This is a genomic window from Novosphingobium tardum (assembly GCF_042652045.1).
Lineage (GTDB): Bacteria > Pseudomonadota > Alphaproteobacteria > Sphingomonadales > Sphingomonadaceae > Novosphingobium > Novosphingobium tardum.
The window spans coordinates 1179290-1233519 of record NZ_JBHSDR010000006.1 but is presented as its reverse complement, the minus strand read 5'-3'; the positions used below and the strand labels follow the sequence as shown (position 1 = coordinate 1233519).

Genomic DNA, 54230 nt, shown 5'->3' with positions numbered 1-54230 from the left:
CGTCGACTTGCAGATCGCCGTCAACGATGACGCGGGGAACCTCGCCGCCGCGAAGATGTGGCGCGAGATCCGCGACATGGTCCCTGCCTTGAAGGGTTCGAGCGCAGAGGGCAGTCGCGCAGCTTGACGTTCAAGGCAACGGGGGAGTCCGCACAGAGGACTTCGGCGTTGCAACATGGTTTTGACCGCTTAAGGGGGGGCGATCCAATTCAGCGGGAGCATGTCGTTGTCCGAGCGTCGAAAAGTAGCCCTCATCACTGGAATCACGGGGCAAGACGGCGCCTACCTGGCGCGCCTGCTGCTCAGCGAGGGTTACGAGGTCCACGGGATGAGGCGGCGGTCGTCGTCGTTCAACACCGGACGGATCGAGGATATCTACCAGGATCCACACGTGCCCGACGCGCGGTTTTTCCTCCATTACGGCGACCTTACCGATTCAACCAACATGATCCGGATCGTGCAAGAAACGCAGCCTAGCGAGATCTATAACCTCGCGGCGCAGAGCCATGTCGCGGTCAGCTTTGAAACTCCCGAGTATACCGCGAACGCTGACGGGATCGGAACCCTGCGGCTGCTCGAAGCCATCCGCATCCTCGGAATGGAAAACAAGACCCGCTTCTATCAGGCATCGACCAGCGAGCTCTACGGGCTGGCGCAAGAGGTCCCACAGCGCGAGACCACGCCCTTTTATCCGCGCTCGCCTTACGGCGCGGCCAAGCTCTATGCCTACTGGATCACGGTGAACTACCGGGAAGCCTATGGCATTCACGCGTCCAACGGGATCCTGTTCAACCATGAAAGCCCGCTGCGGGGCGAAACTTTCGTCACCCGCAAGATCACCCGGGCCGCCGCGGCGATCGCGTTGGGCCGGCAGGACAAGCTGTTTCTCGGCAACCTCGACGCCAAGCGCGACTGGGGTCACGCCCGTGAATATGCGCGCGGCATGTGGATGATGCTCCAGCAGGACGACCCCGACGACTACGTCCTCGCCACGGGTGAAACCACCGAGGTGCGGCAGTTCGTGCGCTGGGCGTTCGAGGACGCGGGCATCCCGGTCGACTTCCGCGGCGATGGCATCAACGAAAAGGGCTATTGCCAGGCGACTGGGAAGTGCCTGATTGAGGTCGACCCGCGCTATTTCCGTCCTACCGAAGTCGACCTGCTTATTGGTGACCCTTCGAAGGCCCACCAGAAACTGGGCTGGCGCCACGAGACACCGGTCCGCGACCTCGTCCGTGAAATGGTCGAGAGCGACCTGGCCAAGGCGAGACAACCCCAACTGACAGTCGATTGACCGGGCAAACCGAACGGCCGCGCGCGCGACAATTTTTTTGGGCTGGGGAGGTCGCCATGCTGGAGGCTTGAACTCGGACGTCTGGTATCATAGAATAATTTAATGATCGCCACACAGCGAAACTTGGAATAATTCCGATGAAACGCGCTCCTGGAATGTTTCAAAAGAGACTTTTTGCCAAATTTGAACTTGATATCTACCTTAAAAATGTGATGACTCGTTCGTTAGAATTTATACATGAATATGGAACTGAGACATCTATTTATGATATGATTGATAACTTAGTTGAGCGGATTGATCTAACTTCTTTGAGTTTGCAAGCGGAACAGAGGGTGGAAAGAATAATCCCGGGTCATGGCGGTAGATTTGTTGAATATCGAGTCGCAATATTGGCCCTCCACTGGCAGCCGTGAGTCGTAGATTTGCATGGTCGTAGCAGGATACGTTATCCTTTTTTGAGGGGGCGGAGCATACGCCAGCGCAACCGGCTGCATGCCGTTTCATCCGCGGCGCGGGGGCAGTTGTCTCCAACGTTGTGCACGGATAAGCGTATTGACGGAATGCCAACCGCAAGATCGTCAAGGTCGTTTCAACAAAATGCGCCCTACTCGATCATCATCGACCACGCGGCAACTGGAAGAAGCAACGAGACCAAATCACTGCAAAGAATAGACCAGTACAAGACTTGCACTGCGCATCGGACTGACGCCACCCGTGTCGTAGCCAGTGAGTTTGTGTAAATCATCCAACATCTACAAGACGCGCGCGCTTATTTGGAACGACCAAGTATGGTCGATACCTGGAACGACAGGTGGACGGATCAGCCTGGTCCAATTGGCGCGAGGGATGGCGGCCCAGATGAACCGTCAGGCCTGCCATACGGCACTTGTCCCGTTGCAGCCGGTTTTCTGGACACAGGAAGTTAAAGCCGTTGGATCCCTGTTAGGGCACGGCTAATGATAGCCAGCCACACCAATCCTGATTTCGGAAAGCCATGGACCCTTCCAACTATGCCCCTGACCAGCAGCAGGCGTTGCGGACTGTGGTCGACACGTTCGAGCTCATGCTGGATGAACTTGACAGGCTGGACCTTGGCCTTGTGGCGGTGCATCTCAGTCTTGCGCTCGACCATGCGCGCGCGGAACTACGGCCGCAGCGAGCCGATGGCGGTTCGGACGGAGAGAAGCGAGTTTGACCTGCGTCGAACGTTGCGCCGTGGCTGGATGAGCGTGCGGTCATAGCCTGCACAACTAACTTGGGCGCGGGCGATCATCGGCTTACTCTTCGGTAACGGAACGGGCGCATTCCGGGCGTCACGCTTGCTGCCGTTGGCCCGACGCGAAGGCATTGATTTTCCATAACGCCCATGGAATGGAGGCGATGGAGGGACAACCGGTGGCTAACGACTGGACAGGGCCAAACAGCCCTCCCGAAGAACCTTGGCTTGGCGCGCTTGAGCGGCTGGCCGTGCGCTGTGGTTCCGGGAGGAGCGCTGACGACGCGGCTCTCATCCGGACTACGCATCGCCTCATGCTCACCGCCCCGCAGAGGGGCAATCTTCCCCTTTCCGTCGTGTCGGCAGGGGTGGTGGAGGGCCTACTCGACGAGGGTGCTTTCGAGGCCGCAGCTTTGCGGTTGTTGCCAGGTGGCCTCGGTTACATGCTGAGCAAGGCGCCGAACGCACGCGAGTGGATTGCCACCACCTGCTTGGCTGGCGGCGCGGGCGAGACGACGTTCGTGGGCAAAACCTTGGCATCGGCGCTCCTCGGCGCCTATGCCGGGACGTTGCGCGAAATCGCCCGTTTTGCGCAGGCGGGGTAGATCTACGCTAGATGACCGGCGTTGATGGCGTCGTAGCCGATGCGGACGGCATCCGCGCTCGACTTGGCACCGAGCTTGCCCAGCATGTTCATCCGGTGAATTTCAACGGTGCGCACACTAATGCCAAGATCCTGACCAATGTCCTTGTTGGTCTTCCCGTCAACGAGTGCGGCGAGGACTTCGCTCTCGCGCGGGGTCAGCGCCGCCACCTGTGCCGTTGCCAATGCGTGGCGCTGCCGCATTGCGAACACGTCGCCGGCACGATCCAGTGCCCGTCCGACTGCGCTGAGCAATTCGGGGGCGCTGATCGGAAGCACGAGGAAATCGAGCGCTCCGTCAAAGACAGCCTGCACGATTGTCGTCGCGTTGGCCGAGCCGGCAAACGCGATAACCGGCATCCACGACCCACGCGATTTGAGTGCCGCGAGCAATTCCTCGATCGCTCCACCTTCGGGATTCTCGCGAACAAGCACGAGTCCGCCGCTCGGTAAAATTCGCAAGAACTCGGAAGTGTCGGAATAGATCTCGGCGTGCCAGCCCAGCCCATACACGAGCGAGGATAGCCGGGCCCGGTGAAGATCGTCATCTTCGAGAATGTGGATAACTTGCTTGTTTTGCATTTGCCGAAGCTATCGGATCCCGCGCACCGGGCTTGCACGGGATCTCCACCAGATTGGTGCCAATCCGCCCAAATTGGTGAGAGAGCGACACAAATCTGTTCGAGAATTGAACGAGTTGATGCGCAGCGGCCACCAACAATCTTTTTTGACCTCTAGAGGCCGGAGCCGACCGCCCCCTCGAAACTGCAAACCCTTCGGGACCGATCAATTCAAGAGAACGACTTGAGCCCGGGCAAACCAGTTTTGCTGACTTCGTTTACCCATCCGGTCACACCTGCAGTGCGGAATTGAATTCTAAATCGTGGGCACAAACAGGCGCTCTCGAATCAGTGGGCTGCATTGGCTGCGCGCAGATTGGCAAGCGGTTCGGAGGCGCGTTTGCGCGGCAGCAGCCTCACGTCGGTAAACTCGAAAAAGCTCTCCATCGATTGAGTGCCCGCCACGGTCAGCTGGACCAAGATCCTGCGGTTATCGGCAGAGTCTGGCTCGCGCATCACAAGCCCGGCATCCTCGAGCAGGGCGATGTAACGCAACGCGGTTGTTGCGGGGACCTGCGAACCGAGGCATACCGCGGTCACTCCAAGTGGTTTGTCGTTCGCTTGCGCAAGATAAAGATCGAGCAGGATATCCCAGGCGGGCTCACCGAACAGGCCCTGGGGAAACATCTTGTCGCGAATCCGACGCCCCATATACAGCGCTTCGGCTCGCAGTTCGGCGGAACGGCCGGGCAAGACGCTGAAGTCGGTCGCCACTCGGAGCGGGGTGTTTTCTGCATTGCAAGGATCGAGCTTGGCGGCGGCGGCAAGAAGTTCCTGCGCCGCCTGGATCAAGCTCTGCGCTTGGCGCCTCAACTCGCCGCAGGCATCCGTGATGTCGTTGGAGGTCACTACAGTCTCCACAGCGACTTGGCAAAAGCACTAGCAGCGCAAACGCGCGCGCCAGATCGCCAGGTGTCATCACCGCTCTGCATTACGCGACCCCCCTTTTCGGGCTGCACAGTCATTTAAAACCGCCGTGCTTGAGACGCTTAGCGAATTTTGCGGAGTCGTGCAAAGTGGTTTGGGACAAGCCATCAAGGCGCTTATCGCGCCACTGCACTTGTCGCGACTCGACGTCTCCTCACACGAACCGTCTACCTGGCTGAATGCGACGGGACCTTGGCGCCCTGCTGTATGCCTCGAAGAACCTCGACGAAGGGGGTGGCTGTCTTGCCGATCCCATAGCTGGGGTTGGCAGAACCTATTTCCGGCAAGAGGCTCCTTCCTGGCACGACATCTGTGTTCGACATGGCATGGGCATCCCGGTCCGGTGAAAACCGTGACGGCCAATGTCATCGCCGAGAGGTGTTAAAAAGAAGCCATGCCTGCAAGCGTCCGGTCTTGCGTGGCTTGATGCGCGCCCAGCGCACGTGGTTGGCCTCATTCACGCAGCGCAGCTGGGTTCGGTTGGCAGGTTATTAACCAACAAAGTCCATGAAGGCCGCTCCAGCCATAGGATTGCCGCACAGCCATGTATCACGACATTGAAGCCGATCTTCTTGCACTCCACGACCCCTTGCCTGTCAGACACGGTGCCGGGCAGGCGCGTGTTCACCATGCTCCGCTCAAGGGCAAGATCGCCCTGGCAGGCTTTGTGCTGCTGACGATCGCGTATTTCAGCTACCGGATCCCGCTGTGGAATCCCGCGGCGCCGGCTCTCTCGTCGATCCTGCTGGCGGCCGAACTTTTCGGAACGATGACACTCTTTCTCCACGTCGTCTCGACCTGGGCTCTGGTGGAACGGCGTGCGCCGCCCCCCCCGGCGTCGTTTGAGGCCGACGTCTTCATCACGACCTGGAACGAGGATCCCGCCATTCTCCGACACACCCTCCTAGCCGCCAAGCAGGTCAGCCGCGCGCGATTTATCTGGCTTCTGGACGACGGCGGGCGCGCGGAGATGCGGGCTCTGGCTGAGGAACTGGGGGTGAAATACCTTTCCCGCGTCGACCGGTCGCACGCGAAGGCTGGAAATCTCAACAATGCGCTAGCCCATACCGATGCGGAGTTCGTGGCTATCTTCGACTGTGATCACGCCCCTTCGCCGGAATTCCTGGAGCGCACGCTTGGCTACTTCATCGATCCGGGCGTCGCGCTCGTGCAGACGCCGCAAGACTTCTACAACGTGGACTCGTTCCAGCACCGCGCCTCGGCGGCGCAGAAGGAAACCTGGCACGAGCAAACACTGTTCTATCGGGTCATCCAGGCCGGCAAAGATTATTGGAATTCGACCTTTTTCTGCGGCAGCTGCGCGGTCATTCGCCGCTCCGCGCTGGACCGCATCGGGGGCGTTGCAACCGGAACGATCACCGAAGACATGCACACGTCGCTTCGCCTGCACAAGGACGGGTGGTCAGGCGTTTATCATGCCGAGGCACTCGCTTTCGGCCTTTCGCCCACAGATCTTGAGCAATACGAGACCCAGCGCCTGCGTTGGGGGCGCGGCGCGATGCAGGTCTGGAGGAAGGAAGGTATCCTTTTCACCAAGGGCCTAACCTTTGCACAGCGCATCGCCTATTTCACCTCGGCGGTGACATACTTTGAAGGTTGGCAGAAGGCCGTCGTCTACTGCATGCCCATCGTTGTCCTGGCGACGGGTTGGATGCCGATAATCTGGACCGGCCTACCCTTCCTCGCGTTATTCGGCGCCTGGCTGCTGTCCGGAATGCTCGTCAACGAGATCTTCAGTCGGGGTTATGCCAAGTCTCTCTACATGGAGGAATACAACTACCTCCGCTTTTTCACGTTCATCAAGGCCACGCTGGCGCTGGTGATACCAGTCGACTGGAAATTTTCCGTCACTCCCAAGACGCTTACCTCGCGAGCTGGCGTGTCGCTGGCCCTGTGGCCTCAACTGCTGGTGCTGTCGGCCGCGATCCTGGCGATACCGCTGGGCCTGACTCTGTATCGCAGTAGTCACTACCTTCCAGCAGGCGCTTTCCTCGCCAATCTCGTGTGGACGACGATCACCGCCGTGATCGGGATCCGCGCCTTGCGCTTCGTCCGAACGCGCGGCGAGCAGCGGCGCAGCGACCATCGCTTCCCGATCCCGTTGATCGCTACGCTTGAGCAGCAGATTGGCGGTGCGGCTGAACCGATCGCGGTAATTGCCGACAACGTGTCCTCCAACGGCTTCAGCTTTCTTATCGAGGACGGGTGCCGCGTTGCCGACCAGATCACCGGCCAGCTGCGCCTGCCGGGTGGGTCCATCCCGTTCGTCGCCGACGTGGTCCAGGTTGTCGAACTCGCGGGACGTAAGGGGCGACGCGTTGCGACCCGTCTTGCGTGGAAGAACGCCGCCGACGCTGATCCCTTGAATGCCTGCCTGTATGGCAACACGCTTCAATGGGATGTCAACGGTTGGGCCGAGACACGCCGCAGCGGCTTGAAGACCAGGCTACGCCAGCTCCTGGGGCGAGGTGGGGGATCGACTCCACCTTGGCAGTTTGCCCGACTTCAGGCGGACTCCGGTGAAAAAGTCGAATGCCTGGTGCGAGCCGAGGAGGATGGTTTCCGTGTCCTGACGATGGTTCCTTTGCCCGCCACCAGTGACCTTAGCCTGAGAATCGGCCAAGGGGCCCGGGCCCGCACGCACCTCCAAGTTGCCGGATATCGGGCCTACTCGATCGGCGGAGGTCACCTTCACATGGCTGTATTGAAGGGCGGCAACGAGGGTCGCGCAGCAATTAGTTATCATCGCGAGCCTGCTTGGGCAAATACGTTGGAGATTGCCTGATGCGCGCCGGTCTTGCGATCCTCCTGATGGCACCCCTTTTCGGCTCAACGGTCGCACGAGCCGACGATCTTCGCGGTGTATGGTTCAGTGGCGCGACCGTCAGCGACAGCAAATCGGTCTACGCGGGCGCGGTGGTCGCGCTGCCGGGCGATCGCCTTGGCAGTGGACTGGCGATTCGGGCGAGTGGAAACGCCGGCGAGTATCACTACGATCGTCTCGGCCAGCCGATCCGGGCACGCTACCTAGGGGGCGAAGTTGCAGCGGTTTACCAACTATCGGGCTCGTGGGGCTGGGCGAACTTCTCCATCGGCCCGCGCTTCACGAAGACCTCTCTTCGGCCCAACGATGCGAGCAACGACCGACGAGGAAACCGTGTGGACCTCGGGCTTCAGGCGGACGGTGCGCGAGATAGCGCCCACTGGAGACTGGGGTGGTTCGGATCGCTCGCCGCCTTCGACCGGGCTTACCAAGCCCGAATTCAGCTTGGACGCAAGATCGACGACCATGCCCGGCTAGGGGCTGAGCTGGGTGTCCAAAGCGACCGGCGCTATACCCAGGAAAGCGCAGGAGGTTTCGTTGCCCTTCCCTTGGCCGGGAGAGCCGAGATCCAACTAGGCGCCGGTGGATCGTTCCAGCACGGGCGCGCCGCGCAGCCGTATGCCAGCGTGTCGGTCAGCTCGGTCTTCTGAAATCACAAACATTCCGCAGCCTCAGGAACAGCGTCCGTGATAGCGGGTGCTGACGCGTCCGAGAGGAGACCTCCTGGAAGGCTTCTTCCGGGGCGGCCGTCGACCGCTGACTAGGCACCCGGTTCGGGGCTACGAGTACCTGACCCGGAGGCCAACCTTTGCCTGATCCTTGCGGCGGCGGAGGGCGCTCCCGACCGGGCCAAACCCAAGCAACATCATCAACCACGTGGCGGGTTCAGGGACGGCCGACTGCGTCGGACTGTCGACGATCCCGTCCAGACGGAACTGGCCGATCAACGAGATATTGGTGTTGCGGAGCGCCATGATCGAGATACTGCTGATCGGGGTGGAATTGTCAGCCAGGAAGCCAAAATAATTTTGCCCGGACTTGCTGATCGTCGTCGTGAGAATCGCGATGATCTCATTGACAGCGTTCAGCGCATCGAGCGTGATCGAGCCGCCTACTTTCGCAAGCACGTTGAATTCGGCCGAGGTAAACGTCCCACCGTCGGCGAGGCTGAGTGCAAGCTGGCCCAGCCCGTCGTTGCTCCCGGTTCCGGTCGCGGTGATTTCCGCCTGTCCCTGCGGGCCTGAGACGACATTGTCGGTCGAACTTTGGAACAAGACCGAAGTATCGGTTTGATTGGTCGTCCCGCTCAATGTTTTGTCACCTGGCGCAGCATCGGTGTCGAGAAGAACGTTCTCATGCGGTTGGACAAGACTGGGACTTGCCTTGATCACCACGCCCGCGCTCGCCGCTGGGGTTAGGGCCAGGGAAATTACTCCTGCAGCCAGGGCAATCAGTTTCCTCATGTTCTACACCCTGCTCGGCGCGTCCTGGAATGGCTGCGACGGCGTTGACGACAAATTGACGCATCGGTTCCTGTCTTTATTCGACTTTCTTAAGGACGGTATCGTGCGCCCCAGGGGATGCCAGCCGTCGATCAGATCGAAAGCGCGGATGGGGAAGCGAGGCAAATGCAAAGCAGATGCTCATCCGCCAGGAGCGCGGCTGATCCGGAGACCGGCGAAAAGCCACCTGTTTGGGACGGTCGCGGGGAGCGATGCGCGAGGGGAGCCGGCGTTGGCGCCGGGTAACTTTCCCAAAGCGGCGGATAGGTATCCTGAAGCTGCCCCTCTTTGGTCGGCACCGGCCTAACCCGATTCAACCGACGATGAGCCTTCCCATCGACGAGCGCGGCAAACCGTCAGTGATTCAGGGCGAGCGATCGTCCGCGTGAACGGTTCAAAGGCCGTCTCCGCAATTATACTTACCCCACGCTTCATCAATAATAAAATCTTCAGCATTCGCCTCCATAACAGCTTCGTCGGAGCAAGCGCGTGCTGCTCGGCGCGGCGCTCTCTTGGGGCCGCATGCTGATTGAGACGGGATGGGGCAAATCTAATGGTGACACGAACTTTGAGCGGCTTCGCCGCGTGCCGCGCAGGCGGCGTCGGGCTTGCGCTTGCACTCGCCGCTGCGGCAGCTCCATCGCAGGCAGCCACCCAGGGGATCTTCGGCGCGACTTCGAGCGGAAGCGTCACGATCACTGCTTCGGTCCCGGCACGCGCTCGGATCAGCGGCCTGACCGATGTAAGCTTCCTCAGCCAGGACCCGGCTGTTGCCGCGACCAGCACGCAGAACGTCTGCGTCTGGAGCAACACCGCGACCAGGACCTACACCATCACTGCCAGTGGGAGCGGCACCGCCAACGCCTTCACGATCGCCAACGGGGCGTTGACGACGCCCTATTCGGTCCAATGGAGCGGGACGACCAGCCAGACGACGGGGACTGCGCTCGTCGCCGGCACCGCTTCGAGCTCCTTTGCATCGGCCGCCACTCAGCAGGCGTGCACGTCGGGGCCGACCGCGTCTGCGAGCCTGATCGTCGGGATCAGCACCGCCGACCTCCAGGCCATGCAGGCGCTCACCACGTATTCGGGGACGCTGACGTTGCTGGTGACCCCGCAATAAAGCCTTCTTTCCGATCGGACTAAGAGGGCCACCTGAGCCCGGGCCGCGCAAGACACGCGACCCGGGCCAAGTGGGCCGACTCGCGTCAGGCAACGGAAAATTAACCGTATCCTGCGATACCGTTAACCATGGCCTACGTAGGATCACCTAGGGTTTGGGGCGCGATTGTTGCCATGGCAATAAGCTTGCAGCCCGCGCCGGCCTCCGCGCAGAAAGTGCGGATCACGGGTCTCGCCGACCTCGCCTTCGGCTCGATCAACAACTTTTCGGCGGATGCCTCGATTGCGCAGGACGTGTGCGTCTATTCGCAAGCGAGCGGGTATCTTGTAACAGCGACGGGGGCCGGTCCCGGTGGAGCCTTCGAGCTTGCCTCGGGCAGTTTGCGCCTGCCCGTCGAAGTCCAATGGTCTGACAGCCCGGGACAGACCATCGGGACAGCCCTTTCTCCGGGTGTCCCGCTCGCCGGGCCGAGCTCGGCGGCGACTCAACAAACCTGCAACGCGGGCCCGCTGACGAGCGCGAGCCTCATTGTCCTGCTGCGGGCCGCGGCACTCGGGGCTGCGACGAGCGGTTCCTACAGCGGCACGCTTACCTTGATCATCGCCCCCAACTGAGGACGGGAGAGTGCGCGCACCTGTCCCTGGTAAAATCCGGCGGAAGCTTCTGGTAAGCGCGCTGCTCGGTCAGGTCGGGTTGGGAGCGCTTGTTCAGCCCTGCGTCGCGCGCGACACCAACACCACGCTGACCTCGGTCATCAGCGGGGTCCCTGCCGCGTTTACCCGGCTGGTCGGCGAACAGCGCGCTCGCGTCGATGTCTACTTCGGCGGAAAGCGGGTCGGCGAGGCCACGATCACCTACAAGCCAGGTTCGCTCACCTTCACTGACCCGGCAGAGGTTGTGGTGTTGCTGCCGGGGATCAGCGACCGCGCGGCCGTCACCGCCGCGCTTGCCGCGCCGGGCCTGGCCACCAACACCGATCTTGCGTGTAGCCTCATCGCGGACCGCGCCGCGTGCGGGCGACTGAGCCCACGCGTCGCGGGGATCATCTTTGATCAGGACCGTTTCCGGCTCGATGTGTTCGTCAATCCCGCCCATCTCACCGTCGCGAATGCGGGCCTTGGCGGGTATCTGGGGGATCCCTTGCCCGGGGTCGGACTCATCGACGCGGTCAGCGCAGTCGTCTCGGGATCAACGCGCGGACGAGACATCTACAGCCTCCAGAACCAGCTGATCGTGGGTGACGGCGATCGACGGTTTCGCGCCGATCTCTCGATGGCCTCGGGCTATGGCCTGCAGGCCGAACAGCTCGTCGCAGAGATTGACCGTCCCGGGTGGCGCTACTCTGCCGGCGCGTTCTGGATCCCCGGAGCGGACCTGCTCGGCCGGCGCCGCGCGGTCGGGATCGGCGCGGCCACCCAGATCGATACCCGGCGCGATCGCGACGAGCTTGCCGGAACCCCGCTGGTCGTTTTTCTCGACGCCCGGTCGCGGGTGGATATCCTGCGCGAGGGACGGGTCGTTGCCTCCGCCACCTACGACGCAGGCAATCAGCGGCTTGACGCCGCTTCGCTTCCCGATGGCTCCTACCAGGTCACCCTGAGCATCCTCGAGGCCAATGGCCGGCGGCGTTCGGAACAGAGGTTCTTCTCCCGCAACCGCCGCATCGCAGCTGCCGGAAACGACCAGTATTATGCTTACGGTGGTGTGCTCGCCACCACGCGGCGCCACGCGCTGATATCGGTGCTTGATACGCCGTTTGTCCAGTTCGGCGCTGCCCGCCGCGTGACCCAGCATCTTGCCGTCGAAGCCACGGTGCTCGGTGTCGGAGCGGAAGCCGTTGGCGAGCTCGATGGCTTTTTCCTGGCTTCGTTCGCGCAGGTCAAACTCGGCGTGCTCGCCGGGAGCGACGGCACTTACGGCGGCCTTGTTCACGTAAGTTCGCAGGGCAACGCACCGCTCAACTTCGATCTTGACCTCCGCCAGGTCAACGTCGGGAGCGGCTCTGGCCTGACCCGGGCAGGCCTGACCGATCCTAAGGAGATCCTTGGCGCCGACCCGTCGTCACAATATTTCGCGCCCCGCGGTGAGTTTACGCAGGCCAGCGGTATTGCATCCTACACCCTGCGCAATGCGCAAGTGCTGTTTGCGGGCAGTTTTCGCCGTTCGCGCGGTGACCCCGATACCTACAGCTTTGGACCATCGCTGCGCTGGGATTTCTACCGGACCGACCGGTTGCGGGCGACGCTCGCTGGCGACGTCGCGGTGACCGGGCAGGGCCGGTCGGCGTTTCTCGGGGTCAGCCTGCAGTTTCTCGGTGCGCGGTCGTCTCTCGGGGCGGGAGTTGGGGCGCGCTCCACCAGAATGTCGGGTGTGCGCGACACCGCGCTTGTTCGCAATGCGACCGGTTCGCTTCATTTCGATGACGTGGCCGGCGGCGACGGCGATCTTGGCGTGACCTATGACAAGGATTCGGGGCGCGAACTTGCCGGTGCCACCGCGACCTTCCACAACAGCCTGTCGACCGTGTCCGCCGACGTCGCGCAAGGGTTTGGCGAAGCCCGCGATACCACGCAGTACAGCTTGGGTCTGCACACGACGCTGACCGCTACTCCCGGGCGCGTTACCGTGGCCGACGGCCGCGGCGCGCAAAGTGCCGTCTACATCGAGGTCTCGGGGACAGCGCCGGACCAGCAATTCGAGGTGCTTGTCAACGACGCGGTGGTCGGTAAGGTTTCACCGGCCAAAGTGCTCCGGCTCCCGCTTCTGGCTTATCGCCAATATGCTGTCAGGATCCGGCCCACCGGCGGCGGCGCGCTGCGCTACGATGACGCAGCGCGCGAACTTGCCCTGCTCCCAGGGAATGTCTCGACACTGCGCTGGAAGGCCGAACCAATGGTCGCCAACTTCGGACGCATCATGACACCTGATGGTGCACCCGTCGCGTGGGCGGAGATTGCGGCGCCCGGCGCGATCGGTCAGACCGACGCGCAAGGCTATTTCGCGATCGAGACGACGGCGGGTGCGACGATCGAATTGCATCTCGAGCACGCGCCGCCGTGCAGCATTGCGCTCGCCGCGCCTGCTCCGGGCGCTCGCGTGATGTCGCTCGGGTCGCTCGTCTGCGGCGCGCTTGCGTCACAGGGCTCGCCGGTTCCCGCTTCCACGGAGTTACGCTGATGCTTGAAAAAATGCTTCGCCGCGCTTGCGACGCCGTTTTGGTCGCCGCAAGCCTGGGTCTTGCTGGCGTTCCGGCGCACGCAGACATGGTGCTGAGCCAGGTAATCCTCGATTTCACACCCGACCGCTCCAGCACTGGGGACATCGAAGTCTGGAACAGCGGAAGCGAGCGGCTTTACGTCGCCGCCGAGGTTGCCGAGATCATCGCGCCGGGGCTTCCCGAGGAGCAGCGCAGGGCCGAACCCGACCCGGGACTGTCGGGATTGCTGGTGACACCGCAGTTGATGGTTCTCGAGCCCGGCCAGCGCCGCGTCGTCCGGATCTCTGCGATCGCGGCGCCGTCGGCGCGCGACCGGGTCTACCGGGTCACGATCAGGCCGGTCGCGGGACCGGTGCAAGCCAAGGTGAGTTCGCTCAAGATCCTGGTCGGCTACGATGTCCTGGTGCTGGTGCGTCCCAAGACAATCACGGGCTCGCTGGTGGCTTCGCGGACAGGCCGCAAGCTTGTCTTCCGCAACAACGGCAACACGTCGCAAGAAGTGTTCAACGGTCGCCAGTGCGACGAAGCGGGTGGCGGATGTCTCACGTATTCGGGCAAGCGGCTCTACCCCGGCGCGAGTTACGCGCTCGACCTGGCTTACGACACGACGGTTCGCTGGGACATCAGCAACGGCGTCGGGGTGAGCACAAGGACTTATTGAACGCGCCGCGGGCAGCGCTTGGGGCAGTGTGAAGAGGGTGACGTGAGGCTTCAGGTGTGCCCACGGGCCAATCTGTGATGTGGCTGCGCGAATGGATCAATTCGCGGGGAGCAGTCGGCGCCAACCAAGCCGCCGAGCTCGCCGTGTGGCAAGGCACAACGGGGGATGACCGCCACTTCGCCACCCTGCCCGATCAGAGCTCAGGCCTCGTTTAGCGTGAGAAATGACTGCGGCTAACTTTGCCCGGCCCTTGTGCCGGGCTTTTTTTGTCCTGGGGTTCGACCGTCGACCCCGCCGATGTGCCTATTCCTCCTTCTTGTCCATCGCGCGCCAGAGCCCCGAGGCCACGGTGCGGATCAATTGGACCACCACCTTGAGCGCGGTGGCGGCGGCCAGCGACCAGCAGCGTTCGGCCATGTCCTCGAGCTCGGCGATGAGCGCGTGGAGCCGCTTGTAGATCTGGAGGTCGTCGAGCCGGTCGGCACGGAGGGCTGGGCGGGGCGGGGTGAACTTGTCAGGGCTGTGGGTCATCGGACGTCTCCGGGTAAAGCTGGCAGGAGCGATGGAGAGTGGGGGCCAGCGCGCGCCAGTGGGGCGAGCGCCGCGCGAACTCGGCGGCGAGCGCCTTGAGATCGAGGCCGTGGCGGCGCTCGAACGCGCGCTCGCCGATGCGATGCTGCTCGGCATGGTGCTCGCGGCACAGGCTCAGGGTCCAGCGGTCGGACGGCTTGAGCGCCGCGCCGCCATCGGTGCCGCAGCGGACATGGGCGCACTCGACCGGGCCGCGGGTGCAACCGGGCACGCAGCAGCGGTGACGCCGCACCCAGGCGCGGTGTGCCGGGCTTGCGCGCGCCTTGCCCGCCTCGCGCCTTGTGCCGGGCGGACGCCGCAGCGGCGGCAGCGCGACCCTAGCCACGCGCCCGGGCCTTGCCCTGCCGGACCGCGCGCGGCTTGGCTGCCGGCGCAGTGATCGGAGCTGGCGGACGTGGCGGCGTCGGTGGTGCGGGAGGGGCGAGCGCGGCGCGCCGCGCGGCGATCGTCTCGCCCACCGCGGCGTAGAGCGCGGGGCGCCCGCGCGCCAGCGCGTGCAGCGCCGGACGGTGGCGCTCCTGCACCCGGTCGAGCGCCTCGGCGGTCTCGCACACCCTGATCATCTCGGTGAGGTCGTCGCACCACTGCTCCCAGCCCTGGACCGGCTCGGGCTCGTGCCGGGGCTGGACCAGCCGGGGCGAGGCGGCATCGGCATCGTCGCTGCCCGCCGGGATGCAGAACGCCTGGATCATCGCGTACTTGTAGGCCGCGGCCATTGCCTTGCTGGTGGCCTTGTCGCCGGCATCGAGCGCCTCGCCGAACGCCTCGACGGTGTGGCGCGAGCCGTCCTCGACGCTGACGAGGTCGAACGCGCTGCGCAGCGCGACGTGGACCAGCGGTTCGCCCGCGCTTCCCGAGCGCTCGGAGCACACCCGCTCGAGCGCGCGCGGGAGCACGCACAGGCGGTGCGCCGCGAGCAGCGGGGCGAGCCGGGCATAGACGTCATCGATGCTGCGGTAGTGGTAGCCATCGCCCACGTTGACATGGCGCTTGGCGATCCCCTCGGTGGCCAGCGCCGCGGTGACCGCGCTGATCGCGGCGTAGACCCGCGGCAGGGTCATGGCCCCACCGCGCGGATGGTGATCGCCCCGGCCTTGCTCCGCCTGGCCTCGATGCCATGTCCGAACGCGCGCGCGACGTCGTCCTCGACCAGGCCGCGCAGCGTCGTGCAGGCCGCGGCATGGGCCTTGGCCGCGGCGCCATGCGCCAGCCAGTCGGCGGCCGAGGCGGCCCACAGGTTGTGCCCCTCGAGGCAGACCTCACGCACGCCCACCGGGCGCGGGGGCGGCGGGGCCGGCGCGGCGACCGGCGGCTCACCCGACTGAACGCAAGTCCAGAAACGGGCCTCGGCCTCGAGCAGGTCCTGCTGGTAGAGCCAGTCGGCGGCGATCTCGAAGCACTCCCACTTGCCGTTGCCGAACAGGATCGAGAGCAGCGCCCGCTGGCAGCCGGCGACCGCCATGTTGTGCTGGAGCTGGGGCATGTAGCGCTCGACCACCTCGGCCGGCTTGGCAAACCCGCTGGTGTGCTTGGCCTCCCACACCGCGCCGAGCGGCTCGACAAATCCGTCGAGGGTGCCGCTGCGCCACGGGTTGATCGCGCAGCGCACGACTTCGCCGACCCGCGTCACAGGATAGCCGCTGGTCTTCTCGTACCACGCCCGGTTGAACGGCTCGGTCCAGCAGCCGAGCATCACCGCCAGCTTGTCCGACAGGTCCTCGTCCGCGCACTCGCCGCGCTTCTCGCGCCACAGCTGGAGGATGCGTTCGTCCGAGCCCGACAAGATCGTGTTGGCATCGCTCCCGCCGATCCCCGCGCGCCGCGCGGCGCGCTCCGCCGGACCCAGCCCGAGGCTGGCCAGCGGGGGCCACGCCCACGGGCCATTACCCTCCTGGGTGCCGTCCCGGTCCGACCCGACCGACTCCTCGGTGCCAAAATAGTCGTCGCCTCCCACGTCCCGCGGCGGGTCCATGACAAGGCCCGCGGGGAACGGGGAATTAGAGGATGAAGTAGCCATCAGAGAACTTTCTTTACAGTGAGCGCATTGCACGCTCATGTTCGAGTCTCTGGTGATACTACTCGTTAAAGCGAACAGATGAATGGGCAGTTGTATAATATCGTGCTGCATTAGTTGCGAACTGTAGGAACATTTTGAACTTATGGTTTACAGTGAACAGTACTCTCTTTGTTCAATGGTGTAAAAATGATCGATCCTATTGATGACTTCTTTCGAGTAGGCCGCGCCCTGCTGTTTCTATTCGGTCGCTCCACGCGAGGATGGCCAACCACCGCTTGGGGATTGCTCCGTATCCGTAGAGTGCTCCGGCCAGCTGTCCCGTGATCGCGGCTGTGGTGTCGGCGTCGTCGCCCAGGTTCGCGGCGAGCAGCACGGCCGACGCAAAGTCGCTCGTTCTCGCCACGGACCACAGCGCCGCTTCCAGCGCGTGCGCGACATACCCCGACGAGTTGATCTGGGCCCGGGGCTTGCCGCGCCAGCTGCCCTTGACGATCGCACGGATCGCTCCCGCACCCTCGCTGCGTGGGCGCAGGACCTCGGTCCGCGGCCTCCCTGAAATCGCATCGGCCAGGATATCGGCGTAGAGCACGCACGCGCTCACCGCCTCGGGCGCTGCATGCGTGGTCTGGCTTTGGCGCGCCGCGAGGTCTGCCAGGCGGCCGCGGTCATCCCAGCTGGCCAGCGCCACGGGCGCCAGCCGCATCAGCGACCCGTTGCCAGCTGCGAAACGGTCGGTCGATCCGGACACAGGTCGACCTGTCCTTTGATAGGCTCGCAGTGCCAAGCTCGTCGTTCCCCCGATGTCGAAGCAGCGCCCGGTGCACGAGTAGGTGCCGTGCGCATACCAGCCGACGAAACGGTCCATGAGGTCCCGCTCATCGAGTCCTGGATAATCGATCAGCGACTCGGCAAGCGCCAGCGCCATCGCGGTGTCGTCGGTCCACTGCCCCGGCTCCAGCCCGAACGGCCCTCCGCCGACGATGTCAGTTAGCGGTGGGTAACTGTCGCGCCGCTTGAATTCGAGTGTCGTGCCGAGCGCGTCGCCAATCGCCATCCCGACGATCGCCCCGAGGCCGCGATCGCCAATTGCCTCGCTCGACGTTGCCGGGGCTTCTTCTGCGACTGGACTTTGCGCGAGGACATGGGCTTGCTGCGCGCTGGTTTCGATCGCGCCGGGACGCGCCGCGCGTACCGCGGCGATCGCGCTGCGTGGATCATGACCTAGCTCAGCCATCAACCGCGCGGCCACGGTCCCGGCCCGGCCGAGCCCACCCTTGCAGTGAACGACGACGTTGAAGCCCGAACGCAGCCGGGCGCGCAGCGCAGCGCCTAGTTCGATCCATGCGCGTTCAAAGCCACTCCCGGGCGCCGTGACGTCGGGGATTGGCAGGTGCAGCCAATCCATGTGGCGGGCTTGGACTTGTGCGCCCAGGTCGGCGACCCCAAGCTGGTCGAGCTCGTGCTGCTCGACCAGGGTAACGACGGCGGTGGCACCCCAAGCAGCAATCGCATCAAGATCGATCCCTAGATCGCGGGCCCACCCGCCGGTCAACGCAGCTGGCTGGGTCTTGCCCGGACAGAAGGTGATCCCGATCGAGCCCATCCCGGGGCCCACCGCGACAGTGTCGATCTTGAGCGGATGGCTGAGGCTGGTCCTGGTCATGCGCGAGCACTCCGTCGATAGAGTTCGGCCGGGCGAAACGCGCAGCCGCTCTCGCGCCGACCCGTTGGCTCGATCCGCTTGCTGTCGAGCATGCGTTTGCGGAAGGGCGGTTTGCTGAGTTGCTCTCCCCGGATCGCCTCGTGGACCTCCTGCAGCTGGCGCAACGTGAACTCCTCGGGCAACAGACTGAACGCTACGTCCGACCAGTCCAGCTTCGCGCGGAGCCGGTCGACCGCTACCGTGACGATCTCCTCGTGGTCGAACGGCAACGGCTCGAGTTCACAACCGTCGTGGTGGATGATCCGGATCGTGTCTTGCTGACGCTCGACCGTCGCGAGCGTGGCCGGACCCACGTAGTCGTCGTCGACCAGGTGCTGGAGCCGCGCACATGGAAGCAGCGCAAAGTAGGCCACGCTGACCACCCGCATCCGCGGGTCACGGGCGGGGGCGCCGAACGTGCGCAACTGCTCGAGAAATTGTGGCTCAAGCACCAGCTCTTCGCGCACGACCCGCGCCGCGGTGTCGGCGAGGTCTTCGTCAATTCCGACGAAAGTGCCGGGAAGGCCAAAGCTTTCCGCGAATGGCGCGGACTCGCGAAACTGCAGCAGCACTCGCAAGCGACGGTCAAGGACGGTCATCAGGACGAGGTCGACCGTGACGGCCACCGGGGGGAAGTCGGTTGGATCGTAGGTCTTCAGGAAATCGGCCTCGGACATCCCCCTACTTAGATTAAAGATAGATATAAGTAAAGGGGATCAAACATCGATCCAATAGGAATCTGTCTCGAGGCCTCCGAAAGCGTCGGGATCGAACGTGGGGTCCGGAGGGTTCTTGCGCCTCGTGGCGACGTTGAACGCTGAACGCCGGTCGGCCTCCGCTCGTTGCGCTTCCTGGTCCTCGTAGTCGTTACGAGGATCGAGCCATTGCTGGCTGAGCCTCGCCAGGTATTCGCGCGGCGCGTGCGCAGCTATTGGCCTGAGCTTGGCCCGGGCCCGCTCGAGCTCTTCCCTGAGCGCTTCGTAGCGCCTGTTGTGCATTCCCCGCGGCCGTCCGCACCCCACGAGCTCTGCTAGGGCGGCGACCTTCTCGTGCGCCGCTGCTGCGCTCCCGATCCGCTGGCTCCGATAGTGAAGCCCCGAGCACCCGTCGCAGGTCCAGTGGCCTGCCTGAAAGACCAGGTGCCTGCACGTCCTCTCGCAAGCGGGACACACGAACAACGAGAACCGGCGCGAATCGTCGTAGTTGCGGGCCTTGGCCGTCGAGACGCAGATAGGCCCTTCCTCGCCCCCCGCGAGGCGAATACACTCCGTGAACAGGAGCAGCGATCCGTCATCCCGCGGGTCCACGTCGCAGTGGGCGAACCGCTCGCCGTCCTCCCACCGCCAGATGCAGCGCAACTGCCCTGATTCCACCGCATTGAACACGACCTTCGCGTCCAGGCGCGGGTGCCCTTCCAGGCAAGCCGGCGGATCGCGAAAACGTCCAGGAATCTGGCTGTGACTGTCCGACATCAAGGCTCCGTTTTTTAATGGGGTATGGCCCCAAATACGAATATTCTAAAATAACAGCAAATCGTTTGCCTTTTCCAGTGCGCCTTGGTCGAGGATGCGGCCCCGGACGGAGTCTATCGCGGCAATCCCGCAACGCTGCTGCGCGAGCGGCCACGGTTTCTTAAAGGCCGCGCGCTATAGCCGAGGGCATGGCAAGCTCGGGTCACTTCCTGTCGGTTTTCGCAGCGCTCTGGATTGGCGGCTGCAGCGCAAAGGTGGCCGATACCCCTCCGCAACCGCCTGATGCGCTGACCGCAAGGGCGCTCGACATGCCGTTTCTGGTCGATCCGATGCTCGAACGGCAGAGCCGCTCGCTTGCCGTCCTGTCGTTCGGCTCTCCGCTCGACGACCTTCCGCCCAACGCCGCCGATACGCCCGCCTGGACTAGCGGTCGCGCAGGCCCACGGTGATGCTGGCGCGCGGTTGCTCCATCTCGGCCGAGGCGACCGGATAGGCGCAGTAATCGGCCGCATAGTAGGCGCTGGGCCGGTGATTTCCGGACAATCCGATGCCGCCGAACGGCGCCGCCGACGACGCGCCGTTGGTCGGCCGGTTCCAGTTGACGATCCCTGCGCGGATGTTCGCCCAGAACCGGTTGTAGTCCTGCGGAGTCCCGCCGATCAGCGATGCCGACAAGCCAAAGCGCGTGGCGTTCGCTTCGGCAATGGCGGCATCGAAGTCGTCCACCCTGACGACCTGGAGAAGGGGGCCGAACAGTTCGACGTCGGGCCTCTCCGCGATCGAGCTCACGTCGATGATCGCGGGCGTGACGAAAGGACGGTCGGCGTGGGGACGCACCATGTGCTTGATCGCACGACCTCCGTGCGAAAGCAGGTAGACGAAGCTTTCCGTCAGCCCGTCGGCCGCGGCGTTGTCGATCAGCGGGCCCATGTAGGGCGCGGGATCGTCGAACGGACCACCCACGATGAGGCGATCGGCAAGCTGCTTAACCTCGCCAACAACGGCGTCGTACAGGCTGTCCTTCACGATCAGGCGGCGCGCGGCCGAGCATCGCTGCCCGGCGGTGGTGAAGGCGGACTGGACGATCAGCGCCGCGGCGTCGGCGACGAGGGGCGTATCCCAGACGACGATCGGATTGTTGCCCCCCATCTCGAGCGCGACGATCTTGCCGGGATCGGCCGCCAGCTTGCGGTTGATCGCAATGCCCGCGTGGGCCGAACCGGTGAACAGCACCCCATCGACACCGGGGTGAGCGACCAATGCCTGCCCTTCCTGCGGCCCGCCGATCAGCAATTGGACAACGCCTGCAGGGATGCCCGCACGGTGCAGGCACGCGACCAGCGCCTCGCCCACCGCAGGTGTCTTTTCGGATGGCTTGAAGATAACCGCATTGCCGGCGATCAACGCGGGAACGATGTGGCCGTTCGGCAAGTGCGCCGGAAAATTGTAGGGCCCAAGCACGGCCATGACGCCGTGCGGCTTGTGGCGCAGCGACATCGTTCCCTGCATTGCGCTGTCCAGCTTTCGGTGCGCGCTGCGCTCGGCATAGGCACGGATCGAGATCTCGACCTTGCCGACCACGCTATCGACCTCGGTGCGAGTTTCCCACACCGGCTTGCCTGTCTCGCGCGCGATCAGTTCGGCAAGATGCTCGCCGTCCTTGCGCACTTCGTTGGCAAAGCGGCGGACCATTTCCATCCGCGTCGCCAGTGGCAGCGCCGCCCATGCCGGCCACGACCGCCGCGCCTGATCGACGATCGAATCGACATCGCCGATCTGCCCGCGCCACAGCTCGAGCCCGGTCGCAGGCTCGTAGGAGACGATTTCCGCAGCGCTCACCCTGTCCGTACCCCGTTGCGATGGTTTCCCGCCTTACCGGGGTTGACGCCATAGGAGCAAGGACGGCTGTTTGGCAAAGCCACGTTCAGGCCGCGACGGCAGACTTTTCGTGTCCCGCTGGCGTGGGCGGCGCCCCGTGGGCTTCGCCCATCCTGCGCAAGGCGGCAACCTTGTCGGAAAGGGCGGTCCAGTCGTCGCTCTCCGCGATGCGCGCCCAGATCGCCTCGACCTCGTCGATCAGCATCGTCTGCGGGCCGCCCTCGGCCCAGTAGGGATGATCGTCGCCGACAGGCCGGTGTCCGCTTCCCAGCGACTTGGCGGTACGTTCGCGAAAGAAGAATTCGTCCACGCCGAGGCCCTCCTTCAACATCCGCTGTTCCGCGGAAGCGGCCAGCGCGACATCAGCCTCCATCCCGGCCGGCTCGAGACCCAGGCGCCAGGCGAACCTGCGGCCAAGGGCGGCGCGGTAAAGGTCAGGGAAACGCTCTAAAGCTTCGATCAAGGGCGGCGCCTCGCTCAACAGCCGCAGCGCGACGGCAAGCTGGCCGCAATTCCAGTGGAGTGCTTCGGGTTGGCGGCCGAATGCATAGAGGCCGCTGTGATCGAAATATGCCGCGGTGAAGCCCGGCTCCCACTTTGGCAGCCACCGCCACGGACCATAGTCGAAGCTTTCGCCCGAAATGTTCATGTTGTCGGTGTTCAGGACGCCGTGCACGAAACCCGCGACCATCCACGATGCGGCAAGGTCCGCCAGTCGTTCGACCACCTGGTTGAGCAGCAGCGCGGCGCCCGTGGCGCTTGCGTGGGCGGGGCCAGGGTAATTGGCGAGGCAGTATTCGACCAGCTCGGCCATATGGTCCGCCTCACCCAGCGCGGCGAGGCGCTGGAAAGTGCCGATCCGGATATGGCCGTGGCTTAGCCGGACGAGGACCGCGGAACGGGTCGGCGAAGGCTCGTCGCTTCGCCACAATTCTTCGCCCGTCTCGACGACCGAGAAGGTGCGCGACGTATTGACCCCCAGCGCCTCGAGCATCTCGGTCGCGAGAATCTCGCGCACCGCGCCCTTCAGCGTAAGGCGCCCGTCGCCCTGCCGGCTCCACGGCGTCTGGCCCGAACCCTTGGTCCCGAGGTCCATAAGGCGGTCTGCGCCATCGAGCATCTGCGCGAACAGGAACCCGCGCCCGTCGCCCAGCTCAGGGTTGTACACCCGGAACTGGTGGCCGTGGTAGCGTAGCGCCAGCGGCAGGGGGAGATTGCCGGCGAGCGGTGCAAAGCGGCCGAAGTGCGCGGCCCATTCGCCATCGTCGAAATTGTCCAGGCCGACTTGTGCGGCGGCGCGATCGTTGCGGAAACGGACGGTCGCAAGGGGGAACTCGGCCGCTGCCACGGGATCGGCAATCCACTCGGAAAGGGCCGCGATTCGGGGAGCGGGGCGGTAGATCGCGGGTTGCGGAGAGTTGCGCATCGGGCAATAGTGGGGCCCGCAAACCATGCGCGCAAGCGCAGCCCTGACGATCACAAGGGACATTACACACGATGGCCGAAGCCACGGCGCCGCCGTCCTTCGAGGATCGCTTCTGGTCGAGCGCTGACGGGCTCAAGCTGCATTACCGCGACTATCCGGGCGATTCAGGCCGCTTGCCGGTGATCTGCCTGCCCGGTCTGACCCGCAATGCCCGCGATTTCGAAACCTTGGCCGCCCATCTTTCGGGCGAACGCCGAGTCCTGTGCCCCGACATGCGCGGGCGGGGCGACAGCGATTATGCCAAGGACCCGATGACCTATCTGCCGATCACTTATGTCGCGGATATCGAGGCGCTTCTCGCCGACCAGGGGATCGAGCGTTTCGTGGCGGTCGGCACCTCGCTCGGCGGCCTGATGACCATGTTGCTCGCTTTCGCAAACCCGTCGCGCCTTGCCGGCGCGGTGCTCAACGACGTGGGGCCCGAGGTCAGCGCGGCCGGGATCGAGCGAATCCGCAGCTACGTCGGACAGGGGCGAAGTTTTCCTACCTGGATGCACGCCGCGCGGGCCCTTCAGGACGCGCAGGGCGATGTCTATCCCGATTTTTCCATCGCCGACTGGCTGGTGATGGCCAAGCGGGTGATGACCCTGGGCAGCGGGGGGCGCATCGTCTTCGACTATGACATGAAGATCGCCCAACCCTTCGCCAATCCGTCCCAAGGCGGCGCGCCGGGGGCGGCCGCGCCAGACATGTGGCCGGCCTGGCGGGCGATGGGGGGCCGTCCGGTCCTCGTCCTGCGCGGCGAGAATTCGGACATACTCGAACGGCAGGCTGCCGAGGCGATGATCGCTACGGTGCCGGGTTCAAGGCTGGTGACGATACCCCGCGTGGGCCACGCTCCCACGCTAGACGAGCCCGCGGCCGTCGCCGCAATCGATGCGCTGCTGGCAAGCGCCGATGCCGCCGCCGGCCTTTCCGGCAACCAGCGGGTCGCCTGACCGCAGATGGCCAAGCCTCCCCGGACAGAGCCACGCGCGGCGCCCCTGCGCCTGCTTCATGTTCACAGCAGTTTCGACCCCGGGGGCAAGGAGTTGCGCTGCGTCGCGCTTATCAACGCGTTCGGACCCGCGGTCGCGCATTCGATCGTATCGGCAGTGCCGGGGGCGATGGGCGCGGCGCGCCACGTGGCGCGCGGCATCCCCGTGCTCCGGATCGGATTGCCGGGATTGGTTGGGGGGCCCTGGCCGCGCCGGATGGAGGCGCTGGCGCGGGCGATGAAGGGCTACGATCTCATCCTCACCTACAACTGGGGCGCGATGAACGCGGTCCTTGCGCACACGCTGTTTGGGAAGCGTCACGGGCTGGCGCCGCTCATTCACCATGAGGACGGTTTCAATTCGGACGAAGCCGCCGGTCTCAAACCCACGCGGAACTGGTTCCGGATGCTGGCGCTCGCGCGGGCGCAGGCGCTTGTCGTGCCCTCGCGCGGGCTGGAACGGATCGCGCTGGACCATTGGGGCCAGCCCCCGGCACGGGTCCACCGAATAGCGAATGGCGTTGTGACGAAGGCCTATGCCGGCAAGGCTGCGCGCGATGCACTGCCGCGGGTGATCAAGCATCCGGGCGAGTTGTGGGTCGGCACCTTTTCAGGGCTGCGGCCGGTCAAGCACCTGACGCGGCTGGTCCGCGCCTTTGCGGCGCTCCCCGAGCCTTGGCAACTCGTGATCGTCGGCGACGGGCCCGACCATGACGCGATCCGTGCCGAGGCGATCCGCCTCGACATCGGCCACCGTGTTCACCTTCCCGGCTTCGTCGCCAACCCGGCAAAGGTCGCTGGCCTGTTCGACCTGTTCGCGCTGTCTTCCGACAGCGAGCAATTCCCCATCTCGGTGGTCGAGGCGATGGCGGCGGGCCTCGCGGTGGTAAGCCCCGCGGTGGGCGACATTGCCGAGATGGTATCTGCCGCGAACCGGCCCTTCATCACCCCGCCGGGAGACGAGGGCGCGCTGACGGCAGCACTCGCGGACCTTGCCGCCCTGCCGGCGGAGCGCAAGCGGATCGGCGGGGAAAACCGCGCCCGCGCCCGTGCCGAGTACGAATTCAGCGACATGGTCGGACGTCACGCAGCGCTCTATGCAAGGGCCATGGGCCGCGCCGCGTTTCCCTGATCGGGGCGGACGCAGCGGCGAGGCGGCTTAAGCGGCGGTTCACCCGTCGGCGGCGAAGAAGATTGAAATGATGCGGGTCTTCGCTAAACAGCGCGCGACCTTCGCTCAATCAATTCGAAAGCCCACCTTGGCCCTTCGCCCCACCCGTCCGCAAAGCCGTTCCCAGCAACTCGCCACGCGCACAGACGTGAAGGCGGATGCCCAGCAGGACGTGTTCCTTCGCGAGGTCGACGACGCCTTGCGCGAAGACCAGATGCTCACGGTGATGAAGCGCCATGGTGCGGTCATCGGCGCAGTGGTCTTCGCCGCTTTGGTCGCTCTTGCGGGATGGCTGTGGTGGAATTCTCATACAGAGGGCAAGGCTGCCGAACAGGGCGAGAAGTTCACTGTCGCGCTCGACCAGATCGAGGCCGGCCAGATCGATCCCGGCAATGCCGCGATCGCGCCCGTGATCGCCGAGGGCGGGGCGGGATACAAGGCCGCGGGCATGATGATGCAGGCGGGAATCGCGCTCCAGAAGGGATCGCGCGAGCAGGCTGCGAAGCTTTTTGGCCAGGTCGCAGCGGATTCTGACGCTCCCCAGCCCTATCGCGATCTCGCCAGGATCCGTCAGGTCGCGACCACTTTCGACAGCATGAAGCCTGATGCGGTGATAGCCCAGCTCAAGCCGCTGGCGGTGCCGGGCAGTCCGTGGTTCGGCAATGCCGGCGAACTCGTCGGTGCAGCCTATCTCAAGCAGGGTCGCAACGATCTTGCCGGCCCGCTTTTCGCCGCGATCGCCAAGGATCCCACCGTGCCGGAATCGCTGCGTTCGCGCAGCCGCCAACTCGCCGGGCTGCTCGGCGTCGATGCGATCGTCAACGTCGAGGCTGAAGTCGCGCGCGTGATCGACGCGAATGCCGCAGCCAATCCTGGTGCGGCCCCCGCGTCGGCCGCTGCCGCGCCCGCTCCATCGGGTCAGCAATGATATTATTGATTCAAGGACTTATTGCATGAGCCGAGTGCCGTTTCGCCGCAAGTCGGCCGCATCGTTGGTCATCCTCGCGCTCGCCTTGGGTGGCTGCGGGGTAATCGGCGGCAAGAAAGGTCCCAAGTCCACCCCTACGCTGGGCGATCGGGTTCCCGTGCTCTCGCGGATCGAAAGCGGGGCCAAGGTCGATCCGTCGCTCGCGGCGATCGCGGTCGTCCTTCCGCCGGCCGAAACCAACACCGAATGGGCCCAGGCCGGGGGCAACGCCGCCAAAAGCTATGGCCATCTCGCCCTCGGCGACGCCCCCCAGCGGGCATGGACGGCATCGATCGCGGGGTCGACGGCGCGCGAAAGACTTGCAGCATCGCCGGTCGTCGGCGGCGGGCAGTTGTTCGTGTTCGACACCGCGGGCGAGGTTCATGCCTTCGACGCGGCGACGGGCCGCGAGAACTGGAAGGTTTCGCTACGCGGTTCGGAAAACAACAACTCCGTGTTCGGCGGCGGGGTCACTTTCGCCGATGGCCGCGTCTATGCCACGACCGGTCTGGGCGAGGTTGCTGCGCTCGATGCCTCGAACGGTAGCCAGCTGTGGCGAGTTAAGCCCGCCGGACCGCTGCGCGGTTCGCCCACCGTTGCGTTCAATTCGGTCTTCGTGATGACGCAGGACAACCAGATCCATGCGCTCAACGCCAGCGACGGCAGCCCGGAGTGGAACGAATCCGCCTCAACCGGCTCAGCGAGCGTCTTTGGCGTGGGTGCGCCTGCCGCCGGGCAAGGCACTGTGGTGGCCGGCTACAGCTCGGGCGAACTTACCGCATACCGCTATGAAAACGGCCGGGCGCTCTGGGCCGATGCGCTCGCCCGGACCAGCATCTCGACCAGCGTCTCGACGCTGACCGACATCGACGCGGACCCGATCATCGACCGGGGGCGTGTTTATGCGCTGGGTCAGGGTGGCCGCATGGCCGCTTACGAACTGGTCACCGGTCAGCGCATCTGGGAGCTCAGCCTCGCAGGGATTTCGACCCCGGCCATCGCGGGCGAGTGGATTTTCACCCTCACCGACGATGCGCGCCTGCTCTGCCTGGCGCGCACGACCGGCAAGGCGCGCTGGATCACGCAGCTTCCGCACTGGAAGAACGAGGAAAAGAAAGACGGTCCGATTTTCTGGACCGGTCCGGTTCTCGCCAACAACAAGCTGTGGGTCGCCAATTCGCGGGGCGAGGTGCAGTCGGTCGCGGTCGCTGACGGCACGCCCAGCCCGTTCGTGAAGCTGGGCGCTCCTGTCTCGCTGGCACCGATCGTCGCGAACGCCACGCTCTACATCCTCGACGACAGCGGCAAGATCACCGCCTTTCGCTAAGTCGGGCGAGGCCGCCGGCGGCCGCTTTCACGACTTGCACACTTCTGACCGCTAAGGCCGGGCGCGATGGACGCGCGCGCTCTCGACGAAGATGTTCCCGCCCGCCGCCCGGCGAGCGACGTTTCCGCTTGGGTCGGCCTGGCGGGGCTTGGCGGGCTGTCCACCTGGCTCGCGATCTGCCGAAACTGGGCTGCCATCGCCGATGCCTTCGCGCTGCCGGGCCCGCACGCACCGATGAGCGGCCCTTACGCTGCCGTCGCGGCGGTGGTGTTTTCAGGCGTGCCGATGGTGCTGTGGTCGATCCTCGTCGACAAGGCCCATCGTCGCAGTTCGACGGGGATCGACTGGGCGCGGCCCCGTCTGCTCGCTTCGGTGATCGACGTGTCGTTGACCAAGCTTGCCGGCCTCTGGGCGACCTGGGCGGGCATCGGCTTCGCCTACTGCCTCGCGCGCTGGTATTGGCAGGGGAACTACCTCTTCGCGATGGACGTGCTTGCTGCCGTCGCCCCGGTTCTGTTCGTGCTGTCGATCCCCTACGTCCTCTGGCTCGATCGCGTCCTGATCGAACCGCGCGACGGTGCCTGGCATTTCGGGGCGATGCTGATGGGCCGCGAAGCCTGGGACGGCGCCGAAGTTCGCGCGCACTGGCGAGCCTGGGCAGTAAAGGGCTTCTTCACGGCGTTCATGATCTCGATCCTGCCGCCGGGCTTTGCGGCGCTGGTGACGCTCGATGTCGATACGATCGCCGGCAATCCGGTCGCGATGGCAACATGGGGCACCGAATTGCTGTTCCTCATCGATGTCCAGATCGCGATGGTCGGCTACCTGCTGACGATGCGCCCGCTCGACGCGCAGATCCGCAGCGCCAACCCGCATCTTTCGGCCTGGCTGGCGGCCCTGATCTGCTACCCCCCGTTCATCCTGATGGGCGAGGGCGGACCGCTCGATTATCATCACAATACCGCGGACTGGGCCTTCTGGCTGCAGGATCATCCGCCCGTGTTATGGCTGTGGGGCTGCCTCCTGATTTCCCTGACCGCAATTTACGCCTGGGCCACGGTCGCGTTCGGGCTGCGCTTTTCCAACCTGACCTATCGCGGCGTCCTGACCAACGGCCCCTATGTCCTGTCCCGGCATCCGGCCTACCTGTCGAAGAACGCCTTCTGGTGGCTGGCGACCATGCCCTTCCTAGCTACCAGCGGATCGCTGGTCGACGTGATCCGCAACACCGCAATCCTGGCGCTGGTGAGCGCGGTCTATTACTGGCGGGCGCGGACCGAAGAGAAGCATCTCCTGGCCGAGGATCCCCGGTATCGCGAGTATCATGCCTGGATGGGTCGCAATGCGCCGCTGACCAAAGGTCTCGGCGTTGTCGCGCGGGCGTTTTCGCCACGCGGCAGGCAACTACAACCCGCCGAATAGGGATCAGAGCGCCCGGCCTTCGTTCGCCGAGTACAGCTTGATATTGCGTTCGCTGAGGCCAAGGGTGGTCCGCTCGGCAACCCATTGGGCCATGTGCGCGCTCTGCGCATGACTTTTGACCGCCGCCTCGTCAGTCCATTCCTCGCTCACGCGGATCAGGCCGGCATCGACCATGTCCTCGGCATAGGAATAGCTAACGCACCCTGGCTCGGCGCGAGTTGCGGCAATGACCCTGGCCATCATCGGGCGCGCCCGGTCGAGGTTTTCGACCGGAATGCGAAAACTCCCCATCACGATCACCACGGTCCGATCTTCCCCCAATGTCTTCAGAAGCTGTGCTCGTAGACGCGCGAAATGTCGCCGCCCCACGCACCATTATAAAGGTCCAGCAATTCCTCCGCCGGCGTCTTGCCGCGCGCCACGATCTCCTGCAGCGGGGCGAGAAATCCGGTTTCATTGTCGCCGCTGCGGTTGCGCCGGTCGCGCGCGACGAGACCGGATTGCGCAATGGCGAGTGCCTCGCGCGCAATATCGATAAGCTTTCCTCCACCCGGCACCGGGGCGGCAAGCCCCTGGCGGGGGACAGCCTGGCGCAGGGCCTCGCGCTCGTCCATCGACCAGTCCTTGACGAGATCCCACGCCGCATCGAGCGCGCCCTGATCGTAGAGCAGTCCGACCCATAGCGCAGGAAGCGCGCAGATCCTGCTCCACGGACCGCCATCGGCGCCGCGCATTTCCAGGAAGCTCTTCAGCCGAACTTCGGGAAAGGCGGTCGAAAGATGATCGATCCAGTCGGACCGCCGCGGAAGTTCGCCGGGAAGCGCAGGAAGCTTGCCGGCCATGAAATCCCGGAAACTCTGCCCGGCCGCGTCGATGTACTTGCCGTCGCGGAACACGAAATACATCGGCACGTCGAGCATGTAGTCGACATAGCGCTCGTAGCCGAAGCCGTCCTCGAACACGAAGGGCAGCATGCCGGTGCGGGCCGGATCCGTATCCGACCAGATATGGCTGCGGTAGGAAAGGAAGCCGTTGGGCTTGCCTTCGGTGAACGGCGAATTGGCGAACAGGGCCGTTGCGAGCGGCTGAAGAGCGAGCCCGACCCGGAACTTCTGAACCATGTCGGCTTCGCTCGAATAATCGAGGTTCACCTGGATCGTGCAGGTCCTCAACATCATGTCGAGGCCCATCGAGCCCACCCGGGGCATGTGGCGCAGCATGATCGCGTAGCGCCCCTTGGGCATGATCGGCAGCTCGTCGCGGCGCTTGTCGGGCCACATGCCAAGGCCCAGGAACCCTGTCCCCGTGCGTTCGCCGATGGCCTTGACCTGATCCAGGTGACGCCCGGTTTCGGCGCAGGTCTGGTGGAGATTGTCGAGCGCGGCGCCCGAGAGCTCGAGCTGCCCGGCAGGCTCGAGGCTGACGGTGCCGTCGCTGCCCGCCATTGCGATGACGTTGGGCCCATCGGGACCTTCCTCGACGACCGGATCCCAGCCGAATTCGCGCAGCGCCAGCAAAAGGTCGCGGATACCGCCGGGCTCGTCGTACGATGGCGCGTGGTGATCCTTGCGGCTGTAGACGAACTTTTCGTGCTCGGTGCCAATGCGCCAGGCCGACTTGGGCTTCTCGCCCTTGATCATCGGCGCGATCAGATCGTCCTTGTGACCGATCACGGGATCGTTGCTGTTTGAAACCGTTCTGGTGCTCATGGCTGGCCGTTAGGTGAGCGTCCGGCCTTGTTCCAGCACAAATTGCGCAGCGTCGTCAGTCCCCCAGTCGCCCGACACTGCCATCCAAAGTGCGCAACCAGCGATCACCGCGGTTTCTCCCCGCAGAATTCGCGGTCCCAGCGATATGGACGTTGCGCCGATGGCGCGGATGGCGGTCCGTTCGGCGTCGTCGAAACCGCCTTCCGGCCCGACGAGCAAGGCCGCGGGTGCGGGTCGCGCGGCGAAGGCGCTGGCCGCGCTTTCTCCGCCAAGTTCGTCGGCGAACAGGAGCGCTCGCGACGGCTGCCATTGCCGCAGCAGGGCATCGAGCGAGAGCGGGGCCGCGAGTTCTGGCAGGGCGGTTCGGGCGCATTGTTCGGCAGCTTCGGTCATGATCGTGCGGGCGCGCTCGAGATTGAGCTTGTCGGCGACCGCGCGCCGCGTGATCACCGGCTGTATTCGCCGAACGCCCAGTTCGGTCGCCTTCTCGAGCACGAGGTCGAATGCGGGCTTTTTCAGCAGCGCTGCGCACAGCGTGAAATCCGGTACATCCTCGCGCGGGCGCAGCCGCTGCTGGATGGAAAGGGCAACGTCACGCTTGCCCACAAGGGTCACGCGCGCCACCCATTCGCCGGTGAGGTCGTCGCACAGCACCACGGCATCTCCGGCCGCGACCCGCATGACGCGCGACACATAGTGCGCCTGCGCACCTTCAAGCGAGATCGCTCCGCCTTCGCTCAGGGGCCCGGCAACGAATAGCCGGGGAGCACTGCGCGGGGGCCAGGCGGGGGTTGCGGGCATCGGCAATCAGCTCCACAGCGGCGCGGATGGAAAGCCCTAGCGCTCCCGCCGCCCAAGCGCCACCGGACAGCCAGCACGGCGCACTGCTCAGCCTGCTGCCTGCCGCCTGGCAGCCCTACGCGCTGCTCGCCCGGCTGGATCGGCCGATCGGATGGTGGCTACTGTTCTGGCCGTGTGCCTGGGCCGTCCTTCTGGCGGGAGGGGGCTTGCGGTGGTCCCTTGTTGCCTGGCTTCTGATCGGCGCAGTGGCCATGCGCGGCGCGGGCTGCGTCTATAACGACATCGTCGACCGCGACCTCGACGCGAAAGTGTCCCGCACTGCCACGCGGCCGGTGGCGAGCGGCGCGGTCTCGGTCCGTGCCGCCTGGATCTGGCTCGGCGCGCTTCTCGCGGTGGGCCTGATCGTCTGGCTGCAGCTTGGCTGGCCCGCCCGGTTCGTCGCCCTTGCCAGCCTGGCGCCAGTGGCCGCATACCCCTTCATGAAGCGGATCACCTGGTGGCCGCAGGCGTGGCTTGGGATCGTCTTCAGTTGGGGGGCACTGGTCGGTTGGGTTGAAGTCAGGAGCGATCACCTCGGCGTATTGGCGCTGCTCTACGCCGGGTCGATCGCCTGGGTCGTCGCCTACGACACCATCTATGCCCTTCAGGACCGCGAGGATGACGCCTTGATCGGGATACGGTCGAGCGCGCTGAGGATGGGTGCGAACGTGCGCTTCGGCGTGGCGCTGTTCTACGGGGCGGCAATCGCGCTGTGGTCCTGTGCATTCCTGTTGCTTCGCCGCGATCCACTCGCGCTGCTCGCGCTGCTGCCGATCGCCGGTCACCTCGCGCGTCAGGCGATCCTGCTCCGCCCCGACGACGGAGCAGGCGCCCTGACCCTCTTTCGCAGCAATCGCTTTGCCGGATTGCTCATGGCGATGGCCTGCTACGTCGTCGGCAACACCGGTTTCTAGCTGCTGTAGCTGACCACCTCGAACTCGATTCCGTCCCAGTCGAAGAAATAGAACCGCTTGCCGGGATAATAGTCGTCGTGATTGAACGGCGTCAGGCCGTGCGCGACCACGACCGCCTCGGCCGCATCGAGATCGTCGACCTCAAGGCCGACGTGATTGAGGGGAACGCCTTTCGAGAAGGGCCCCCCGCGCCCCTCATTGGTGTAGAGCGCCAGGTAGCCGATATCGCTGCCAACGTGGATCGTGCGTCCGCCCATCTGGGAGGGACCACGCCAGCGTTCGTGCCAGCCGCACATTTGCATGAAGAGCGCGGCGGAGCGATCCGGATCGCTGACGGTGATGTTGGCATGTTCGAGACGGGCTACGGCCATGACTGAAACTTCCTCCACAAGGCGTTGAAACTGTTTGCCGCAGCCACTCTTGCGAATCACCCGGCTTGCCACTTGTGCAACCTCAAGCTAACTTGAGGTCAAACGAAAAAAGAGGTCGGGGAATGAATCGCGACGATCTGGTGAGCATCGGCACTTTGGCAAAGCGAACCGGCGTCGCCGTTTCAGCGATCCGGTATTACGAAGAGCGAAAGCTGCTCACGAGCTTGCGGACCGGCGGAAACCAGCGGCGGTTCCTACGCTCCGACATTCGGCGGATCAGCTTCATTCTGATCGCGCAAAAGCTTGGCCTGGGTCTGACCGAAATCGAAGCCGAACTGGCGACCCTGCCACAAGGCCGCACGCCGACGCTGACGGACTGGCAGCGGATCAGCCGCTCGATGCGCAACCAACTCGATGCCAAGATCCAGCTTCTGACGCGGACCAAGCAGAAGCTGGACCAGTGCATCGGATGCGGCTGCCTCAGCCTCCAGCGGTGCCAGCTCTATAACAAGGACGATCGCGCCGCGGGCGGCGGAACGGGTCCGCGGTTCGTCCTGGACTGAACGGCGGCGGCGCGGCCCCTTATTCGGCCGCCAGCAATGCCTCCGCACCGCCCAGATCCACGCTGACCAGGCGCGAGACGCCCTGTTCCACCATCGTGACGCCGAACAGGCGGTGCATCCGGCTCATCGTCACCGCGTTGTGCGTGACGATGAGGTAACGGGTCGCGGTCTCGCTAACCATCGCGTCGAGCAGGTCGCAGAACCGCTCGATGTTCGCATCGTCGAGCGGCGCGTCGACCTCGTCGAGGACGCAGATCGGTGCCGGGTTGGTGAGGAACAGCGCGAAGATGAGCGCGATGGCCGTCAGCGCCTGTTCGCCGCCCGAAAGGAGCGTGAGCGATTGAAGCCGCTTACCCGGTGGCTGCGCGAAGATTTCGAGCCCGGCCTCCAGTGGATCGTCTGAATCGACAAGCGCCAAGTGGGCCTGTCCGCCGTCGAACAGCCTGGTAAAAAGACGGCGGAAGTGACCATCGACCGCTTCGAAGGCCGCGCGCAGCCGCTCGCGGCCCTCGCGGTTGAGATTTCCGATCGAGCCGCGAAGTCGGTTCACGGCTTCTCCGAGTTCCGCCTGTTCGGCGGCGCTCTCGCCGTGCCGCGCCTCGGCCTCGGCCAATTCTTCGGCGGCGACCAGATTGACAGGGCCGATCCGTTCGCGCTCGGCGACGAGCCGGTCCATCGCTGCAGATTCGTCCGTAGCCGTCCCGACATCCTCAGTCGCAAAACCCAGACGGGGCGGGAGGAGAGGGGGCGGGCACTGGAAGCGCTCGCCTGAGATGCGCGCCATCTCCTCACGCCGTGCTTCCTGGTTCTCCGCCCGTGCCGCGGCGCCGGCTCGCGCCTCTCGCGCCGTTGAAAGCGCCTCGGCAACCGCGGCGAGCGTCGCGGCGGCTTCCTTGGTGGCGGCTTCGTGTGTGGCAAGCACAGCTTCAGCCGCCGCAAGCTCGGCGCCGAGGCGCTCACGGATGGCTTCCCCCTCTTCAATGTCCCGGATCAGGCCGGCGGGCTTGGCCGCGATGACCGCGCGCTCCGCGACCAGTTCGTCGCGGCGCTTCGCCATGTCGGCCATGCGCCGCTCGGCATCCCCGACGCGTCCCTGCCAACTGCGGATGTCGCCCCGCAAGGTCGCCCGTCTTTCGCGCAGGGCGGCCAATCCCTGCTCGAGCGACGCCGAGGCGGCGAGCGCGAGCTGAAGCGACTGACGAGCGTCATCGTGACGCCGGCGGGCCTGTTCCACTGCCTCGCGTCCCACCGCCGGATCGGGAAGTCCCTCCCGGCGCGACTGGGCCTCGCGATGTTCGGCCAGCGCGGCCGCTTCCTGTTCGGCCAGGTCACCCAGCATGCGCTCGATCTCGGCGGAACGCGCGGCATGCCGGTCGACCGCCGCTTCGGCCTGGTCGCGGGCTCGCACTGCCGCCCGCTCTGCCTCTATCGCACGGGCGAGCTTCTGCTCGGCCGCGGCCAATTGCGATTGGTGGGACTGAAGCGCGTTGTTTGTCTCCGCCGCGCCCAATTCCGCGGCGTCGCGTGCGGTCCTGAGCGCGGGGAGGGCTTGCTCGATCGACGCGAGGCGGTTGGCCGCCTCCAGCTCTGCCGCGCTCGCCGCGCCTTCGCCGCGCACTACGAAGCCGTCCCACCGCCGCAGTTCGCCCGCTCTGGTGACGAGCCATTCGCCAGGACGAAGGACCTCGCCATCATCCACTTCACGGAACCGCACCAAAGCCAGACGGGCCGCAAGTTCGTGCGGCATCGTGGATACGTGATGGGCCAGGCTGTCGGGCAACGAAGCAGGGGTGGGGGCGCCGGTCCAGAACCGTCCTTCGAGGGCAGCCGCCGGCACACCGAGCGCCGAGCGCGCGTCGCGTCCCAAAACCGCCGCGAGCGCCCTCTCATATCCCGGGGCCGCCCGAACGCCGTCAATCGCCAGCTTTCCCGATGCCTTTCGTTCGCGCGCCTTGCGTTCGCGATCCAAAGCATCCGCTTCCCTTTCCAGCGAAGCACAATCGGCCCGCGCCCGGGCAAGATCCTCGCTTGCCGCATCTCGGGCGGACGAGAGCCGCGCCCGTGCTTCGGCTAACCCATCGCGCGCGGCCTGCGCCGCTTCACGCTCGGCAGAAGAAGCCTGAAGCGCCTCGTCCGCAGCGGCAAGGAGGGTGGCCGGGTCGGTCTCGCGGCGGCGTGCATCTGCTTCGGCCTTGCGCCGTGCCAATTCGGCGCGGGTACGGTCGAGCCGCGTGGCGGCGCTCGCAAGGGCGGCATCGGCAATGCGCCAATCGGCGTCGATCCCCGCCTGCTCCGCCTGGCCCTGCGCCAGTGCGAGTTCAGCAGCCCGGGCGGCGCGCTCGGCGTTTTCCTGCGCGGCCAGCAGCGAAGGGCGGCGGGCCTCTTCGGTTTCTAGCGCCTGTTCGGCCTCGAGCGCGTCACGCTCAAGCCGGTTCATCGCTTCCGCGGCGTCGCTGGTCAGGCGTCCGGCGTCGCCGGCGTCCTCGTCGATCCTCGCAATCTGGCGGTCGAGATCGACAAGGCGCTGCTCGGCAGCCTCGAGCTGGCTGCCGAGCGTCGCCATACGATGCCCATGGGCGGCGGCATCCTGCCGGCGGTCCGCAAGCTCGTCGCGCGCGAGTGCGGCTGCGGCTGCGACCGTGTGTTGGGCATTTTGCGCAAGTTCGGCTTGCCGTTGCGCGGTCGCGACCGCTGCTGCCGCCCCTTCGGCCTCGATCCGCGCGAGCCTTGCGGCATCCTCTGCCTCGACCCAACGGGCAAAGACGAGACGTGCTTCCGCCACCTTCACCTTGTCGCTGATCTGGCGATAGCGTTCTGCGGCACGGGCTTGGCGGCGAAGCGCGGCGATCTGGGTCGACAAGCCGGCGAGCAGGTCTTCGAGGCGGAGCAGGTTGGCTTCGGTCGCGCGGAGCTTTGCCTCGGCATCGCGGCGGCGGACGTGAAGCCCGGCGATACCAGCCGCTTCTTCGAGCATCTGCCGTCGTTCGGCCGGTTTTGCCGCGATTACGGCTGCGATGCGGCCTTGGCTGACCAGCGCCGGGCTGTGGGCGCCGGTCGCCGCATCCGCAAAGACCAGCGCAACGTCCTTGGCGCGGACGTCGCGGCCGTTGATCCGGTAGGCGGATCCCGCACCGCGCTCGATGCGGCGCGTTACCTCCAGTTCCCTGTCCGAATCGTTGTCGGCAAGCGAACCGCGCGCGGTGAGCACGACTTCGGCGAAATCCCGGGCGGGGCGCGTGCCGGTGCCGGCGAAGATCACGTCTTCCATGCCGCCGCCGCGCAGGGATTTCGGGCTCGATTCGCCCATTACCCAGCGAATGGCCTCAAGCAGGTTGGACTTGCCGCAACCATTGGGGCCGACCACCCCGGTCAGCCCCCGTTCTATCCGCAGTTCCGCGGGTTCGACAAAGCTCTTGAAGCCCGACAGGCGGAGCTTCTCGAATTGCATCAGCGGCCCCCTCCGCTGCCGCCGATGCCCTAGCGGGCGCCCGCGTTCTGGAGCATCGGCTCAAGCTGCGCCCACATCACCGACCCGACATTCGCACCGTTCAGGTAGAAGGTCGGCGTGCCGGTGATGCCATAGGTGGTCGAATACTTGTCGGTCTGCTGGGCGAGCGATTCGGCCTTCTTCACGTCGGCGAGGCAGCGTCCGCCCTGGTCTGCCGCAATGCCGCGTTCGGCGAAGAACGTGTCCATTCCCGCGAGCTTGGCGATGGCGGAAAAACGCTTGTCGGGCGGGGCATTGCCAGCCGCAGTACGATCGGCCTCGCTGGCCTTTTCCATGTTGTTGAACATGTTCGGCTGCCAGGCCCAGAACTGCTCGCTCAACGGAATGACCGCCTCGGGTGAACCGCAGGTGGCGAGCATCGCGGCCGGGATGTCGAACGCGTTGAGCATGAACAGGCGCAGCTCGTAGCTGACCCGGCCACTGGCGACGTAATCGTCGCGCAGCTTGGCGAAGCTTTCCTTGGCGAACTCGGCGCAGTGCGAGCAGCTAAGCGCCCCGAACTCGACCAGCTTGATCGGAGCGTCGGGGTTGCCCATCCGATAGCCACCTTCCGGCGTGACGGAGACGACTTCGCTCCATGCCTTGCCGCTAGGGGCAGGGACCTTGGCCAACGGCTGTGCGCTGGGGCTGGCCAGCGCGGCCGCGGGATCGGCGGCTTGTTCCTTCTTGCACCCGCCGAGGGCAAGAGAGGCAATCGCCAGCGGGGCCAGTGCGAAAAGCGAGACGCGGCCAAATTTGCCTGAAGTCATGCGCGAACGGGCTCCGGAAAAAAGAACTACGAAGGCGCGAGGCTAGAGCAATCCGCGGGCAAGTTGAAGGCTTACCCCTGAGAAACGCACTTAATCTCCACAACTCCGCACCCAGAGGCGCAGTAATTCCGAATCAATCGACGCGGGCGGCGAGCTGAGGACGAAGCGAGGCCCAGTCCGATGTGCCGGAAAGGACAACGCCGTCGATCGCGAACGACGGAGTGCCTCGCACGAAAAGGCGCTGCGCGGCGTCTTCGGTCGCCTTTGCGAGCCGGTTTGCCAGCGCCTCGTCCGTCAGGCACTTGTCGACCTGCTGGGCGGTATATCCGCGTGTCGCCATGATGGGATAGAAGTGGAAGTCGTCTGCAATCGCACGCGTCCGTGCGGCGAAGGACCCGCTGGACCAGCGGGCCTTCTGTGCCGCGCTGGCATCCTTCAGCGGCGCGATCCACTTGGCCTGGCTGCGCAGGAACGCCGTGTGGTTCAGGAAGAACTTCTCGGGCGGTCCGCAGTGGGTCAGCAACGCCACGGTCATGTCGATCGGATCGCGGACGAAGCTGCGCACCTCGATCGAACCCTTGCCATTGGCGACGAAGGCGAGCCGCAGCGGGGCATCGGCCTCGGTTTCGAAGTGCGCACAGTGTGGGCAAGTGTAGCTGATGAATTCGGTAAGGCGGACTTTCGCGTCCGGGTTGCCGAGAATGTAAGTATCATCCGCGGTGCGGCGCACGACGGTGTTCCAGTTGCCGTTCGTCACGCTGCGCCCCGGCAGCGGCTTGGCGGCGGGCTTTTGCGGAGCGGCCGCGCCGAGAGCTACCGCTGCGGCGGCGAGACCCAGCGCCCCAACAATCCGAAGGCCCCTGTCAAGCATCGTCATCGTCTCCATTGCCGCTGGCCGTGCCAAGGCTTCGCGCCAGCGATTCAAGCACCGTGCGCAATTCCGGGTCGCCGATGTCGCGAAGGCTTTCGCCCAGTTCCATCGGGATTGGCCGCAAGGACGGCGGGCTGGTGCGCGCTTCAGCAGAACCACCCTTAACCCGGTCCGAATGGATCACGCCCTGGCGCAATTTCACCCGTGCGACAGCGCTGTAGCCGAAGAATCGGTTCACCCGCTCGATGATCTCGGGAATGACGTGCTGGATCAGAGGGGCGTGCGCAGGCGTGACCACCAATTGGAGAATGCCGTCGCGCTTTTCCCCCGGCGCGAAACGGATCGCCTCGGGGACGCAGGCGCGGGCATGGCGTTCGCCGACGATCTCGGGCCAGCGGCTGACGACGCTCGACTGCACGAAGCCGAAGCGGCGAAAGGCCGTGCGTCCCACTTCGGGCATCAGGTCGGCAATGGCGCGCGCCGGACCGCCGCGCGCACGCTCGAACGGCTTGGCGGACGCGGCGCGACCGGGCTTGCGCGGCTTGTCTGGTGGTACGCTTTCCATGGCAGCGCCGCGCATGCCATAGCAGCACGATGCAGGCCAGTACCGACACCGCCGGCGAGGCAGGAGGCGCGATCGCCATTCCCCTGCTCGCCTGGTACGACCGCCATGCCCGTCGCCTGCCCTGGCGCGCGTCGCCGGGAGAGCCCGCGCCCGATCCGTATCGGGTCTGGTTGTCCGAAGTGATGCTGCAGCAGACTACGACTGCCGCCGTCGCGCCCTATTTCGCGCGCTTCGTCGATCGTTGGCCGACCGTCGGCGATCTCGCAGCGGCAGACGAGGCCGAGGTGATGGCTGCGTGGGCGGGCCTTGGGTACTACAGTCGCGCCCGCAACCTGATCGCCTGCGCGCGTGCTGTGGCGTCATCGGGCGGATTTCCCGATACGGAAGAAGGACTGCGGCGCCTTCCGGGGATCGGGGAATATACCTCCGCCGCGATCGCCGCGATTGCGTTCGGCCAGCGCGCCGTGGTGATTGACGCCAATGTCGAAAGGGTGGTGTCGCGCCTGTTCGCGATAGACGAGGCGCTTCCCGCCGCCCGCAAGGCTATCCGCGTGGCTGCCGACGAAATTACTCCTGCAGACCGCAGCGGGGACTTCGCCCAAGCGATGATGGATCTCGGCGCGACGATATGCACTCCGCGCGGCCCGCGCTGTCTCCTTTGTCCGCTACGCCAGAAATGTCTGGCATTCGCGCTAGATCGGGCCGAGGACTTTCCGGTCCGCGCGCCCAAGCGCACAGTACCCCAGCGCCGCGGGCTCGCCTTCTGGCTGGTCCGGGAAGGGGCGGTGTGGCTGGTTCGCCGTCCAGCGAAGGGAATGCTCGGGGGCATGCGGGCGCTGCCCGATGACGGGTGGAGCGCCGGTGCCGATGGGTCGGGCACAGCACCACAAGGGGGAAACTGGAAGCCGGGCGGCATCGTTCGGCATGGGTTCACCCATTTCGGTCTCGAACTGCAATTGATGCTGTGCGAAGACGGCGTCTGCGCTAGCCTTGACGACGAAGGCGGTGAATGGTGGCCGCTGGACCGCCTCGACGAAGCGGGTTTGCCGACGCTTTTTGCAAAGGCTGCGCGGCTCGCTCTCGAGGCAGGTACCGATGGGAGAGAATGACCGATGCTGGATAACGAGCTAGCCGTCGCAATGTCGCGTCGCGCGGTCTTTCGCGCCGGATCCGCCGTCGCGGCGGGACTTGCGCTTGACCCGCGCCTGGCCTGGGCCGCAGCTCCGTCGTCGGCAACCAGGGCGATGTGGCCCAATGTTGCTGCGATGGTCGATGGCTATGTGGATTCCGGCAAGCTTCCCGAAATGCTCGCGACCCTTGGCTGGGGCGCCCGAGCGCCCGAGGTGATCGCCAAAGGCAAGGAAGGCCTCGACGATGCGGATCCGGTAGGCATCGACAGTCTCTATCGGCTCTATTCGATGACCAAGCCGATAACCGGCATGGCCGCGATGATCCTGATCGACGAGGGGCGGATGAAGCTCGATCAGCCGCTGGCCGACATCCTGCCGAAATTTGCGAAGATGCAGGTTCAGGCGACCCCGGACGGATCGCTCACCGAGCTCGTTCCCGCTCAGTCGCCGATCACCATTCGCAACCTTCTCACCCACACGGCGGGCCTTGGCTATTCGATCATCCAGAAGGGGCCGCTCAAGGGCGCGTTCGAAGATGCCGGGGTTATCGCGGGACAAGTAAGCCGGACGAAGATTCCCGGTTTCGACCGCGGAACTCCGGTGACGAGCCTCGAGACCTTTGCCGATCGGCTCGCGGGACTGCCGCTGGTCTATCAGCCGGGCACGCAATGGAGCTATTCGGTCGGTCTCGACCTGATGGGCCGGGTTATAGAAGTTGTCTCGGGGCAGAGCTTTGACAGCTTCCTGCAAGAACGGATCTTCGGGCCGACCGGCATGACGAGCAGCTATTTCCGCGTTCCAGCGGCACAGGAAAAGCGCCTGACGAGTAATTATGGCGTCATTGGCAAGCTGCTCCTGCCGCTCGACCCGGCGAAGAACTCTATCTTCCTGGGTCAGCCACCGTTTCCGATGGGCGGCGCGGGCCTTGTTTCCAGCCCGCGCGATTACGACCGTTTCATGAACATGCTGACCGGGTTCGGTCGCATCGGCGGAAAGCGCGTAATGAGCGAGGCCGCAGTGCGGCTGGGGACGAGCAATCTCATGCCTCCGTCCGTCAGCACGAAGGGCACATGGATGGACGGACAAGGCTTCGGGGCTGGCGGGCGCGTGGGATTGGGCGAGCAAGCTGGCGTCTATGGTTGGGGCGGTGCTGCAGGCACCGTCGCGTTCGTCGACATGCGTCGAAGCCTGCGCGCCGGATTGTACACGCAGTATATGCCCGACAGCTCGTACCCGGTGCATGAACAGTTTCCGAAGGCGGTCGTAGCCGACCTTACCAAGCGAAAGGCCGGAGCATGACCGCCATCGCCTTTGCCGGGGCGCGGCTCGATCGGGCCGACGCAATCCGCAACGATCCCGAACGGCTCGCTTCGCTCATGGACTGGCGCGCAAGGCTGTTGCGCCTCGAAGGCCTCGATCCCCAGATCGGTCCCGATGGCGGACTCGTTTGGGGAACGCTGGCCGACGCAGGTGCGGGAAGTGATCTCGTCTTCCTGGGGCTTTTGGGCGGCAAGGGCTGCTTTGCCGAAGTTCCGCCGCAGCTGGCGGGCGGCATCGCGCCGTACAACCCAGCACTATGGCGCGCGCTGGCGAGCATGGAGCAGGAGGACCTCGCGATCTACGGCGCAGCCCGGAGCCTGGTGGACTGGCACGCCCGGCACCGGTTCTGCGCGCGGTGCGGCAGCACAACGAAGCTTACGAAGGGTGGTTGGCAGCGCACCTGCGATTCATGCAAGGCAGAGCATTTCCCGCGTGTCGATCCGGTCACGATCATGCTGGTGGAGCACGAGGGCAATGTTCTTCTGGGCCGGCAGCCGCGGTTTCCTCCCCGTCGTTTCTCGGCACTCGCCGGGTTTGTCGAACCCGGCGAATCGATCGAGGAGGCCGTAGCCCGCGAAATCTTCGAGGAAGCCGGTGTCGTCATTCGCGACGTGACTTACGTCGCGAGCCAGCCGTGGCCGTTTCCCTCGCAGCTGATGATCGGTTGCCACAGTCATGCCGATGACGGGGCGATCACAATCGACGAGCACGAACTTGAGGAAGCGCGCTGGTTCACCAGGGCCGAAGTGGCTGAAGCGATGACCGGAACCGAGGATGGCGCGTTTATCGCCCCGCCGCCGCATGCGGTTGCCCATTACCTTCTCAAATGGTGGCTCGAACAATGACCGAACGCCTGACGATCGACATCTTCTCCGACGTGATGTGCCCCTGGTGCATCATTGGCTACAAGCAGCTCCAGAAGGCGCTCGCGACATTGGACGGCGAAATCGAGGCCGAGGTGCGCTGGCGTCCGTTTGAACTCAACCCCGATATGCCGCCCGAAGGCGAGGACAGCGCCGAACACGTGATGCGCAAGTACGGGCGGAGCGAGGAACAAGCCGCTGCGGGTCGATCCCAGATGGCGGCCATTGCGGAAAAAGCGGGCTATTCCTTCGCTTATACCGGCGAGGAACCCGAACCGCGGGCGCGCATGCGCAACAGCTTCCTCGCTCACAAGCTGCTGGCGCATGCCCTGCGAGTCGCGGGGCCCGACGTGCAGACCGCACTGAAGCTGGCGCTGTTTGATGCCCATTTCCAACAGCGGCGCGACATCGGCAGCCGCGAGGTCCTTCTCGACCTGGCAGGATCGGTCGGGCTCGATCGCGCCGCGGCCGAAGCCGCGCTGGCTGATCCTAAATTGTCGGAGTTCGTTCGCTCGGAAGAAGCGCAGGCGTGGGACATGAACATCAGCGGCGTGCCGGCAATGGTCGTTAACGGCCGCTTCCTTGTTCCCGGCGCGCAGGAGCCGCAGGTCTATGTCGATCTGCTCCGCCGGGTCGTAGCACGCGAGCGGGTTGGAGCCACTACCGCCTGATCAGACAAGCCCCAGCTTCGCCAGCCGCCCCGCCAGGCGTCCGGGCAAGGCATCGCCGGGGTCCTCTCCTTCGCCAAGGTCCGGCGGCGCATTCTCTTCGGCCAAGTATCGCCATCCCTGATGCGCCCGCTTGGCCGTGGGCCGCACTGTGATGAGGCGCGGTTGCATCCTGATCCACCAGCGCCCGTCCTCGCGCTGGCTGAACCCGATCAGCGGCGAACGACCGATGATCGTGTGATCGTGGATCCAGAACAGCGAACCGCCAATCATTTCTTCATGCCGCTTGGGCAGATAGCGCGTGCTCGTCCGCGCTTCCTCCTCGGCTTCCAGCCAGCGGCGCAGCGACGCCACGCTTTGCGCTCCATAGGCGATCTTGGTCATGCTCAACGGCATGGGATCACCCCGTGAGGCCGCTGGCCACGGCAAGCCCCAGAAACGAGAAGAAGCCCATCACGTCGGTCGCCATCGTGACGAACACCGCCGAGGAAACGGCCGGGTCGATCCGGAATTTCTCGAGAGTAAGCGGCACGAGAATGCCGGCGAGCCCGGCGATGAGGTTGTTGATCAGCATCGCGGCGCCGATCACCGCGCCCAGCAAGGGATTGTCGAAGACCAGCGCCACGCCCGCCCCGATCAGCAGCCCCAGCGAAAGGCCGTTCGCAGTCGCGATGCGAAACTCACGCGCTATCATTCGCCAGGTGTTGGAGCTCGTAAGCTGGTTCGTCGCCAGCGCCCGCACGATCACTGCCAGCGTCTGCGTGCCCGCATTGCCGCCCATCCCCGAGACGATGGGCATCAGCACGGCGAGCAGTGCGAAGCGCGCGATGGCGCCCTGAAACATGCCCACGACGCTAGCAGCGACGATTGCCGTGCCCAGGTTGACCACCAGCCACGTTAGGCGCGTGCGCACGGTCAGCGCGATCGGCTCGTTGATGTCGCCATCGCCTGCACCGGACAGCAGGAGAACGTCTTCGCCCGCTTCTTCCTGGATGATGTGAACGATGTCGTCGACCGTAAGCTGGCCGACGAGACGACCGCTGTCGTCGACCACGGCGGCCGAGATGAGTGCATATTTCTGGAAGCGCAGGGCGACTTCTTCCTGGTCCATCCCGACGGGGATCAGGGTCTGGTCGCGCTTCATCACGTCGGTCAGGGCGACGGTGCGCGGCGTGCGCAGGATCCACGAAAGCTGGCAGGTACCCACGGGCCGATGGAGCGGATCGACGACGAAGACTTCCCAGAACTCGGTCGTCAGGTCGGCATGTTCGCGCAGATAGTCGATCAGGCCGCCGACGGTCATATGCTCGGGCACCGCGACGAGGTCGCGCTGCATCAGCCGGCCGGCGGTTTCCTCGGGATAGGCCAGCGCGCTCTCGATCGCGGCGCGGTCTTCGGGATCGAGTTCGGCGAGCACCGCCTGACGATCGTCGGCGTCGAGATCCTCGATCAGCGCAACCGCGTCGTCGGTCTCCATCTGCTCGGCAAAGTCGGCCACCGCATCGGGCGGCAGCGCTTCGACCAGCAGCTCGCGGACGTGATCGTTGAGTTCGGCGATCACCTCGCCGCCCATGAGGTCGGAGATCGCGCCGGCGAGCGCCAGCCGGTCATCCTCGTCGAACAGCTCGAACAAGTCGGCGATGTCGGCGGGATGGAGCGGCTCGACCGCCTCGTAAACCGCTTCCCTGTCGCCAGCGTCCAAGGCTTCGCGCACGCGTCGGACGAATTCCGGTTTCAGTCGGTTTTCATCGTCGAGACTTTCCGACAGGCGCGCTGCCTCGGCCGCGGGAAGCGGTTCGCGGTCGTCGATCTCGGGTGGTGCAGCGTCACGCTCCATGCCAGCGGGGTCTAGGCTGCGGACGCGCAAAAGCAACCGGGTTCGCCCCCGATGGGGGCGATACGGGTGACATTGTCCGCCGAGCGCCTATATCGGCCCGCGCAAACCGGAAGGAACCCACTCAATGGCCGACGACACCCTCACTTTCACCCTCGACAACGGCAGCGGCCAGACCGGCGATGTCGTAATCAAGCTTCGTCCCGACCTTGCTCCCGGTCATGTCGCGCGGATCAAGGAGCTGGCTTCCGAAGGCTTTTATGACGGGGTGAAGTTCCACCGGGTAATCGACGGCTTCATGGCACAGGGCGGCGATCCTACAGGGACCGGGATGAGCGGATCCTCAAAGCCTGATCTCAAGGCAGAATTCAGCGCCGAACCGCACAATCGCGGCGTCTGCTCGATGGCCCGAACCAGCGATCCCAATAGCGCCAACAGCCAGTTCTTCATCTGTCTCGACGACGCGCGATTTCTCGACCGCCAGTATACCGTGTGGGGCGAGGTCGAAAGCGGCATGGAACACGTCGACGCTTTGCCCAAGGGCGAGCCGCCGCGGACGCCCGGCTTCATCAAGAAAGCCACGGTAGGCTGAAGTTCGGACGGGTCCCCGCGCAAGCGGGGGCCCGTTTCGCTATTAGAGGTTCGCGTTTACCAGCCAGTCGTGGAAAATTCGCACGGGCCGCGTTTCGAGCGCTCGTGGCCGGCAGACGAACCAGTAGCTGTAGGGGCTGGCAACTTCGACATCGAACAGCTTGGCCAGCCGCTCATCCTGGCTGCGACTGAAATGATCGTCATGCATGATCGCGATGCCAAGTCCCTGCGCTGCCGCTTCCAGAATAAGCTGACCGGAATCGAAGTGATCGATCGCCGCCGGTTCCAGGCTCTTGAGCCCCACGGCTTCCTTCCAGGCGGTGAAGCTTTCGGGCAGATCGTTGTGGATCAGGAAAGTCTGGCGCGACAGCTTGCGCGCATCGGGCACGCCGCCGATCTCGTCTGCCACCGTGCGTGAAGTAATGGCGTAGACCTGGTTGTGGTCGAGCCTGACCGCGTGAAGCGAAGGGTCCGGACCCTGGCTCAGCACGATAGCGGCATCGATCGTGTCGCCCAGCTTGGTTTCCGCATGGCCCATCGAATCGATGTCGATATGCAGCAGAGGGTAAAGCCGGCGCAGTTCGGGCAGCCGCGGGAAGAGCCGCTGGCTGCCGAAAAGGGGCAGAACACCAAGGCGCAGGCGCAGGATGCGGCTGTCGTCCATCTGGCTTTCGACGCGTTCGGCCAGCTCGTCCATGAGCGGCGCCACGACGGAAAAAAACGCCTCGCCGGCGTCGTTCAGCTTCATCTGCTGGTGCTGGCGCAGGAACAGCTTCTTGCCGACGAAAGCCTCGAGCTGGCCGATCCGTCGCGACAGCGCGGATGGAGTCAGGCCAAGTTCGCTTGCCGCCGCCTTCGCCGAACCAAGGCGGACGGTCCGCAGGAATGCTTCGAGCGATCGCAGGGGAGGAAGGCGGCGCATCATCGCAGGATCACTCCTGCGCCTCTGCCGTCTGGGGAGGATGAAGGCGAAGACGGCTGACGTGGCGTTCGTTGCCGGCGGTTACTTCCAGTTTCCATCCGCTCTGGTGATCGAGCACGGCGCCCGGCTGGGGCACATGACCAGCAAGGATCACCGCCAGCCCGCCGAGCGTGTCGATGTCTTCCTCCACTTCGGCCAGGCGAGGGTCGATCGTCTCGGCCACGTCGTCGAGCTCCGCGCGCGCATCGGCGTCCCACATCCCCCCGTCCAGCGGGACGAGCATCACTTCGGGTTCGTCGTCGTGCTCGTCCTCGATCTCGCCCACGATCTCCTCGACCAGGTCCTCGATGGTGATGATCCCGTCGGTTCCCGAATACTCGTCGACCACGACGGCCAGGTGGATCCGGCTCGCGCGCATGTCTGCCAGCACGTCCAATGCACCGCGGGCCTGCGGCACGAAAAGCGGCTGGCGCATCAGCGAGGACCAGTCCTCGGGCTCGGCGCGTTCGCCGTGCCGCATCTCGGCGATGATCGGAAAAACGTCCTTGATGTGGACCATACCCACCACTTCATCGAGCGAATCGGCATAGACCGGCATGCGGCTATGGCCATGTTCGGCAAAGGCGGCCACCAGCTCGGCAAAACTCGCCGACGCCGAAATCGCGATTATTTCGCCGCGGGGTATCGCCACGTCGTCGGCGTCGTGTTCGCTGAAGTGGAGCAAGTTGCGCACCATCTGGCGCTCGATCGGCGAAAGATCGCCGCTTGCTGCGGCCGCGGCCTCGCTGGAATCGCCCTCGTGCTCGTCGATCACTTCTTCGAGCTGGGCGCGCAGCGATTGGTCCGCTTCGCTCCGGCCAAAAAAGCTCTTCAGCGCACGCCATAGCGCGCGGTTGGCGTCGCTTCGTCCTTCGCTTTTACCTGTATCGCTGTCGCCTGGACGACCTTCGCCGCCTGGCCCGCCGCCCTCGGGCATCGGCCTAGATCTCCCCTCGCGCGACCGGGAAACTCTCCCGCGCGCGTTACGCTGCGCTGCAATATGGGTCGGCGACCCCCATGATTGCAAGGGCCTTCGTCTCGAGGGCTTCCATTGCCTCGGCCTCTTCGCTTCCCTGCTCGTGATCCAGCCCGGCAAGGTGCAGCAATCCATGAATGATCAGGTGGGCCACGTGATCGGCGAGAGTGACCCCTTTATCGGACGCCTCGCGCGAGCATACGCCATGCGCGACAATTACGTCGCCCAGCATTCCGGACGCTCTTTCGTCAGCTGCCGCGTGGAGAACTTCCTCGCGGCTCAGCATCGGGAAGGAAAGCACGTTTGTGGCCGAGTCCTTGGCGCGCCATTGGCGATTGAGCGCGCGCACTTCCTCGTCGTCAGCCAAGACAAGGCTTACGAGTAGATTGTCGTGGGCCAGCTCGGGAGCCACTGCTGCCGCCGCTTCCGCCGCGCGGACCGCCAGCGCTTCCCAGTCCGTGCCTTGGCCCCACAGCGGATCGACATCGAGTTCGATCAACGGGGCGTTCGTGGCGGGTGAGGGCATCAGGCGTCGGGTCCTTCGTAAGCCTCGACGATCCGCCCCACGATCGGATGACGGACAACGTCCGCGCGGCTGAAATGGATGGTCGCGATGCCTTCGACGCCCTCGAGCCTTCGCACGGCGTCGGCCAGCCCCGACTGCGCGTCTCCCCCCGGGATATCGACCTGTCGGGGATCGCCGCAAACCACCATCCGGCTATTCTGGCCGAAGCGGGTCAGGAACATCTTCATCTGCGCAGGCGTCGTATTCTGCGCCTCATCGAGGATGATGAAGGAATCGGCGAGAGTACGCCCACGCATGAACGCGATCGGCGCAATCTCGATCTCGCCGCTCGCCAGCCGCCGCTCGACCTGCTCGGGCGGCATGCAGTCGTACAGCGCGTCGTAAAGCGGCCGGAGATAGGGATCGACCTTCTCCTTCATGTCGCCCGGAAGGAAGCCCAGCCGCTCCCCCGCTTCGACGGCGGGACGCGAGAGGATCAGGCGCTGGACACTGCCGGTGATGAGCTGGCTGACAGCCTGGGCGACGGCGAGATAGGTTTTGCCAGTGCCTGCGGGTCCGAGCGCGAAGATCACGTCGTCGCGGGCCAACGCGCGCATATATTCGATCTGCGTGGCCGAACGCGGCACGATCGTCTTGCGGCGAGTGCGGATCATGATCGGCGGCGCGTCCTGCCCACCGGTGATGATGCCCTCAAGGGTGGGTTCGCTCGACATCGCGATCAGTGATTCGACCGCGCCGGCATCGACCTCCAGCCCGCTTAGCAGGCGCTGGTGCGCACCGCGCAGGACCTCGCGGGCGCGGGCGACGGCATCTTCCGGCCCTTCGATCTGGATGCGGTTGCCGCGGGCGCCGATGAACACCCCAAGCCGGTTTTCGATCTGGACGAGGTTTGCGTCGAACTGGCCGAACAGGGCACCCAGGACACCGGGCTCTTCGAACTCGATCTCCGCCCGCGCGCGGCGGGGTTCGGCAGCAGGGCGATGCGCCAGGGTAGCGGCGCGAGCTGGCTTACGCGACATCCGTTCCTTTCGAGCGGCCGGCACGGGCCGACACGGGGCCAAGATAGGACGCGCGGCGCGCTTCGCAATCGGGCGGGGCTGTCTTGGCTGTGGATTGGCGGCAAGAATCGGGCGGCGTGGCGCGAACGCCACAGCCCTTCGATCAGCCGTTCAGCCAGCCGTGCAAAAGACGTGTTGTCGCGAGAGGTTGTTCCAGCGTGGGAAGATGCGCGGCCTGCGGGATGATTTCGAGTTTGGCTCCCTTGATCCCGTCCGCGATTTCATGAGCCAGTGGGGGCGGTGTCAGCAGGTCCAGTTCGCCGACCGCGACAAGCGTGGGAACCGTTATCGTTGCCAAGGTCGGCCGGGAATCGGCGCGGGCGATGATCGCCTGCTGTTGGCGGATGTAGGTCGCCGGCCCGACGCGAAGCGCCATCGCCACCGCGGCATTGCCGACCTCGGGGTCGCTGCCCGGCGCGATAAGCATCGGCAGGCTCTTTCGCGACAGGTCCTCGTAATCGTCGCTCTCCTCGACCGCGGCGATCGAGGTCTTGCGAAATGCCGTCTGCTCGGCCGTATCGGGCCGGGCGCTGGTATCGAACAGTGCCAGGCGAAGCACCCGTTCCGGTGCCTGTCGCATGATCTCGAATGCCAAGTATCCGCCCATCGAAAGTCCGGCGAGAGCGAAGCGAATGGGCGCAGCGGCGAGGATTCGCCTGGCCATGTCCGGTATCGTGAAATCCTGCAGGGTATCGCCGACGGTTATGTCGGCGACTCCTGCAAGCGCGGCGATCTGGGGTGCCCAGAGCCCGGCGTCGCAGGCGAGACCGGGCAATAGGACGAGAGGCGACCGGCTCACGCTGCGCAGACCTGGCGCAGCTCGCCGCCGACGCTGTGGGGATGGCCTGAAACGAGCTCGACCTCGACGATGTCACCGATCGCCGCATCCCCTTCGAAATAGACTGACTGGAGCCAGGGTGATTTCCCCAGCCATTGTCCCCGCAGCCTTCCTCGGCGTTCGACCAATACCTCGCAGGTCCGGCCGACACTCGCCTGATTGAAGGCGAGGCTTGTCTGCCGGAGCGCGGCTTGCAGTCGCTGAAGCCGTTCGTCCATCACCTCGGGCGCGATATGGTCGGGCATCGTAGCCGCCGGCGTACCGGGGCGGGGGCTGTACTTGAAACTGTATGCCTGAGCGTACCGGACGGCCTTCACGATTTCGAGCGTATCTGCGAAATCCGCCTCGGTCTCGCCCGGAAAACCGACGATGAAGTCACCCGAGATGGCAATGTCGGGCCTGGCCTCGCGTACGCGCTCAAGCGTCCGCAAATAGCTTTCGGCCGAATGGCTTCGGTTCATGGCCTTCAGAATACGATCGCTGCCCGACTGAACCGGAAGATGAAGGTAGGGCATGAGCTTGGGAATTTCGGCGTGAGCCGCGATCAGCTGGTCGGTCAGATCCACCGGGTGGCTGGTGGTGTAGCGGATGCGCGATAGCGCGGGGATCTCCGCAAGCGCGCGTATGAGTCCCTCGAGCCCGGTGGCCCGCCCGCGCGCATCTTCGCCCGTCCAGGCATTGACGTTCTGGCCGAGCAGGGTGATCTCGCGAGCGCCCCCTTCGACCAGGGCCTGCGCTTCGTCGACCAGATCGGCAAAGGGGCGCGAGATTTCGGCACCGCGGGTGTAAGGCACCACGCAATAGGTACAGAATTTGTCGCAACCTTCCTGGACGGTCAGGAAGGCGCTGGGCGCGCTCTTGCGGCGCCGGGGAAGCGCGCCGAACTTGGCTTCGGCGGGCATGTCGGTATCGGTTGTGCGCCGACCTGCGGCAGCAGCGTCGATCATCGAAGGCAGGCGGTGATAGGCCTGCGGGCCGACCACCATCTGCACTTGCGGAACGCGCGCCATGATCTCGGCGCCTTCGGCCTGCGCTACGCAACCAGCGACCGCGATCAGCGGGCTTGTGCCATCGTCGCGGCGAAGGCGGCCGATGTCGGAATAGACCTTGTCGACCGCCCGCTCGCGGATGTGGCAGGTATTGAGCACGACAACGTCGGCGTCGGCACGTTCGTCGGCAGCGTCCATTCCTTGCGCGGCGAGCAGCTCGGAAATGCGCTCGCCGTCATAGACGTTCATCTGGCAGCCGAAGCTCTTGACGTGGAAGGTGCGGGGTCGCTGGGGGGCGGTCATGGCGCCGGCCTTAGGGGAAGTCGCGGGCCTTTTGAAGCGCGCAGCAACGCTGTCTTCACCTCGCCAGTGCTGCGCCAAGTGCTGCCTGGGCCGCTGCGGTCATGGCCTTGCGTGAAGCCAGTGAGGATCCCTCGAGCGGGGGCAAGTAATGGACGACGATCGGCAGGCGGCCGGCGCGGCCAAGGATCTTGAGAAAATTGTGAACGCCGTGCTCGGTCCCTACCCAGGCAACTTCCGCGCTTCCCGGACCGTAATTGAGCAGGACGGGCTGGATCGTGGTCCCGGCGGGAGCGGGGTCGAGGGCCGAGAGCAGCGAAGACTTGAACGGCAGGAGGCCGCGCCCGTCGCTCGTCGTTCCTTCGGGAAACAGCGTGACCACGGGATGGGTGGCGAGCGCGGCGCGCATCTGGTCGACCTGTCCCGCCACTCCGGCGCGGTCGTGGCGGGCGATGAAGGTGGTCCCGTTCATCTCGCACAGCCAGCGAAGGACCGGGTGGGCGGAAAGTCCATCGTGAGCGATGAAGGCCGCCCCCCGGGCGCGCGCCAGCGCGGGGATGTCGAGCCAGCTGACATGATTGGCGATAAGCGCGACAGGGGCGGGGGCGGGGCTGCCCTTCGTCGCGATGCGAGCCCCGGCGATGCGGCCGATGCCAGCCAGGAACATTCGCGGCACGTGGATCGGCAGGCGGAGAAGCCGCGCGGCGTAGTATGTCGGAACGCACATCAACAGCCAGCCCACCATTGCCGACAGCCGGATGACGACGCGCGCCCAGGACAGCGCGGGAAGGCGCGGCACGGTTGGCTGCGCGATCGCAGCGGGATCGGCGGAAACAGGCACGACCTGGCGCGCCCGCTCAGTCCCGTTCGAGCCGGACGCCGTAAAGCTCCATCCGGTGGTCGACGAGGCGGAAGCCGAGCTTCTCGGCGATCTGGCGCTGGAGGGCCTCGAGCTCGGGATCGACGAATTCGATCACCTTGCCGGTTTCGACGTCGATCAGGTGATCATGGTGTGCTTCGGGCGCAGCCTCATACCGGGCCCGGCCGTCACCGAAGTCGTGGCGCTCCAGTATCCCCGCTTCCTCGAACAGGCGGACGGTGCGGTATACGGTGGCGATCGAGATACGCGGGTCTTCGGCCATCGCGCGGGCGTGGAGCTTTTCCACGTCGGGATGGTCGGTGCTCTGCGACAGGACGCGGGCGATAACGCGGCGCTGGTCGGTGATGCGGAGCCCGCGTTCGGCGCAAAGCGCCTCTATGTCGATTGCCTGATGCACTTCGTTTCCGATTGAAAAGTCCCGCAGGTTCTAAGGCCGACGGGAGCGATCTTCAACCGGGCGACCCAGCCGGCGCTTCAACCCTTGGCCGCAGCCCTTGTCGAGCGCGGCTTGCGCGCGCCCGGCTTGCGCCCGAGGCCGATCTTCTTGGCCAGTTCGCGGCGCTTTTCGGCATAGGCAGGCGCCACCATCGGATAATCCGAGGGAAGGTTCCAGCGCTGGCGATACTGGTCCGGCGTCATGTTGTAGTGCGTCATCAAATGGCGCTTGAGCATCTTTAGCTTTTTGCCGTCTTCAAGGCAGACGATGTGGTCCTGCTTTACCGACGAGCGGACGGAAACAGCAGGTTCCGGGGCGGCGACCGGCGCCGGCTCGGGCGAAGACAATCCGCTGAGCGCGCCATAGACGTTGCTGATCAGTGTAGCGACGTCGCCGACCGCGACACTGTTGTTGCTGACATGGGCAGCGACGATGTCCGACGTGAGCGTGATCAAGGTTTCGCGCATGTCGTTTTCAAGTTCGGCCATGATGTTTTCTCTTTTTCTTGGACCCAGCGACACGAAGAGCCCGAATTTCCATTGCAGTTTAAACTGTATTCGACCCAATTGTCCAGCATTGCCTACAACTGAGGCCCAGCGGCCAAGTCGCGCAGCGAACCCATTTTGCGCTCAATCAAGTCTTTGTAAATATTGATCTCAGTCCACGTCGCGGCGGTAACTGATCGCGTCCAGTTTGCCGCCGTCGGCGAGCCGGTAATACGATGGTCGCTTTCCCACCGGCCTGAAGCCGTGCGCTTCGTAGAGTGCGGCCGCCGGATTATTGCTCCGCATTTCGAGGAAAAGGCTTCGGCTTCCGCGCGCTGCGGCCTCTTCCATGAACTGCGCCAGTAGTGCCGCGCCCAGGCCCTTGCGGCGAAAACGGGGATCGACGGCGATGAGCAGCAGCTCTTCCTCGTCGAAAGCGGTGCGCGAGAGGAAGAAGCCCGCCGGTTCGGTTCCCGCCGCGCAAGGTGCGCCGTCAAAGCCGACGATGCCGTAGCGGCAGTTCCCCAGCAGCAAGGCGTCGGAGACCTGGCGGCGGTTCCAGGCCTCGCCGAACGCGGGATCGAAGGCGCGGGCCATGACATCCATGATCTGGTCGACGGGATCGGCGGGGATGGGTTGCGCGGGCATTGTTGGCGATCAAGCAGCAGCGGCGGCGCCGCCGGGCAAACGGACATCGGGCGCGCGGCCATAGGCCGGGTGCGGGTCGTCATCGAGTTCGGCGGACGCGAGCAGGGCAAAGCGCCTTGCATCGGGCCACAGCGCAACCGCACGGCCCGTGCCGCGCGCCGCGACCAGCGCCTCGGCCTGGGTGCCGGCGACGAGCGGGGCGTGCGAGACGGCCGCCGCGGCCGACGGCGCCAGCGAGGTCATCTCCTCGTCCAGAGCGCGGCCGTCAGCGAAGCGCTGGAAGAACCATTCGCCGTGACCCGCGGTCATCGCGATGTCGACCTCGGCCTCGTCCTCGTCGGCACGGGCCATCGCCGCGACCAGCGCGCCGCTTCCATAACCGTACAACTTCGCGCCCCAGGCCAGTTGCAGGGCACGGGCGGCGGCGAGGCCGACGCGAATGCCGGTAAAGCTGCCTGGCCCGGTATTGACGGCGATCCGGTCGGCCCGACCGCGACCGGGCAGCGCCGCGATCATCGGAACGAGCTGCTCGGCATGACCGCGACCGAGCATCCTGAATTCGCCCGCGACGAGTGCGTCA

Annotated in this window: 57 protein-coding genes (2 of these 57 running past the window's edge); 24 read left to right on the top strand and 33 right to left on the bottom strand. The window is 65.1% G+C overall.

Annotated elements, in window-relative coordinates; all coding sequences use genetic code 11:
* The 5 genes from ACFO0A_RS13965 to ACFO0A_RS13945 form a co-directional block, all read left to right on the top strand.
* Positions 1 to 127, top strand: the 3' portion of a protein-coding gene (locus tag ACFO0A_RS13965; RefSeq protein WP_379539612.1) for a hypothetical protein. Its footprint begins 62 nt before the window's first position; only the last 127 of its 189 coding nucleotides appear in the window; its start codon lies beyond the left edge, outside the window; the stop codon is at positions 125 to 127.
* Positions 128 to 220: 93 nt separating this feature from the next.
* Positions 221 to 1294, top strand: coding sequence for a GDP-mannose 4,6-dehydratase (gene gmd / locus ACFO0A_RS13960; RefSeq protein ID WP_379539611.1), 1074 nt, complete (start codon positions 221 to 223; stop codon positions 1292 to 1294).
* Positions 1295 to 1431: 137 nt separating this feature from the next.
* Complete coding sequence (locus ACFO0A_RS13955; RefSeq protein ID WP_379539610.1) at positions 1432 to 1707, top strand: hypothetical protein; 276 nt, start codon at positions 1432 to 1434, stop codon at positions 1705 to 1707.
* Positions 1708 to 2288: 581 nt separating this feature from the next.
* The gene (locus ACFO0A_RS13950; protein WP_379539609.1) at positions 2289 to 2489 is read left to right on the top strand and encodes a hypothetical protein; all 201 of its coding nucleotides are present in this window, start codon (positions 2289 to 2291) and stop codon (positions 2487 to 2489) included.
* Between the two features lie 335 nt (positions 2490 to 2824).
* Positions 2825 to 3115 (top strand): hypothetical protein, encoded by a 291-nt coding sequence (locus ACFO0A_RS13945; protein WP_379539608.1) that lies wholly within the window; start codon positions 2825 to 2827, stop codon positions 3113 to 3115.
* A gap of 2 nt (positions 3116 to 3117) precedes the next feature.
* Here ACFO0A_RS13945 and ACFO0A_RS13940 read toward each other — a convergent pair whose 3' ends face one another.
* Both ACFO0A_RS13940 and ACFO0A_RS13935 read right to left on the bottom strand, forming a co-directional pair.
* Positions 3118 to 3735 (bottom strand): response regulator transcription factor, encoded by a 618-nt coding sequence (locus ACFO0A_RS13940; RefSeq protein ID WP_379539607.1) that lies wholly within the window; start codon positions 3733 to 3735, stop codon positions 3118 to 3120.
* Positions 3736 to 4061: 326 nt separating this feature from the next.
* Positions 4062 to 4622, bottom strand: a complete 561-nt coding sequence (locus ACFO0A_RS13935) for a MarR family transcriptional regulator (RefSeq protein ID WP_379539606.1) — start codon at positions 4620 to 4622, stop codon at positions 4062 to 4064.
* A gap of 622 nt (positions 4623 to 5244) precedes the next feature.
* Here ACFO0A_RS13935 and ACFO0A_RS13930 point away from each other — a divergent pair.
* Both ACFO0A_RS13930 and bcsS read left to right on the top strand, forming a co-directional pair.
* Positions 5245 to 7506, top strand: coding sequence for a glycosyltransferase (locus tag ACFO0A_RS13930; RefSeq protein ID WP_379539605.1), 2262 nt, complete (start codon positions 5245 to 5247; stop codon positions 7504 to 7506).
* Positions 7506 to 8195 (top strand): cellulose biosynthesis protein BcsS, encoded by a 690-nt coding sequence (bcsS, locus tag ACFO0A_RS13925; RefSeq protein WP_379539604.1) that lies wholly within the window; start codon positions 7506 to 7508, stop codon positions 8193 to 8195. Before ACFO0A_RS13930 ends, bcsS begins: the two co-directional genes overlap by 1 nt.
* 129 nt (positions 8196 to 8324) lie before the next feature.
* Here bcsS and ACFO0A_RS13920 read toward each other — a convergent pair whose 3' ends face one another.
* Entirely contained in the window at positions 8325 to 9008 is a 684-nt protein-coding gene (locus tag ACFO0A_RS13920) for a PEPxxWA-CTERM sorting domain-containing protein (protein ID WP_379539603.1), read from the bottom strand.
* A gap of 592 nt (positions 9009 to 9600) precedes the next feature.
* Between ACFO0A_RS13920 and ACFO0A_RS13915 the strand changes: the two genes are divergently transcribed.
* The 4 genes from ACFO0A_RS13915 to ACFO0A_RS13900 all read left to right on the top strand — a co-directional run bounded on the left by ACFO0A_RS13915 (position 9601) and on the right by ACFO0A_RS13900 (position 14048).
* Positions 9601 to 10170 (top strand): hypothetical protein, encoded by a 570-nt coding sequence (locus ACFO0A_RS13915; RefSeq protein ID WP_379539602.1) that lies wholly within the window; start codon positions 9601 to 9603, stop codon positions 10168 to 10170.
* A 173-nt stretch (positions 10171 to 10343) separates the two neighbouring features.
* A complete protein-coding gene (locus ACFO0A_RS13910; protein ID WP_379539601.1) occupies positions 10344 to 10784 on the top strand; it encodes a hypothetical protein in 441 nt (146 codons plus the stop codon).
* A 10-nt stretch (positions 10785 to 10794) separates the two neighbouring features.
* On the top strand, positions 10795 to 13347 hold the full coding sequence (locus tag ACFO0A_RS13905) for a TcfC E-set like domain-containing protein (protein ID WP_379539600.1): 2553 nt from the start codon (positions 10795 to 10797) through the stop codon (positions 13345 to 13347).
* A gap of 38 nt (positions 13348 to 13385) precedes the next feature.
* Positions 13386 to 14048: a fimbrial biogenesis chaperone gene (locus ACFO0A_RS13900; RefSeq protein ID WP_379539599.1), complete on the top strand. Its 663-nt coding sequence runs from the start codon at positions 13386 to 13388 to the stop codon at positions 14046 to 14048.
* Positions 14049 to 14351: 303 nt separating this feature from the next.
* On the opposite strand, the gene ACFO0A_RS13895 is transcribed toward ACFO0A_RS13900, so the two are convergent.
* From ACFO0A_RS13895 to ACFO0A_RS13865, 7 genes are all read right to left on the bottom strand, one after another.
* Entirely contained in the window at positions 14352 to 14579 is a 228-nt protein-coding gene (locus ACFO0A_RS13895) for a hypothetical protein (protein WP_379539598.1), read from the bottom strand.
* Positions 14563 to 14964 carry a DUF968 domain-containing protein gene (locus tag ACFO0A_RS13890; protein ID WP_379539597.1) on the bottom strand — a complete coding sequence of 134 codons (402 nt, stop codon included), beginning with the start codon at positions 14962 to 14964 and terminating at the stop codon, positions 14563 to 14565. The genes ACFO0A_RS13895 and ACFO0A_RS13890 overlap by 17 nt, the downstream gene beginning before the upstream one ends.
* Positions 14957 to 15700, bottom strand: a complete 744-nt coding sequence (locus tag ACFO0A_RS13885; RefSeq protein ID WP_379539596.1) for an ERF family protein — start codon at positions 15698 to 15700, stop codon at positions 14957 to 14959. The genes ACFO0A_RS13890 and ACFO0A_RS13885 overlap by 8 nt, the downstream gene beginning before the upstream one ends.
* The gene (locus ACFO0A_RS13880) at positions 15697 to 16611 is read right to left on the bottom strand and encodes a YqaJ viral recombinase family protein (protein ID WP_379539595.1); all 915 of its coding nucleotides are present in this window, start codon (positions 16609 to 16611) and stop codon (positions 15697 to 15699) included. Before ACFO0A_RS13880 ends, ACFO0A_RS13885 begins: the two co-directional genes overlap by 4 nt.
* A gap of 241 nt (positions 16612 to 16852) precedes the next feature.
* Positions 16853 to 18319 carry an ADP-ribosylglycohydrolase family protein gene (locus tag ACFO0A_RS13875; RefSeq protein WP_379539594.1) on the bottom strand — a complete coding sequence of 489 codons (1467 nt, stop codon included), beginning with the start codon at positions 18317 to 18319 and terminating at the stop codon, positions 16853 to 16855.
* On the bottom strand, positions 18316 to 19035 hold the full coding sequence (locus ACFO0A_RS13870) for an NUDIX hydrolase (protein WP_379539593.1): 720 nt from the start codon (positions 19033 to 19035) through the stop codon (positions 18316 to 18318). Before ACFO0A_RS13870 ends, ACFO0A_RS13875 begins: the two co-directional genes overlap by 4 nt.
* A 39-nt stretch (positions 19036 to 19074) precedes the next feature.
* Positions 19075 to 19830, bottom strand: coding sequence for a hypothetical protein (locus ACFO0A_RS13865; RefSeq protein WP_379539592.1), 756 nt, complete (start codon positions 19828 to 19830; stop codon positions 19075 to 19077).
* Between the two features lie 188 nt (positions 19831 to 20018).
* Here ACFO0A_RS13865 and ACFO0A_RS13860 point away from each other — a divergent pair, with 188 nt between their 5' ends.
* On the top strand, positions 20019 to 20279 hold the full coding sequence (locus tag ACFO0A_RS13860; RefSeq protein ID WP_379539591.1) for a hypothetical protein: 261 nt from the start codon (positions 20019 to 20021) through the stop codon (positions 20277 to 20279).
* Here the strand turns inward: ACFO0A_RS13860 and astD are convergent.
* On the bottom strand, positions 20254 to 21669 hold the full coding sequence (astD, locus tag ACFO0A_RS13855; protein WP_379539590.1) for a succinylglutamate-semialdehyde dehydrogenase: 1416 nt from the start codon (positions 21667 to 21669) through the stop codon (positions 20254 to 20256). The two genes, ACFO0A_RS13860 and astD, sit on opposite strands and share 26 nt — an antisense overlap.
* Before the next feature lie 85 nt (positions 21670 to 21754).
* Positions 21755 to 23134 carry a protein adenylyltransferase SelO family protein gene (locus ACFO0A_RS13850; RefSeq protein ID WP_379539589.1) on the bottom strand — a complete coding sequence of 460 codons (1380 nt, stop codon included), beginning with the start codon at positions 23132 to 23134 and terminating at the stop codon, positions 21755 to 21757.
* Positions 23135 to 23205: 71 nt separating this feature from the next.
* On the opposite strand from ACFO0A_RS13850, the gene ACFO0A_RS13845 reads away from it, so the two are divergent.
* The 5 genes from ACFO0A_RS13845 (at position 23206) to ACFO0A_RS13825 (ending at position 29057) form a co-directional block, all read left to right on the top strand.
* A complete protein-coding gene (locus ACFO0A_RS13845) occupies positions 23206 to 24132 on the top strand; it encodes an alpha/beta fold hydrolase (RefSeq protein ID WP_379539588.1) in 927 nt (308 codons plus the stop codon).
* A gap of 6 nt (positions 24133 to 24138) precedes the next feature.
* Entirely contained in the window at positions 24139 to 25302 is a 1164-nt protein-coding gene (locus tag ACFO0A_RS13840) for a glycosyltransferase (RefSeq protein WP_379539587.1), read from the top strand.
* 127 nt (positions 25303 to 25429) lie between these two features.
* On the top strand, positions 25430 to 26269 hold the full coding sequence (locus ACFO0A_RS13835) for a tetratricopeptide repeat protein (protein ID WP_379539586.1): 840 nt from the start codon (positions 25430 to 25432) through the stop codon (positions 26267 to 26269).
* 25 nt (positions 26270 to 26294) lie between these two features.
* On the top strand, positions 26295 to 27635 hold the full coding sequence (locus ACFO0A_RS13830; protein ID WP_379539585.1) for an outer membrane protein assembly factor BamB family protein: 1341 nt from the start codon (positions 26295 to 26297) through the stop codon (positions 27633 to 27635).
* Between the two features lie 66 nt (positions 27636 to 27701).
* Positions 27702 to 29057: a methyltransferase family protein gene (locus ACFO0A_RS13825; protein WP_379539584.1), complete on the top strand. Its 1356-nt coding sequence runs from the start codon at positions 27702 to 27704 to the stop codon at positions 29055 to 29057.
* A gap of 3 nt (positions 29058 to 29060) precedes the next feature.
* Here the strand turns inward: ACFO0A_RS13825 and ACFO0A_RS13820 are convergent, their stop codons facing one another.
* Genes ACFO0A_RS13820 through ACFO0A_RS13810 form a run of 3 tightly spaced genes read right to left on the bottom strand, consistent with a single transcriptional unit; the run spans position 29061 to position 31567 of the window.
* A complete protein-coding gene (locus ACFO0A_RS13820; RefSeq protein ID WP_379539583.1) occupies positions 29061 to 29378 on the bottom strand; it encodes a putative quinol monooxygenase in 318 nt (105 codons plus the stop codon).
* A 5-nt stretch (positions 29379 to 29383) separates the two neighbouring features.
* Positions 29384 to 30766 carry a glutamate--cysteine ligase gene (locus ACFO0A_RS13815; protein ID WP_379539582.1) on the bottom strand — a complete coding sequence of 461 codons (1383 nt, stop codon included), beginning with the start codon at positions 30764 to 30766 and terminating at the stop codon, positions 29384 to 29386.
* 9 nt (positions 30767 to 30775) lie between these two features.
* Positions 30776 to 31567, bottom strand: coding sequence for a 16S rRNA (uracil(1498)-N(3))-methyltransferase (locus ACFO0A_RS13810; RefSeq protein ID WP_379539581.1), 792 nt, complete (start codon positions 31565 to 31567; stop codon positions 30776 to 30778).
* A 26-nt stretch (positions 31568 to 31593) separates the two neighbouring features.
* On the opposite strand from ACFO0A_RS13810, the gene ubiA reads away from it, so the two are divergent.
* Positions 31594 to 32520, top strand: coding sequence for a 4-hydroxybenzoate octaprenyltransferase (gene ubiA / locus ACFO0A_RS13805; RefSeq protein ID WP_379539580.1), 927 nt, complete (start codon positions 31594 to 31596; stop codon positions 32518 to 32520).
* Here ubiA and ACFO0A_RS13800 read toward each other — a convergent pair.
* The gene (locus tag ACFO0A_RS13800) at positions 32517 to 32891 is read right to left on the bottom strand and encodes a VOC family protein (RefSeq protein ID WP_379539579.1); all 375 of its coding nucleotides are present in this window, start codon (positions 32889 to 32891) and stop codon (positions 32517 to 32519) included. The two genes, ubiA and ACFO0A_RS13800, sit on opposite strands and share 4 nt — an antisense overlap.
* Positions 32892 to 33013: 122 nt before the next feature.
* On the opposite strand from ACFO0A_RS13800, the gene soxR reads away from it, so the two are divergent.
* Positions 33014 to 33454, top strand: a complete 441-nt coding sequence (gene soxR, locus ACFO0A_RS13795) for a redox-sensitive transcriptional activator SoxR (RefSeq protein ID WP_379539578.1) — start codon at positions 33014 to 33016, stop codon at positions 33452 to 33454.
* Between the two features lie 19 nt (positions 33455 to 33473).
* Here the strand turns inward: soxR and ACFO0A_RS13790 are convergent, their stop codons facing one another.
* From ACFO0A_RS13790 to ACFO0A_RS13775, 4 genes are all read right to left on the bottom strand, one after another.
* The gene (locus tag ACFO0A_RS13790) at positions 33474 to 36902 is read right to left on the bottom strand and encodes a chromosome segregation SMC family protein (protein ID WP_379539577.1); all 3429 of its coding nucleotides are present in this window, start codon (positions 36900 to 36902) and stop codon (positions 33474 to 33476) included.
* Positions 36903 to 36931: 29 nt separating this feature from the next.
* Positions 36932 to 37711: a thioredoxin domain-containing protein gene (locus ACFO0A_RS13785; RefSeq protein ID WP_379539576.1), complete on the bottom strand. Its 780-nt coding sequence runs from the start codon at positions 37709 to 37711 to the stop codon at positions 36932 to 36934.
* A 133-nt stretch (positions 37712 to 37844) separates the two neighbouring features.
* A complete protein-coding gene (locus ACFO0A_RS13780; RefSeq protein ID WP_379539575.1) occupies positions 37845 to 38582 on the bottom strand; it encodes a thioredoxin domain-containing protein in 738 nt (245 codons plus the stop codon).
* A complete protein-coding gene (locus tag ACFO0A_RS13775; RefSeq protein ID WP_379539574.1) occupies positions 38575 to 39147 on the bottom strand; it encodes a DUF721 domain-containing protein in 573 nt (190 codons plus the stop codon). Before ACFO0A_RS13775 ends, ACFO0A_RS13780 begins: the two co-directional genes overlap by 8 nt.
* Positions 39148 to 39176: 29 nt before the next feature.
* On the opposite strand from ACFO0A_RS13775, the gene ACFO0A_RS13770 reads away from it, so the two are divergent.
* The 4 genes from ACFO0A_RS13770 to ACFO0A_RS13755 are packed head-to-tail and all read left to right on the top strand — an operon-like array spanning position 39177 to position 43131.
* The gene (locus tag ACFO0A_RS13770) at positions 39177 to 40256 is read left to right on the top strand and encodes an A/G-specific adenine glycosylase (RefSeq protein WP_379539573.1); all 1080 of its coding nucleotides are present in this window, start codon (positions 39177 to 39179) and stop codon (positions 40254 to 40256) included.
* Between the two features lie 3 nt (positions 40257 to 40259).
* A complete protein-coding gene (locus tag ACFO0A_RS13765) occupies positions 40260 to 41576 on the top strand; it encodes a serine hydrolase domain-containing protein (protein ID WP_379539572.1) in 1317 nt (438 codons plus the stop codon).
* Positions 41573 to 42442: an NAD(+) diphosphatase gene (nudC, locus tag ACFO0A_RS13760; RefSeq protein ID WP_379539571.1), complete on the top strand. Its 870-nt coding sequence runs from the start codon at positions 41573 to 41575 to the stop codon at positions 42440 to 42442. Before ACFO0A_RS13765 ends, nudC begins: the two co-directional genes overlap by 4 nt.
* Entirely contained in the window at positions 42439 to 43131 is a 693-nt protein-coding gene (locus ACFO0A_RS13755; protein ID WP_379539570.1) for a DsbA family oxidoreductase, read from the top strand. Before nudC ends, ACFO0A_RS13755 begins: the two co-directional genes overlap by 4 nt.
* Here the strand turns inward: ACFO0A_RS13755 and ACFO0A_RS13750 are convergent, their stop codons facing one another.
* Both ACFO0A_RS13750 and mgtE read right to left on the bottom strand, forming a co-directional pair.
* Complete coding sequence (locus tag ACFO0A_RS13750; protein ID WP_379539569.1) at positions 43132 to 43524, bottom strand: DUF1489 family protein; 393 nt, start codon at positions 43522 to 43524, stop codon at positions 43132 to 43134.
* 4 nt (positions 43525 to 43528) lie between these two features.
* Positions 43529 to 44965, bottom strand: coding sequence for a magnesium transporter (mgtE, locus tag ACFO0A_RS13745; RefSeq protein ID WP_379539568.1), 1437 nt, complete (start codon positions 44963 to 44965; stop codon positions 43529 to 43531).
* 124 nt (positions 44966 to 45089) lie between these two features.
* Here mgtE and ACFO0A_RS13740 point away from each other — a divergent pair, with 124 nt between their 5' ends.
* Complete coding sequence (locus ACFO0A_RS13740; protein WP_379539567.1) at positions 45090 to 45554, top strand: peptidylprolyl isomerase; 465 nt, start codon at positions 45090 to 45092, stop codon at positions 45552 to 45554.
* A gap of 42 nt (positions 45555 to 45596) precedes the next feature.
* Here the strand turns inward: ACFO0A_RS13740 and ACFO0A_RS13735 are convergent, their stop codons facing one another.
* The 11 genes from ACFO0A_RS13735 to tsaB form a co-directional block, all read right to left on the bottom strand.
* On the bottom strand, positions 45597 to 46478 hold the full coding sequence (locus ACFO0A_RS13735) for a LysR substrate-binding domain-containing protein (RefSeq protein WP_379539566.1): 882 nt from the start codon (positions 46476 to 46478) through the stop codon (positions 45597 to 45599).
* A 7-nt stretch (positions 46479 to 46485) separates the two neighbouring features.
* A complete protein-coding gene (locus ACFO0A_RS13730) occupies positions 46486 to 47451 on the bottom strand; it encodes a hemolysin family protein (protein WP_379539565.1) in 966 nt (321 codons plus the stop codon).
* A 46-nt stretch (positions 47452 to 47497) separates the two neighbouring features.
* Positions 47498 to 48016, bottom strand: a complete 519-nt coding sequence (gene ybeY / locus ACFO0A_RS13725) for an rRNA maturation RNase YbeY (protein ID WP_379539564.1) — start codon at positions 48014 to 48016, stop codon at positions 47498 to 47500.
* Entirely contained in the window at positions 48016 to 49035 is a 1020-nt protein-coding gene (locus tag ACFO0A_RS13720) for a PhoH family protein (protein WP_379539563.1), read from the bottom strand. Before ACFO0A_RS13720 ends, ybeY begins: the two co-directional genes overlap by 1 nt.
* A gap of 142 nt (positions 49036 to 49177) precedes the next feature.
* On the bottom strand, positions 49178 to 49873 hold the full coding sequence (locus ACFO0A_RS13715) for an alpha/beta fold hydrolase (RefSeq protein WP_379539562.1): 696 nt from the start codon (positions 49871 to 49873) through the stop codon (positions 49178 to 49180).
* Positions 49870 to 51204 carry a tRNA (N6-isopentenyl adenosine(37)-C2)-methylthiotransferase MiaB gene (miaB, locus tag ACFO0A_RS13710; RefSeq protein WP_379539561.1) on the bottom strand — a complete coding sequence of 445 codons (1335 nt, stop codon included), beginning with the start codon at positions 51202 to 51204 and terminating at the stop codon, positions 49870 to 49872. The genes ACFO0A_RS13715 and miaB overlap by 4 nt, the downstream gene beginning before the upstream one ends.
* Before the next feature lie 55 nt (positions 51205 to 51259).
* Entirely contained in the window at positions 51260 to 52042 is a 783-nt protein-coding gene (locus ACFO0A_RS13705; protein WP_379539560.1) for a lysophospholipid acyltransferase family protein, read from the bottom strand.
* Positions 52043 to 52058: 16 nt separating this feature from the next.
* Positions 52059 to 52478 (bottom strand): Fur family transcriptional regulator, encoded by a 420-nt coding sequence (locus tag ACFO0A_RS13700; RefSeq protein WP_379539559.1) that lies wholly within the window; start codon positions 52476 to 52478, stop codon positions 52059 to 52061.
* A 77-nt stretch (positions 52479 to 52555) separates the two neighbouring features.
* Positions 52556 to 53005 (bottom strand): Ros/MucR family transcriptional regulator, encoded by a 450-nt coding sequence (locus tag ACFO0A_RS13695; protein ID WP_379539558.1) that lies wholly within the window; start codon positions 53003 to 53005, stop codon positions 52556 to 52558.
* 168 nt (positions 53006 to 53173) lie between these two features.
* Complete coding sequence (locus ACFO0A_RS13690) at positions 53174 to 53650, bottom strand: GNAT family N-acetyltransferase (protein WP_379539557.1); 477 nt, start codon at positions 53648 to 53650, stop codon at positions 53174 to 53176.
* Between the two features lie 9 nt (positions 53651 to 53659).
* A protein-coding gene (tsaB, locus tag ACFO0A_RS13685; RefSeq protein ID WP_379539556.1) for a tRNA (adenosine(37)-N6)-threonylcarbamoyltransferase complex dimerization subunit type 1 TsaB crosses the window boundary here: on the bottom strand, positions 53660 to 54230 show its 3' portion. Its footprint extends 59 nt past the window's final position; only the last 571 of its 630 coding nucleotides appear in the window; the start codon falls outside the window, past its right edge; its stop codon occupies positions 53660 to 53662.

Excerpts from the sequence above, each read along its gene's own strand:
- ACFO0A_RS13850 (WP_379539589.1), bottom strand. The coding sequence starts at position 23,134 with ATGCGCAACTCTCCGCAACCCGCGATCTACCGCCCCGCTCCCCGAATC.
- ACFO0A_RS13765 (WP_379539572.1), top strand. The coding sequence starts at position 40,260 with ATGCTGGATAACGAGCTAGCCGTCGCAATGTCGCGTCGCGCGGTCTTT.
- ACFO0A_RS13840 (WP_379539587.1), top strand. The coding sequence starts at position 24,139 with ATGGCCAAGCCTCCCCGGACAGAGCCACGCGCGGCGCCCCTGCGCCTG.
- ACFO0A_RS13780 (WP_379539575.1), bottom strand. The coding sequence starts at position 38,582 with ATGCTTGACAGGGGCCTTCGGATTGTTGGGGCGCTGGGTCTCGCCGCC.
- ACFO0A_RS13810 (WP_379539581.1), bottom strand. The coding sequence starts at position 31,567 with ATGCCCGCAACCCCCGCCTGGCCCCCGCGCAGTGCTCCCCGGCTATTC.
- ACFO0A_RS13880 (WP_379539595.1), bottom strand. The coding sequence starts at position 16,611 with ATGGACCCGCCGCGGGACGTGGGAGGCGACGACTATTTTGGCACCGAG.
- ACFO0A_RS13895 (WP_379539598.1), bottom strand. The coding sequence starts at position 14,579 with ATGACCCACAGCCCTGACAAGTTCACCCCGCCCCGCCCAGCCCTCCGT.
- ACFO0A_RS13955 (WP_379539610.1), top strand. The coding sequence starts at position 1,432 with ATGAAACGCGCTCCTGGAATGTTTCAAAAGAGACTTTTTGCCAAATTT.
- ACFO0A_RS13915 (WP_379539602.1), top strand. The coding sequence starts at position 9,601 with ATGGTGACACGAACTTTGAGCGGCTTCGCCGCGTGCCGCGCAGGCGGC.
- ACFO0A_RS13695 (WP_379539558.1), bottom strand. The coding sequence starts at position 53,005 with ATGGCCGAACTTGAAAACGACATGCGCGAAACCTTGATCACGCTCACG.
- ACFO0A_RS13815 (WP_379539582.1), bottom strand. The coding sequence starts at position 30,766 with ATGAGCACCAGAACGGTTTCAAACAGCAACGATCCCGTGATCGGTCAC.
- ACFO0A_RS13775 (WP_379539574.1), bottom strand. The coding sequence starts at position 39,147 with ATGGAAAGCGTACCACCAGACAAGCCGCGCAAGCCCGGTCGCGCCGCG.
- ACFO0A_RS13730 (WP_379539565.1), bottom strand. The coding sequence starts at position 47,451 with ATGCCCGAGGGCGGCGGGCCAGGCGGCGAAGGTCGTCCAGGCGACAGC.
- ACFO0A_RS13940 (WP_379539607.1), bottom strand. The coding sequence starts at position 3,735 with ATGCAAAACAAGCAAGTTATCCACATTCTCGAAGATGACGATCTTCAC.
- nudC (WP_379539571.1), top strand. The coding sequence starts at position 41,573 with ATGACCGCCATCGCCTTTGCCGGGGCGCGGCTCGATCGGGCCGACGCA.
- ACFO0A_RS13865 (WP_379539592.1), bottom strand. The coding sequence starts at position 19,830 with ATGTCGGACAGTCACAGCCAGATTCCTGGACGTTTTCGCGATCCGCCG.
- ACFO0A_RS13790 (WP_379539577.1), bottom strand. The coding sequence starts at position 36,902 with ATGCAATTCGAGAAGCTCCGCCTGTCGGGCTTCAAGAGCTTTGTCGAA.
- ACFO0A_RS13830 (WP_379539585.1), top strand. The coding sequence starts at position 26,295 with ATGAGCCGAGTGCCGTTTCGCCGCAAGTCGGCCGCATCGTTGGTCATC.
- ACFO0A_RS13910 (WP_379539601.1), top strand. The coding sequence starts at position 10,344 with ATGGCAATAAGCTTGCAGCCCGCGCCGGCCTCCGCGCAGAAAGTGCGG.
- ACFO0A_RS13825 (WP_379539584.1), top strand. The coding sequence starts at position 27,702 with ATGGACGCGCGCGCTCTCGACGAAGATGTTCCCGCCCGCCGCCCGGCG.
- ACFO0A_RS13875 (WP_379539594.1), bottom strand. The coding sequence starts at position 18,319 with ATGACCAGGACCAGCCTCAGCCATCCGCTCAAGATCGACACTGTCGCG.
- miaB (WP_379539561.1), bottom strand. The coding sequence starts at position 51,204 with ATGACCGCCCCCCAGCGACCCCGCACCTTCCACGTCAAGAGCTTCGGC.
- ACFO0A_RS13770 (WP_379539573.1), top strand. The coding sequence starts at position 39,177 with ATGCAGGCCAGTACCGACACCGCCGGCGAGGCAGGAGGCGCGATCGCC.
- ACFO0A_RS13750 (WP_379539569.1), bottom strand. The coding sequence starts at position 43,524 with ATGCCGTTGAGCATGACCAAGATCGCCTATGGAGCGCAAAGCGTGGCG.
- ybeY (WP_379539564.1), bottom strand. The coding sequence starts at position 48,016 with ATGCCCTCACCCGCCACGAACGCCCCGTTGATCGAACTCGATGTCGAT.
- ACFO0A_RS13860 (WP_379539591.1), top strand. The coding sequence starts at position 20,019 with ATGGCAAGCTCGGGTCACTTCCTGTCGGTTTTCGCAGCGCTCTGGATT.
- ACFO0A_RS13920 (WP_379539603.1), bottom strand. The coding sequence starts at position 9,008 with ATGAGGAAACTGATTGCCCTGGCTGCAGGAGTAATTTCCCTGGCCCTA.
- ACFO0A_RS13735 (WP_379539566.1), bottom strand. The coding sequence starts at position 46,478 with ATGATGCGCCGCCTTCCTCCCCTGCGATCGCTCGAAGCATTCCTGCGG.
- soxR (WP_379539578.1), top strand. The coding sequence starts at position 33,014 with ATGAATCGCGACGATCTGGTGAGCATCGGCACTTTGGCAAAGCGAACC.
- ACFO0A_RS13930 (WP_379539605.1), top strand. The coding sequence starts at position 5,245 with ATGTATCACGACATTGAAGCCGATCTTCTTGCACTCCACGACCCCTTG.
- ACFO0A_RS13785 (WP_379539576.1), bottom strand. The coding sequence starts at position 37,711 with ATGACTTCAGGCAAATTTGGCCGCGTCTCGCTTTTCGCACTGGCCCCG.
- mgtE (WP_379539568.1), bottom strand. The coding sequence starts at position 44,965 with ATGGAGCGTGACGCTGCACCACCCGAGATCGACGACCGCGAACCGCTT.
- gmd (WP_379539611.1), top strand. The coding sequence starts at position 221 with ATGTCGTTGTCCGAGCGTCGAAAAGTAGCCCTCATCACTGGAATCACG.
- ACFO0A_RS13870 (WP_379539593.1), bottom strand. The coding sequence starts at position 19,035 with ATGTCCGAGGCCGATTTCCTGAAGACCTACGATCCAACCGACTTCCCC.
- ubiA (WP_379539580.1), top strand. The coding sequence starts at position 31,594 with ATGGAAAGCCCTAGCGCTCCCGCCGCCCAAGCGCCACCGGACAGCCAG.
- ACFO0A_RS13690 (WP_379539557.1), bottom strand. The coding sequence starts at position 53,650 with ATGCCCGCGCAACCCATCCCCGCCGATCCCGTCGACCAGATCATGGAT.
- ACFO0A_RS13740 (WP_379539567.1), top strand. The coding sequence starts at position 45,090 with ATGGCCGACGACACCCTCACTTTCACCCTCGACAACGGCAGCGGCCAG.
- ACFO0A_RS13720 (WP_379539563.1), bottom strand. The coding sequence starts at position 49,035 with ATGTCGCGTAAGCCAGCTCGCGCCGCTACCCTGGCGCATCGCCCTGCT.
- bcsS (WP_379539604.1), top strand. The coding sequence starts at position 7,506 with ATGCGCGCCGGTCTTGCGATCCTCCTGATGGCACCCCTTTTCGGCTCA.
- ACFO0A_RS13845 (WP_379539588.1), top strand. The coding sequence starts at position 23,206 with ATGGCCGAAGCCACGGCGCCGCCGTCCTTCGAGGATCGCTTCTGGTCG.
- ACFO0A_RS13945 (WP_379539608.1), top strand. The coding sequence starts at position 2,825 with ATGCTCACCGCCCCGCAGAGGGGCAATCTTCCCCTTTCCGTCGTGTCG.
- ACFO0A_RS13885 (WP_379539596.1), bottom strand. The coding sequence starts at position 15,700 with ATGACCCTGCCGCGGGTCTACGCCGCGATCAGCGCGGTCACCGCGGCG.
- ACFO0A_RS13800 (WP_379539579.1), bottom strand. The coding sequence starts at position 32,891 with ATGGCCGTAGCCCGTCTCGAACATGCCAACATCACCGTCAGCGATCCG.
- ACFO0A_RS13755 (WP_379539570.1), top strand. The coding sequence starts at position 42,439 with ATGACCGAACGCCTGACGATCGACATCTTCTCCGACGTGATGTGCCCC.
- ACFO0A_RS13950 (WP_379539609.1), top strand. The coding sequence starts at position 2,289 with ATGGACCCTTCCAACTATGCCCCTGACCAGCAGCAGGCGTTGCGGACT.